This is a genomic window from Pseudoalteromonas sp. MMG012 (assembly GCF_018100875.1).
Lineage (GTDB): Bacteria > Pseudomonadota > Gammaproteobacteria > Enterobacterales > Alteromonadaceae > Pseudoalteromonas > Pseudoalteromonas aurantia.
In genome coordinates this window covers 1-42,844 of sequence record NZ_JAGJEF010000039.1, presented here as the reverse complement: position 1 = coordinate 42,844, position 42,844 = coordinate 1, and the positions used below count along the sequence as shown (strand labels likewise).

Sequence of the window (42,844 nt, the reverse complement as noted above, 5' to 3'; positions counted from 1 at the left end):
AAAAGCGCCTTGATATTGAAAAAAATATCATCATTGGATTGTACGTAAGTTTGTTTGCAAAACATTTTCTACTCCAAAACCCTTATCCAAACCTGTGGTTACATAAAAAGCGCTTTAGATAAAGCGCTTTTTCGAAGGTGTATTGTTGCACTACATTTCTTTTTGTTGATGTCGCTTCATTTTTTTGCGCTGAATATTTGAGAGCTTTTCTCGTTGCTGAGCATCTAACAGTTGCCAAATTTGCTGTTTACTTTTCAACTTTGCTAATAGGACTTGCGCTTTCACAGTCTGCATTTTTGCAATCGTCTCTTTAGCTTGTTGCTCATCAAAATTATCAGCTTCCACTATTGCTTTAAATGCACCTTTATTATCGGCTCGGGCTGCCTTTGCCTGCTTAACGAGGCTGCGCTTTTCGGTTAATATTTCACTGATTCTATTTTGCTGCTCGTCCGTAAGAGCCAACTTCATTGCTGCATGTTTTGTAAGTAAAAAATGTTTTCCACTGTGATGAGCTGAACCGGCATATGTCAGTGATGCGAACAACACTCCGGAACACAATACAATTGATGTTAAGCCACTTTTAATATTCATATTTATTACCTTTCCACTGTAAAATTAGACAACACCTTGAGTGTACGCTGCCTAATGAAAAGCAACGCAAAGCAATGTAAAGGCTGTGTAAAGATCTGCAATTTAATATTCATAGAGGTAAACTAAATAAAACGCCCTTAATTGTGAACCGCATGAGTAAATTATTATTAATCGAAGATGATCGAGCGCTCAGTGATTTATTGAGCGAGTATTTAACATCTCAAGGCTGTGACGTTGAACAAGCATTTGATGGTTTATCTGGACTAAGACAAGCGACCAGTAATAGCTATGATGTTATCTTGCTAGATGTGATGCTTCCACACTTAGATGGATTTGAAGTACTCAAGAAAATTCGTCTTAGCCACCTAACGCCTATTATAATGCTCACAGCAAAAGGCGACGATTTTGACCGTATTTTCGGTTTAGAGTTAGGTGCTGATGATTATCTTCCCAAGCCATTTAATCATCGGGAATTACTAGCCCGCATCCATGCAATCAGCCGCCGAATCGAATTTGTAAAACAAACTGAACAACATGATCAATTACTATCCTCCTCCCATGTCACACTCAATATCGCAGCCCGTAAAGCCGCGGTAAATAATCATCTACTGATCTTAACTGGTACTGAGTTTTCGATCTTACAAAAGTTAATGTCTAACATTGGCGATGTAGTCAATAAAGATGCCTTAAGTCAGCATGTACTGGGCAGAAGATTAGCCCCATTTGATCGTTCTATTGATATGCATGTAAGTAATTTAAGAAAGAAAATAGCCAAGTATAGTGATATTCAATGTATTCAAACAATCCGAGGAAGTGGCTATGTTTTCTTGGCTGAATAAATATCGCCCTCTTAATTGTACTCTAAGTAAGCCTGGCTCTTTAGTTTACCAAGCTTTTTTTGGATTTTGGTTAACGATATTAGGCATATTTTTAATGCTGCTATTACTCAGTCAATTACACCCAGAGCAATTAGAGTCAAAAAAATTACGGGGTAAAATGTTAGGCTCATTGATACATATTCAGCACAATTTAGAGCGGTTCGTTAATATTAAACACAAACCCATCGCAAAAGCACTTAAGCACCCGCGCCTCAGTGAACATAAATGGTTATATTTATCGCATAAGAAAATAGAAGAGAGTGTGAGTTCTCGACCAAACAAGCAACAACTGGATTTGTCCTTGCTTTTTTTTGAATCTCCAACAGAGCCCCTCTTCATTGTCACCGACAAATACTATGCTTACGGGCCGCTTCCTGTCACTTTAAACAGTGAAGAATATCAGTTATTTCAAATTAAAGCTTTGAAAGCACCCGCTTTTCTTACGCGAATAAAAATGTTGCCATTTTGGTTAAAAGGGCTAGCTATACTATTACCTTCTATCGTGCTGAGTATTTTATTTAGTCGTCGATTAGTGGCTCCTTTGACGGAACTTGGTAAAGCTGCGAAAAAGCTCGCGCAAGGAAAATTATCGGCTAGAGTCACCGTTCCAGCCAAACGCCATGATGAAATTGCTTCGCTAATGCACGACTTCAACTTTATGGCTGAACGCTTATCAAGCAGTGTTCATGCCCATAAACAATTGCTTGCCGATGTGTCTCATGAATTGCGCTCGCCATTAACGCGCCTTACCCTGGCAAATGCCATGGCACAAGACACTCAAGGAACCACAAAAAATGGCTACCTAATACGTATTGAGAAAGAAGCAAAGTGTTTAGACCAAATGCTTTCTGACGTCCTAACACTCTCTCGCTTAGAACAGAATCAACAAACATTACAATTGGAGGAAGTCAGTTTAGATGCATTGATGAGTAACCTCCTCAATGATGCACACTTTGAAGCAGAACAAAAAGACCGTATATTTAACAGTCAACCAATCCCCTCTGTTACTCTGATTTGTGACGGGTCTCTATTAAATAGTGCGATTGAAAATGTCATTCGAAATGCAATTAAATACGCACAAAATCATATCTCGGTGTCTTTTTCGCAAACAGCTGACTCTCTCAGCATTTTTGTTCATGATGATGGCTTTGGCGTCACGGATGAGGCGTTAATCCGTTTATGCCAACCATTTTATCGAGTGTCAGATTCTCGAAATCGAAGTTCAGGGGGAATTGGTTTAGGGCTTGCAATCACTAAACGGGCAGTTTGCGCTCATAATGGTAAACTTATACTTAAACATAACACGCCTACAGGGCTCGCTGCAGAGATACGATTACCACTATGAACTTTTATAGCCACAGTACTGAACTTGCTAAACATCAAGTTGCTATTGAGCAACACTGGCAAAACTGCCAGCAAGGCTACTTTTCAACTCCACAGGGAACGTTATTCTACGCCTACCATATACCAAGAGCCGCAAAGTATAGTCTGGTTTTGGTAAATGGTCGTATTGAGTCAGTTTGGAAGTACCAAGAGCTCCTGTGGGAGCTGGCAAAAAATAATATTGCGGTGTTTAGCTATGATCATATTGGTCAAGGTTTATCAACCCGCACACTGGCAAACTCTCATATTGGGCATGTGCGTCGCTTCAACGATTATTCTGAGGACCTCCATTATTTTATAAAAAATATTGTTGAACCTAATGCCGTAGGAGAAACCTTCATTTTGGCCCATTCAATGGGCGCTGCTATTAGTTACGAGTACTTATGCCACTACGAGAATAGTATTTCAGGCGCTTTTTTCAGCGCTCCTATGTTTGATATCCAGACACACGAAGTACCCTATGCACTCGCAAAGTTTATCGCTCATGTGGGCTGTATATTCGGGTTTTCCAAACATTATGCATTTGGTCAAAAAGGCTATGCTCCCCCTGAGTTTTGGGAAAACAAATTAACCCAATGCGCAACCCGTTATCAACGGTTCAGAACTTTATATCATAATGAGCCAGAGCTACGCTTAGGTGGCGTCAGTTTTAACTGGTTAGCACAAGTATTCAAATATGTTGCAAAAGCTAACGCTTTATCAACCACGACACCAATACACATTGCCAGTGCAAACAATGACATGATAGTAAACAACCAAGCGCAGTTCAGTATGGCTACTCGACATGACAATGTAACCCTGAGCCAATATGTCGAGGCGCGTCATGAGCTGCTATGTGAAACAGATGATATTAGACATGCAGTCCTGACGGATATGTATGAATTTTATGACGCGTTGGCATTTACAGCTAAAGACACCGGGTCTTGATGAATAAGTACATCAACGTCTCCCTCAAATGCCGCTTCAATACTTTGAACCACTTCATCTGCAACATGGTGAGCCCTTATCAAAGGTAAATTATCATCTAATTCTAAATGCAGCTGTATAAATTTCACTTTGCCACTTTGTCGAGTCCGCAATTCATGAATCCCAAATACATCCTCATGACTGGATGCCAACAAAACGATTTCACTCTTTTCATCATCTGGCAATTCTTTATCCATCAAATGGTCTGCACTTTCTTTAGCGATATCCCAACAATTATAGAGTAAGTAACCAGCCACCCCTATAGCAAAAAGCGGGTCTGCATATATGACACCATAGTAGGATAAAAGAATAGCTATCAGGACTGCAACATTCAGTAATATATCGCCTTTATAATGCAAAGCATCCGCTTTAACCGCAATTGATTGAGTCCGTTTCAATACTTGATGCTGTACAAATACCACAAGTAATGTACACACTATCGCAAATAGACTCACCCAAACACCGAGTAGCGAATGGCCTAATTCAACTGGGTTAAAGATACGCTCAATACCATGAAAAACCAATAAGCAAGCTGAGCCAGCAATAAATGCAGCTTGTCCAAGTCCTGCCAAAGCTTCAGCTTTACCATGCCCAAAGCGATGGTCATCATCCGCTGGTCTTAGCGCATAACTCAACACTAAGAAACTCATCATGGATGCGCTAATGTCCAACATAGAATCTGTCAATGAGCCCAACATCGCGGCGCTGCCAGATGACAGCCAAGCCCAACACTTAGTAGCAATCATTAGGCTCACCATAATCATGGTAAATATACTAGAAAATCTGACTAAAACATCATAACTGTGCTTCACAACACCCTCCACCGTTACTAACTTGGCGATACTACTGTACATAACCTAGCACATGCAAATTAACGGCACATGACATCATTTTTAAAATAGTTATCGCACTGGTAACTTTTCGATATACTAACGTTATTACATTATTCGAGGTTACTATGTTAGATATTGTACTATATCAACCAGAGATCCCGCCTAATACAGGCAATATCATTCGTTTATGTGCGAATACGGGCTACGCACTACATTTAATAGAACCGTTAGGGTTCGATTGGGACGATAAACGCGTGAAGCGTGCGGGATTAGATTATCATGAGTTTAGCAATGTGCAACGTCACGCCTCATTTGCTGAATATATGGAAAAACAACAGCCAACACGTGTATTCGCTTGCACCACCAAGGGCACTAAATACCATCATCAGCCAGATTATCAAGCCGGTGACTGCCTGTTATTCGGCCCTGAAACCCGAGGCTTACCTGATGATATTATTTTTTCATTACCAGAAGAGCAACGCTTGCGAATTCCAATGCGCCCAGATAGCCGCAGCATGAATTTATCCAATGCCGTCGCAGTGTTTGTTTATGAGTCTTGGCGACAATTAGACTTCGTTAACGCGAAGTAGTAGCACCATCTGATACAATAAGTGGGCATGTACAAAAAGCGGAGAAGTTACTCCGCTTTCTGTTCTCTGCTAAGCAATGCCATCGCAGCTTCTTTAACATCTTTTTGTTGATAAAGGACTTGATAAATTTGTTCAGTGATCGGCATTTCGATGCCTGAGCGTTTTGCTAAAAGGTAAACCTCTTTGGTATTTCTATATCCTTCAACAACCTGCCCTATACTATCCATAGCCTCTTGCACAGCAAGACCTTTGCCTAATGCAAGTCCAAAACGGCGATTTCTTGATTGGTTATCTGTACATGTGAGAATTAAATCCCCAAGCCCAGCCATCCCCATAAAAGTCTCTGAACGAGCACCCAATGCACACCCTAACCGACATAACTCAGCCAAGCCTCGAGTTATCAAAGCCGTTCGTGCATTTGCGCCAAAACCAAACCCATCAGACATACCAGCACCAATCGCAATCACATTTTTAACAGCACCTCCCAATTGGATCCCAATAAAATCATCGTTGTTATACACTCTAAATGAGCGCCCACAATGAAGTAATTTTGCCAGCTCTGCTGCAAATTCATTATGCGTAGCAGAAACGGAAATTGCTGTAACTAACCCTGCGGCCATTTCTTTAGCGAACGTGGGCCCTGACAGTACTGCCAGTGGAATAGTATTCCCGAGTTTTTGTGTCGCCACATCTTGTAGCAATCGACCCGTTTCTGGCTCTAGCCCTTTAGTTGCCCAAGCAACTCTGGCATTGGGTAATAAATCATTTCGAACTTGCTCTAAGGTTTGTCCGAATGCATGGCTTGGTACAACCACTAAAACGAGTTCACTGGCTTGTACGGCTTTCTGTAAGTTTGCTTCTAAAGTCAGAGAATCAGGGAAGGTAATGTCCGGTAAGTAACGTTGGTTCTTGCGCTCAGCTGCTAGCGTCTCAACGTCTTGCTTGTTTCTACCCCATAACGTCACTTTATGACCATTTCGGGCAAAACAAATAGCAAGGGCGGTGCCATAAGACCCCGCCCCTAAAACAGTTACAGCTGTATGTGCTGATGTCATCAATTATGCGTCAGCAGTTTGCTCTGCTTGCGCAGCTCGTTGTTGCATGTACTGCGAAAACAATGCATCAAAGTTAACTGGTGCTAGGTTTAACTGTGGGAATGTACCACGGTTAACAAGGCCTGCTACTGCTTCACGCGCATATGGGAACAAAATGTTCGGGCAATAAGCACCTAGCATATGCGCCATTTGTAGCTCTTCCAATTCAGCAATAGAGAAGATCCCTGCTTGTTGAATTTCACATAAAAATGCCGTTTCTTCACCTATTGTTGCAGTCACAGTCAATGCAAGAACAACTTCATATACATTCTCGTCAAGTTTATTTGAACGCGTGTCCATGTCTAGTTTAACTTCAGGTGTCCACTCTTTTTGGAAGATAGCTGGAGAGTTAGGCGTTTCAAACGAGACATCTTTAGTAAAGATACGTTGAATGTTAAATTGTGCGCCTTCTTGTTGCTCTGCCGCTGCGTTTTGGTTTTGTTCAGTCATGAGTGTTCCTAAATTAAATTTTTAGTTTGTATAATTATGCTGTTAGCAAGGTATCGAGTTTACCTTGGGCTTCTGTGGCCATAAGGTCGTCACAACCGCCAATATGCTTATCATTGATAAAAATTTGCGGTACAGTATATGCTCCGTTCGCTTTATCAATCATTTCATCACGTAGCTCAGGTTGAACACCAATATCATACTCTGTATATGTGACACCTTTTGCATCAAACAATGCTTTGGCACGATGACAAAATGGGCAGTAATCTTTACTGTATATAACAACCTGGCTCATTGAATTCTCTCTTTATTTTCCTGATGTAGTCGGTAAGCCTGCATTTTGCCAAGCTCCCATACCACCATTTAATACGTAAACCTGCTCAAATCCAGCTTTATGCATGGTATTTGCGATGCCAGAAGCAGTCATACCTGTGGTACATACCAATATAATGGGTTTGCTTTTTAGTTTTTCAAGGCCAACAAATTCACTTTGTTTTGCTTTTTCAGCGCTTAAATGTTTGGCGCCAGCTATTTGTCCTGCATTAAACTCTTTAATCGCTCTGATATCAACAACCTGACCTTCTTCTCGGTTAACCAACAACGTCAATTGCTGAGGGTTAATTTGTCTAATGGCAGAAAACTTACTTTTTATAAAGCTGCTCACTATCATTGCGACTATCGCCAACCAAATAATACTCAATACAGCATGATTGCCAACAAATTCAATATATTGTTCCATGAACCTTCCAACTTTAATCTCGCAGCAAAACGCAGCGATTATGTATGATTTTTAATAACCCCGAAGTATACATTTTGCGATCACTTGGGTATAGCCATTTATTAGTCCACCATTAAACAAATCATCAAGCCTCCTTATGCTTCACCGCTTGATTTATCATTTGAACCACTCCAACGTGAGCATAAATCATCGTTCACGGGCTGAACATTGATACAAAACAAGGTATGCTAGAGCTAGACATCGTGCCATATTTCAGGAGCTCAAATGACTGCACAGAAAAAACCACTTGTTTTAATGATTTTAGATGGTTGGGGTTACAGGGAAGAAACAGAAAGTAATGCAATTTTAGCCGCTAATACCCCAGTATTAGATGAGTTATGGCAAACCCAACCTCGTACACTCATTTCAGGTTCTGGTTTAGATGTAGGTTTACCTGATGGGCAAATGGGCAACTCCGAGGTTGGCCATGTAAATTTAGGTGCTGGGCGCGTCGTTTATCAAGACTTTACCCGTATAACTAAAGCCATTGATGATGGTGAATTCGCACATAACCCAATACTTGTCTCCAATATTGATAAGGCTGTTGCAGCCAATAAAGCAGTTCACCTAATGGGCCTTCTGAGCCCTGGCGGTGTTCATAGTCATGAAGACCATATTGTTGCCGCCATCGAATTGGCTGCCGCACGAGGCGCAAAGCAAGTTTATTTTCATGCATTTCTAGATGGCCGAGATACGCCACCCCGTAGTGCCGAAGCATCTATCAAGCGCGTTGAAACTACCTTCGAAGCATTACAATGTGGTCGATTAGCCTCAGTGGTAGGCCGCTACTATGCGATGGATAGAGATAACCGTTGGGAACGTGTTGAAACGGCGTTTGATTTAATGGTTTGTGCACAAGCATCTAATCACTATAGCTCAGGCATTGAAGCATTGAATGCAGCCTATGAACGTGATGAAAATGATGAATTTGTCACGGCTTCAATTATCCAGCCGCAAGATGCCCCCACTGCCACAATTAACGATGGCGATACCGTTATATTTATGAATTTTAGAGCCGATAGAGCGCGTCAAATGACCCGTGCTTTTGTTGATAAAGAATTCACTGGTTTTTCTAAAAAGCGCTCTCCAAATTTAAGCGCCTTTGTTATGATGACTGAGTACGCCGCAGATATCGATGCGCCAGTTGCATTTGCACCTGAAGCACTCCATAACGTACTCGGAGAATGGCTCGCCAAACATAATAAAACTCAACTTAGAATTTCTGAGACGGAAAAATATGCACACGTTACCTTCTTTTTCAGTGGCGGACGTGAAGACCTTTTCGACGGCGAAAAACGAGCTCTTATTCCTTCTCCTCAAGTCGCAACGTATGATTTGCAGCCTGAAATGAACTCTGAACTACTGACCGATACCTTAGTTGAAGCCATTCATAGCGGTGAGCATGATGTGATCATCTGTAATTACCCAAATGGTGATATGGTTGGACATTCAGGGGTATTTGACGCCGCAGTAAAAGCCTGTGAAGCTGTCGATATATGTATCGGTCGAGTCGTCTCTGCACTCAAAGAAGTCGGCGGTGAAGCGCTCATTACAGCAGATCATGGTAACGCAGAGCAAATGGCTAACCCAGCAACAGGTCAAGCTCATACAGCCCACACCAGTGAACCTGTACCTTTTATTTACGTTGGTCGTGATGCGCAACCTCATGCAGGCAAAGCGCTCAGCGACGTTGCACCGACCATATTGCACTTAATTGGTATGGAACAGCCAGCTGAAATGACCGGTACTCCAATTATGACGATAAAATAAGTATGCACTCCTCCTTTCTCAGGTGTGTTTTGTTTTTATGTTTACTGGCCGCAACGTATGTTACGGCCAATGAATCTCGTACAAAACAAGACTTAACCGAAGTACAAAAAGAGCTTAAAAAAAACCAAAAAAACTATCAACAACAAAGAAAAGCAATTTCAGTTTTACAACAAAAATTGCAAGCACAAGAACTCGATATTGCCAAAAATGCGAAAGCTTTATCGTTAACTCAGCTTGGTATCAATGAAAATCAACAACAGCAATATGCACTTTTAAACGAATCTAAGCGTCTTAATAATAAAAAGCGAAAATTACAAAACTTACTGGCTGCACAGCTAAAAAGCGCTTACATGACGGGCACTCACGATTACTCCAAGATGCTATTAAATCAAGAGCTTAGCGCCACATTTGAGCGTACTTTAAGTTATTATGATTATTTTAATAAAGCACGTATAACACAATTAGATACTTTGAAAAGCGTCGTTGCACAACTGGCTGAAAATCAAAATCGTCTCGCTCGCAAAAAAAATCAACTAGCACATTTGTTCACTCAACAAACTGAACGCAAAAGTGCGCTCGCAAAAATGCAGCTTCAACGAAAAAAGAACTTAACGACACTAGATGCAACCTTAAATGAAACGCAAGAAGCCATTTCTTATTTAAAAGAAAATGAACAAACTTTACTAAGCGCATTAGAAAATTTAGCTAAAGTAACAGTCCCAGAAGAGGTGGTTCTCAATGGTCTTGCCCAATACAAGGGAACACTCACACTCCCTAGTAAGGGCCGAATTAAACACCGCTTTGGCCAACGAAAACATGCCGGTATGAGCTGGAAAGGGATCGTCATTCAATCTCCAAATGGACAAGCAATTAAAAGTATCAATCAAGGCCAAGTTGTTTTTGCTGATTGGTTAAATGGATTTGGCTGGGTCATTGTCATTGATCATGGTAGAGGTTTTATGAGCTTATACGGCCATGCGCAAACACTGCTAAAAGATGTTGGTGACCTAGTAACGAGCCAAGAACCAATTGCTTTAGTTGGACAAAGCGGCGGACAATCAAGTTCTGGTCTATACTTTGAAATACGGCATAAGGGAAGCGCTGTCGACCCAGTAAAATGGTGCAGAGCAAGTTAATTGATTAACTGTGCTGCCCAAGACATTGGAGCAGCACATGAAAAAATCACATCAAATAGCAGCGAGCACACACTGCATACTTAATCACTGGCAGATGGTTATAACGACGCTGCTATTTTGCATTGCACTACAGCTACATACGGTCAATGCAGCCACGCAATTTGACAATGAACAAATTAATGAAATTGTCTACCATATCCACACTTATTACGTGGAAGATATTCCGCTTAGCCATATTCAAGCAAACAACATAAACTCACTATTTAAAGATTTAGACCCTTACTCAAAATACCTTTCAGAACATGAGCTTGAAGCTATTTTCAGTGCTGCCAATGGTCGCTACACAGGTATTGGGATTGAGGTTGAGCGAGTTGATGAGCGCATTGTCATCGTCAATACTTTACCCGGCTCGCCTGCTGCGCAAGCAGGTATCGAAGGCGGAGATAAACTGGTTGCAATTGGACAAACAGATGTGACGAAAAAAGACATAGCCCATGTATCTAAACTGCTTCGGGCCGCCAAGCTCGCAACCATCAACATCACCGTAGAGCGTGCAAAAACCAACCTGACACTTGCTCTTCGTAGACAGGAAATAAACTTAGAAAGTGTCAGCAGCCAACTGTTAAAAAGCGGAAATGGCTATATTGAATTAAATAGTTTTAATAACCATAGCTATCATGATGTATCACGACACATCAATAAACTTATTAGCAGAAATGGCGCGCCACTAACAGGGCTTATTATTGACTTACGAGATAACCCAGGCGGCACACTCAGCAGTGCGGTGGCAATTTCTGATTTGTTTTTACAGGCCGGCACCATTGTTACAACAAAAGGCCGGTTCTTTGACGCAAACCAGCGTTTCAGTGCAGAGCACGGCGATATCTTAAATGGTGCCCCGATTGTTGTGTTAATCAATGAACAATCAGCTTCTGCAGCAGAAATACTTGCGGGCGCATTACAAGATAACGGTAGAGCATTAATTATTGGCAAACAATCCTATGGCAAAGGATCTGTGCAATCTTTAATTCCTTTAGGCAATGGTACCACCGCATTAAAACTCACAACCGCCCGTTACTTTACTCCGTCAGGGCAATCTATTGAAGGTGTTGGCATTAAACCTGATATCATTATCACGCCACAAAGCCTTTCGAATTTAAGCAAAGACGTTATAATGAATGGTGAACAAACGAACAAAATTACCGTGTTAGCAAAGCTGGACTCGCACATCATGACAGCTAAAAGGTTGCTACAAAAATAACGATTAAAACATATAACAATAATTATAGTAGGCACCGTGTTAAAGATATTTGTTTGGGGGGTTATTTGCTTTTGCTTAGCGCTCGCACCTAGTTATGCAAAACAAATTGCCATCGTTATTGATGACGTTGGCAATCATGAACGTGATCTTGAGCTTCTGAACCTCCCGGGTCAGTTGTCTTTTTCGATCTTACCTCATACACCATACTCGCAACTATTTGCTCGCTTAGCGAGTAAAGAAAATAAAGAACTCCTATTGCACGTGCCAATGCAATCCATCGAAAATAAGGTACTCGGTCCTGGCGCCCTAACGCTAAAGATGAACAAATGGCAGTTACAAACAACACTTGGCCATGCTCTTGCAACACTTCCTCAAGTAAGAGGCGTAAATAATCATATGGGATCAGCGCTTACGCAATATATTACCCCTATGAACTGGACGATGGAGGTACTCAAAAAACGAGGTTTATTTTTTTTAGATAGTCGTACAACAGAACAAACACAAGCCCAGCATGCAGCTAATTTATACGGTGTGAGAAACATTGGACGCCATGTCTTTTTAGACAATATCCCCACAGAAGATGCGTTACAATCACAGTTAACACAGCTCAAACTCCTTGCACAAAGTCAAGATTCAGCAATTGCGATTGCTCATCCATACCCAACCACTATTTCATTTTTGAACAAAGCTTTACCTGAGTTAATTGCGCAGGGTTTTGAACTTGTGCCGGTATCCCAGCTTGTCCAACATAAATATATTCAGTTAGCACAACAACAAAATACGCACTTACCAAACAATCGACGAGGGATTAAATAAAACATTTATACCGATTAATTGATATCGCTCAGGTATTCCCCACTTTACTCTTCAAATTTCACCAGCTTCAGTTATAACTAATATACCAAGTTTAATTATAGGTATCCGAATGCTACAAACCGTTTCTGACTTGATGACACATAAGCCCTATAGCGTCAATCAAGATCAATCTTTACGTGATGCTCACGATTTAATGCGCACCAAAAACGTTCGACATATTCCTGTTACTAATGAACAAGGCTTTCTCTGTGGTATGTTAACCCAAAAAGTTATGATTGCTGAGGTAATGCGGATCATTGCCACCTATGGGCCGACTGCACTTGAAAGAAAAGAAAAACATACATTAGTAAGTGATATTATGGCTACTGACTTTGTTTGTATTGGACCTGAAGAAAACTTGAGTAAAGTAGCACTATTTTTTGTTGATAATCGCCATGGGTGTATGCCTGTAACTAATGTTCAAAAAGAGCTAGTAGGGATATTAACTTCGTCAGACTTTGTTCGCTTGGCGGCTGCTTTGCTCTCATAAAACACGGCGAGTAAATAAAAAGCATGCTTGGCATACTCTTTATTTACTCACTAAAATACAATTTATGCTTTTTCTTGTAACGTTCTTGCTATCGTGCGCATACCCAATGTCGTTGCTCCAGCAGCCCATTGCCCACCAGCACTATTTTGAAATGCAGCTGCTAAATCAATATGTACCCAACCTTGACCTTCATTTGGTACAAACCGAGCCAAAAACCCTGCTGCATTTGACGCACCACCAAAACCACCTCCTTTTTGTGCTCTGCTATTAGCAGTATCAGCATACGGTGAAGGACAGTTATTCTTGTGCCACGGCTCTAAAGGCAATGGCCATGCGGCTTCAAATTCATCACTGGCAAATTGTTGAACATCATTAACTAACGCTTTATCTAACCCAAATAAGGCGTTATATTCTTGCCCTACCGCTACCAAAGCTGCACCCGTCAATGTTGCTGCATCAATGATAAGCTCTGCTCCCGTTTCACCCGCGGCCATCAAGCCATCAGCCAATACTAAGCGCCCTTCAGCATCAGTGTTAACAATCTCGACCGTTGTGCCATTTTTATAGGTCAAAATATCGCCAAGTTTATATGCGTGACCTGAAATTAAGTTTTCAGCACAACATAAAAACAACTTAATACGCTTTTTCATACCACGCTGGATTGCCAAAGCAAGACCGGCCGTAACCGTTGCAGCACCACCCATATCGCATTTCATACCCAGCATACCTTCGCTAGACTTGATTGAGTAACCGCCAGAATCAAATGTGATCCCTTTACCAACCAATGCAGCACTCACTGGCGCATCTTTATTGCCTGTCGGATTGTAGTCTAACTCCAACAATACAGGAGGACGTTCACTACCTCGACCAACCTCATGGATGCCTATCCATTGTTGCTCCAATAGTGCTTTACCTTTAATGATCTGATAACTCACATGCTCTGGCGCTAAAGATTGAATAAACTCTGCTGCATTTCCAGCCAAGCTCTCTGGATACACATCTTCAGCGGTGCCGTTAATCATGCTGCGAGCCCACGTTGCAGACTTCTGCAACGCAATCAATTCATTCAAATCTGACTGTGCATTTTCAATGAATGTAACGCCACTTAACTGTTTAGGACTAACATAACCTTGATAAAACGCCCATTGAGATTCCGTACACCACACATCACCCATAAGCGTCACATTTTTTACGCCTTGCTGCGCAATACTTCGTGCGGCCTTTTGAACATTTTTCAATGTTTCAGTTTCTTGTAAGTGAATGGTTGCACCATCTTCAGTGAATGACAGGCTTGTGCCTTGCCCCCAATGAGGAGCAGCAGCTTGCTCACTTAATCGAACAATAAATTTATCAGACATTTTATCCTAACCTTAGCGCTTATATTATGTTGAGCAGTGTACACTAGCCCTTTATATCACCCAACTGACTTGCGATTAATATATGAAATTTTCTAGTACATTAAGTCAAGCCCAATTAATTAAGCGCTATAAGCGATTTCTCGTTGATTTAATTGATACTGATGGTGTTGAATTCACGGTTCATTGCGCTAATACAGGTAAAATGACTGGGTGTGCTGACCCCGGTTTTCGAGCCTATTACTCAACGAGTGACAATACAAAACGAAAATACCCCCACTCTCTTGAAATAACTAGCAACCATCTTAAACAAATGATTTGTGTAAACACTAATCATGCAAATAAAGTGGCTCTTGAAGCCATTAAATACCAAAAAATACCTGAACTTAGCGATTATCAACACACGCATAGCGAAGTTAAATATGGTAACGAAAATAGCCGTATCGATATCCTATTAAGCGATGATAATAAACAAGATTGTTATGTCGAGGTCAAGTCGGTAACTCTTTTAGAGCAACAACAAGGATATTTTCCAGATACCCAAACACTTCGCGGGCAAAAACATATCCGAGAGTTAATGACTATGAAGCAACAAGGAGATCGAGCCGTACTTTTATTTATTGTTATGCACAGTGGTATCAACTCAGTAAAACCAGCAGCACATATCGATCCCGAATATGCTAAACTGCTTGTTAAAGCAAAAGAAATTGGTGTTGAAATTTATGCTTATAACACCATAATCAGCCTTGATGAGATAAAAATAAAACAACGTGTACCGGTATTAATGGCTTGAGTTTTAAAAACCAGCCCCCATATCGCTGCTCATTAGAATTTAACCTCTATGACTGATTCTTACCCACTCAATTGTTAACTTTTGAGACAAAGTATTTGCTAAGGGTGTGAGATTCTGCTATTTATAGCCGCCGGCGTTAGCTGGGGTGTTGTGTTAAGGATTTAGGAGAATGCTATGCCAGACCAAAAGAAACTAGGGTTGTTGGCTCAAGCCGGTTTACAACCATATCAGGAAAAACCAGGCGAAGAATACATGAATGACGTACAACGTACGCATTTTAAAGCAATATTAGATGCATGGCGTAAAGATCTACGTAATGAAGTTGATCGTACAAAAACGCATATGCAAGATGAAGCAGCAAACTTTCCAGATCCTGTAGACCGTGCAGCGCAAGAGGAAGAGTTTTCTTTAGAGTTACGCACACGTGACCGTGAGCGTAAGCTGATTAAGAAAATTGAGAAAACACTGCAACTAATTGAAGATGATGACTTTGGCTTCTGTGAGTCTTGTGGTATTGAAATTGGGATTCGTCGTTTAGAAGCCCGCCCTACAGCTGACTTATGTGTCGACTGTAAAACACTGGCCGAGATTAAAGAAAAACAAAACGGCAGAGGTTAAACTCTGCCATTTATGCTAACCCCAGCATTACCCATCCAAGGGAGCTATCGTGGCCGGTTTGCTCCTTCGCCATCAGGATCACTGCATTTTGGTTCACTTGTAGCTGCACTCGCAAGTTATTTAGCAGCTAAAGTACACGATGGTCAGTGGTTAGTCCGTATGGAAGATATAGATACCCCAAGAATGCTTAAAGGCGCTGATAGTGATATTTTACGCACGCTCGATGCTTTTGGCTTACATTGGGATGGAGAAGTCGTTTACCAAAGCCGTCGGCATGACTACTACAACGATGCGTTAAACACACTCCAACAACAAAATTTAATTTACGCCTGCACATGCACACGCAAAGAAATTAAATTACAAGGCGGTTTATATACAGGGCATTGTCGTCACGCTAATCACCCTCCGACAAACAATGCACTGAGAATTAAACAACATCACCCCATATTACAATACAACGACATGGTACAGGGTAAAGTCTATACGTCTGAGCAAATAGCTCACGAAGACTATATCGTTAAACGCCGTGATGGCCTTTATGCATATCAACTCGTTGTTGTACTCGACGATATAGATCAAGGTATTTCTCATATTGTTCGTGGTGCCGATTTACTTGAACCCACCGCTCGACAGTTAGGTTTATTTCAACAACTGGACCACACTCCACCTGAATTTGCCCATATTCCCGTGATTGTAACTAAACCAGGATTTAAATTGTCAAAACAAAATCACGCGCCTGCAATTAATGAAAGTAATCCAATTCCAACTTTGTGCTCAGCCCTTAAATACTTGGGCGTCGAGACACCTAAAGACATCATGCATACCAATATTGATAATATTCTACATTGGTCACAAGCACACTTCAGCTTAAGCGCGATTCCTGCTGTTTCTGAACGTCAATTTATAGAATACGCCTGATCTACGATTATTTATCACCTGTAACTTAATTTTTTCACGTTGCTGGTATATCATAGCGAGCCTTGCAAAATTGCCTACACTGTAAGCGGTTTCAAGCAACCACCTTAGGCGCCGTATTAATTGCTGATAAATACAGTGATTAACCACTAATAAGTGAGCCTAGTATTAAGTCGAGCATGCATCGGTATGAGTTTTTAGGAGACAGGTTATTATTTCTAAGCTATTAAAATTTTGCAGACAGCTAGTCAATGGTGAGAAAAGCTCATCAGATCTTGTCACCTGTACTGACCCTCAAGTGGTTCCCCGCAGTGAGCACAGTATTTCTCGCAAACAATTTAGCCCAAATGCAATCAAAGTACTTTATCGCCTAAAAGATGGCGGTTACGATGCCTATTTAGTAGGTGGTTGCATTCGTGATATTTTGTTAGGTGTTGAGCCCAAAGACTTTGATGTAGTCACCAATGCAACTCCAGAACAAATAAAAAAGTTATTTCGCAATTGCCGCCTAATTGGTCGCCGGTTTCGCTTAGCCCATATCGTTTTTGGACGTGAAATTATTGAAGTTGCTACCATGCGCGGCCACCACGAAGCCAGTGCCAGTAAAAATCAAACCAGTCAGTCGAGTGAGCATGGCCAATTACTGCGTGATAATGTGTATGGCACGATAGAAGAAGATGCTGAGCGCCGAGACTTTTCTATTAATGCGCTTTATTATTCTATCAAGGATTTTACTATTCATGACTTTGCCAATGGTATGAATGCCATTGCCAATCGAAAAATAGAGCTGATCGGTGACCCTGAAACACGTTATCGTGAAGATCCCGTGCGCATGCTAAGAGCGGTGCGATTTGCCACCAAGTTAGATATGGAAATAGCACAACCAACGAAAGCTCCTATTTCTGAACTAGCTGATTTGCTATCGCATATTCCTGCAGCTCGTTTATTTGAAGAAACATTGAAATTATTTTTAAATGGAAAGGCCGAAGCTAATTATCATATGCTACGTGAGTTTGGTCTATTCAAACAGCTGTTCCCCGCTTTAGACGATATTATCGAAAATAGTGAAACAGGCTTTGAAACGCGCTTTATTGCTCAAATGTTTGCTAACACTGACAAACGTATTAATGCAGAGAAAAAAGTTACGCCAGCGTTTGTTTACGCCGCTTTATTGTGGTTTCCACTATTAAAACGCAGTGAACAGCTACAACAAGAAAACATGCCTATTTTTGATGCCTACGCACAAGCTATGAATCATGTCTTGAGTGAAAACGCACAAAGTGTAGCAGTACCTAAGCGATTTACACTCGGTGCAAGAGATATTTGGCATATTCAATTACGCTTAGATAAACGTGGTGGGCAACGCGCATACCGGATCAGTCAACAGCCTCGTTTCAAAGCTGCTTACGATTTCTTGTTACTTCGAGTTGAAAGTGGAGAGCAAGAACAAGCTGAATTAGCTGAGTGGTGGACAAACTATTTACAACAAGATATAAACGGTCAGAAAGAAATGGTACGTTCATTAGGCCCTAGTGAGTCAAACAAACCTCGACGTCGCTTTCGCCGAAAGCCTAAAAAGAAGCCTAGTGAGTCATGAGAACTGTCTATATAGGGTTAGGCGCTAACCTAGATAACCCTAGCGCACAGCTTCACAGTGCAATAGCAACTCTTAAAAAAGTAACGACCTGCGAGCTGCTGGCTGTCTCTAAATTTTATGCTTCAAAGCCAATGGGGCCTCAAGATCAACCTGATTACGTGAATGCAGTGGCTAAATTGACAACGTCGCTGGCCCCTGAGCCATTTTTAGATGTTTTACAGTCAATCGAGTTAGAACAAGGCAGGCAGCGTAAAAATGAACGTTGGGGTGCGCGCACTTTAGATTTAGATATTTTGTTATTTGGCAATGAGGTGATTGATTCTCAAAGATTAGTCATCCCACATTATGGGTTATGTGAGAGAGAGTTTGTGGTCTACCCCTTACTCGAGATCGAACCATACCTCGTTTTACCTGATGGTCGAAAACTACAGGACGTCAGTGAACACGTTGCATTAAATAACTTAATAGCACTTAATTAATGAAATGATTACTGTATATCAAGGGGAATGGACATGGCTAAAGTAACAGTGTCAACGTTGGCGAAGATGAAACATGCGCAGAACAAAATTACGGCGTTAACCGCCTATGATGCAAGCTTCGCAAAATTATTTTATGACAATGGCGTGGACATTGTGTTGGTTGGCGACTCACTTGGTATGGTATTACAAGGCGCTGATGATACGTTAGCAGTGACCTCCGATGAAATTGCTTACCATACCCGTTGTGTGCGCGCTGGAAGTAAAGAACTATTTGTGGTCGCAGACATGCCATTTATGAGCTATGCAAATCCACAACAAAGCTGTGATAATGCTGCTAAATTAATGCGTGCTGGTGCCAATATGGTGAAGTTAGAGGGTGGCGAATGGTTATATGAAACTATTCAAACTCTCACCCAACAAGGCATTCCTGTATGCGGCCATTTAGGCCTTACACCACAATCAGTCCATGTGTTTGGAGGTTTTAAAATACAAGGTCGAGAACAAGCACAGGCTGATAAAATGGTTGCTGACGCACAAGCCTTAGAACAAGCTGGTGCACAGCTACTCGTCATTGAGTGTATTCCTTCAGCACTTGCCAAACGTATTTCTGAAGCCGTTAATATTCCAGTCATTGGCATTGGGGCAGGTAAAGATACCGATGGACAAATATTAGTAATGCATGATCTTGTTGGGATTTCTGCGGGTTATATTCCTAAGTTTTCCAAAAACTATTTAGCTGAAACGGGCAACATGCCAGAAGCAGTTAAACAATACTGCGCCGACGTTAAATCGGGCACCTTTCCAACTAGCGAACATGAGTTTAGTTAATGCAATCAACCTCAGAAATTAAATCATTACGTAGCCAAATTAAAGCGTGGCGACAGCAAGGGCTGAGCATTGCGTTTGTACCAACAATGGGGAATTTGCATTTAGGACACTTTTCACTTGTTGAAAAAGCCAAAACACTCGCAGATAAAGTTGTTGTCAGTATATTTGTCAATCCTATGCAGTTTGGTGAAAATGAAGATTTAGATAATTACCCTCGCACCCTAGACGAAGATAAAAAAGGGCTAGCAGAGCTTGGCACTGATATTGTTTTTACACCTTCTGTTGCATCTATATACCCTAATGGCTTAAGTGCTCAGAGCTATGTCGATGTGCCTGGTATATCACTGGGTTATTGCGGTGGTAAAAGGCCTGGCCATTTTAAAGGCGTTGCAACCATCGTGACGAAATTATTTAACATGGTACAACCCGATTTCGCATGTTTCGGTGAAAAAGATTATCAGCAACTGCAAGTCATCAAAACCATGGTACGCGACCTTTCGATGCCAATTGAAGTTGTCGGTGTTGCAACACAGCGAGAGTTCTCAGGTTTGGCAATGAGTTCTCGTAATGGCTATTTAAGCGAGACTGAGAAGGAAACAGCGAAAGCGCTTTATCAATCCCTACTAGAGATCTCGACTCAACTTAAAGCGGGTAACCACAACTTTGCTCAATTAGAAGCCGATGCAAAAGTGTCACTAGAACAAAAAGGTTTAAAAGCTGATTACTTTGCTATCGCAAATAAAGATACACTAAATCCTGCTACACTTGGAGATGATCACTTGGTGATCTTAGCGGCTGCCTTTTTAGGATCAGTACGCTTAATAGATAACTTACAAGTCTCTATCTAGAAGGAAGTAAGATGAAAACTGTACTGTCACTCTGTGCAATATTACTATTAAGTGCATGCCAAAGTAACAATTCAGCAGAATTGAATCAATGTGCTCAACAAAATTATCAATGTGAAACAAGCTGTGTGAACAGTAATACACCAGAAACAATGTCACATCAAATATGTAATAATGAATGTATTGAAACTTTTAATCAGTGCAAAGTTCAAGCCCAGCAACTGACGAAGAGTAAAACTCGGCAGTACCAATAAGTTAATTTTACAAAAAAACCGCTCAAATGAGCGGTTTTTTATCTGTTATTCCTACAGTAAACCAAGTTTTTTCAGTTCAACGGTCGCCATTTTGCTTGAAAGTGGTACATAACCATCTTTCTCAACAATTTTTTGTCCATCTTTTGATAAAACCATTTTTAGAAATTCAGCTTCAATAGGTGACAATGCTTTATTCGGGTGCTTATTTACATAAACATATAAAAATCGAGATAATGGGTACTTCCCTTTAGCAACATTTTCTAATGTAGCATCAACAAAGTTATTACCTTTTTTAGCTAATGGTACAGTACGTACACCTGACGTTTTATAACCAATACCCGAGTAACCAATAGCATTCACAGATGATGAAATTGACTGTACAACAGATGCCGAACCAGGCTGTTCATTCACGTTATTACGGAAGTCGCCTTTACACAGAGCTTTTTTCTTAAAGTAACCGTATGTACCTGATACCGAATTACGTCCATAAAGTTGAACATCTTTGGCAGCCCAATCTCCAGCTAAACCTACGTCACTCCAACGCTTAACTTCGTCTGTAGCACCACACTTACGTGTTGATGAAAAAATAGCGTCAACTTGATCAATGCGTAAGCCTTCAATCGGATTATCTTTATGTACAAAAACGGCAAGTGCATCAATAGCTACACGGACTTCTGTTGGCTTATATCCATAACGTTTCTCAAAGGCTTCAATTTCTTTTGACTTCATTTTTCGGCTCATTGGGCCAAAGTTAGAAGTTGCCTCTGTTAATGCTGGAGGCGCTGTTGAAGAGCCAGCTGCCTGAATTTGAATATTCACATTAGGGTAAATACGTTTGTACTCTTCAGCCCAGAAGGTCATCATATTGGCAAGGGTATCAGAACCAACTGAAGAAAAATTACCTGAAATACCACTCGTTTTATTATACTCAACTAGGTTTTTATCTAACGCTGACGCCTGTGTTGCGACAAGTGTTGTTACAGCTACGCCCATAGCGGCGACTAAACTTTTGAATTTCATTTGGGTTGCTCCAATTGTTCTTCCCATTAAATAACGCGATTCATTCTGCCGCGACTTAATGACAATAAAATTACTCTAAAGTGACAGTTTCATGACTTTCACCATCTGTCATAATTTTTACTTTATCTTGCGTGAAGGAAAAAGAAAAACATGATCCTTCTCCCAACGTGCTTTGGATCTCTAAACTAGAATCATGCCTTGTTAGCACATGTTTAGTGATTGCTAACCCCAACCCAGAGCCACCCGTCTTACGGCTACGTGCTTTATCAACACGATAAAAACGCTCCGTCAATCTATGAATATGCTCAGGGGCAATACCATCACCATTATCTTTCACTGAAAAACAAGCTGATTTATCATTGTACTGCCAAGAGACAACGACTTTGCCATGTGGTTTTGTATAATGAATCGCATTAAACACCAGATTAGAGAACGCACTGCGTAATTCATCAGCAGACCCTAAAATATCTAAAAGTGGATCTACATCAAATACAACTTCGTGCTGCTTGTCTTGGTTAACAGATAATGCTTCAGTTTGAATTAAGGCAAGCATAGCAGGTACATTAACGGGCCTGTCTTTCTCATGTCGCCTTGCACCTTCAATACGTGATAATGATAATAATTGATTTACTAGGCTATCCATGCGTTTGCATTGTTCAATCATGGTTGTATGCGCTTTCTCCCACATCATAGGCGGTGGCATATTATCAGCATCCATCATTTCTAAATAACCCGTAACAACCGTCAATGGTGTTCTCAGTTCATGTGAAACATTTGCCACAAAATCTTTACGCATTTGCTCTAGTTGCTTTAAACGCGTGATATCCCGGACAACCATCATCAACTGTTCAGCATATGGCATAACACGAAATTCGAGTACCTGATCATTTGCATGGCTTGAGTCTAGCTCTAACGGCTCATCAAAGTGATGCAGTTGCATGTATTTAACAAACTTAGGATCCCTGATCAAGTTATCTAATCGCTGACCGTGATCTGTCGGCCACTGCAACCCTAGCACTTTTAAAGCAAGTTGATTACACCACACAATACTGAGATCTTGTTGCAATACTACAACCGCATCGGGCACCGCCTCTGCACCTTCGCGGAAGCGACGTATCAATTCTGCTAACTCATTGCGCTTTTTGCGGTTTCGATGTTGTAAATGATATATTCCTTCAAATATTTGTTCCCATGCTCCTTCACCTTCAGGAGGGTTAAAACTTCGTTGGTTAAGCAACCAATCACTTAATCTATATAGCTGATGATAATGCCAAAGCAGTAAAGACAACGCACCTATAAACAATAAAATAAAAGGTGCACCAATCAAAATACCGATCAAAGTTAGTGGTAAAAAATACAAAAACAGGCGCTTAAACAACGCCTGCTTATTAATCACTCGGTACATATACGATGGACCCTAAATATAATTCATAATGCCGCTACAGCTTACTTGAAAACCGATAGCCGGCACCGCGCACAGTTTGTACTAATCTATCATGACCTAAAGGTGCTATCGCTTTACGTAGACGACGGATATGTACATCAACAGTACGATCTTCAACATAGACATTAGTACCCCAGACATGATCAAGTAATTGTTCTCGGCTATATACTCGCTCTGGGTGTGTCATAAAGAAGTGTAATAAACGAAACTCTGTCGGTCCCATATCTAACTCATTGCCAGCCGACGTTACACGGTGTGATATAGGATCAAGGCGCAGACCATGAACTTCGATGGCCTCCTCTAAAGAAGTCGGCGATACTCTACGGATCACTGCTTTGATCCTCGCCATCAATTCTTTTGGAGAAAAAGGTTTCGTGACGTAATCATCGGCGCCAACCTCTAAGCCTTTTACTTTGTCTTCTTCTTCACCACGCGCAGTTAGCATAATAATTGGTATCTGACGCGTATATTCACTTTGCTTAAACTTTTTCGCGATTTGAATCCCACTGCCACCTGGTAACATCCAATCCAACAGCACCATATCTGGGTATGGTTCGACCATCGCCGTAATTGCTGAATCGTAATCTTCTGCTTCAATCGCTTGAAACCCATTTTGTTCCAGCACAAATACCAGCATCTCCCTGATAGGTGCTTCATCATCAACTACAAGTACTTTACGTGACATTCCCAATATTCTCTTTCATTACCGAAGATGTTTTCATTATTATGACTAAGTGTGACAGTTTTATGAAAGTGTAACGTGGATCTACAAAACCTGCTAAAAAATCGCTTAACTATTTGCGCTAAGCGATTTTTTTAACAAGGTATTATGACTATATCATGTCATTTTTTAGGAAGTTTTTTTAAAAATCATAACGTAATGTTAACGCCATATGGTCTTGATCTGCTGAGTTATCAAGATCAAATTTGGAATACCATAAATACATACGCGCTTGTTTAGATAGCTTTTTCTCAACACCTAACGACGTCGAGTTTCCAGAATCTTTCAATTTACCTTCAGCACCATCGGTGTCTTGATATTGAGCTAATAATTTATAACTATTCGGGAGTTTATACGCGGCACTGACAACAAAGCTATCAACAGAATCATCACTATCCACTTTTTCACTTTGCTGGTATAAGCCACCTAATGTCACATCGCCTAGCTTTCCTTGCAATACAACCCGTGTAATATCGCGTCCTGCAACTTTTGAATCCCTAGCAACACTGGCGTAAACAGGTGTTTTTTTCAATTTACTATCACCGTACACGCCCGCAATAGATACCCCTGTTTCTCCATCTTGTTTACTGTTATCTTCCGCAATATAGCTAACCACAAACTTCATATGGTTAAGTGATGGAGAGGTATATTGAATCGTATCCCCCAGGCGGTTATCCCCTGCAAATAGCGCCTTATTATCAGAGGTAAAATCGTTCATTAAATCAACTTTTCCTTGCGATTTTTTCACTGGAGTGTCATTTCGTCCAACAAGTACTTCCCCGTAGCTACCTTTTAACCCAACATATTGCGATCGGGCGGTGATATTATCACCATCTTTACCATCTTTATCGTTATCTACTGGATTAACTTCGAATTCATATTTAAAGAAAACATCAACACCCTCATTTATCTTCGCTTTACCCTTAAGGCCCATCCTCGACGCATAGCTTTTAATCGATGTTTCATCTTCATCGCCCGTATCGCTAAACTGTAAACCGGCGTGAACTCGACCATAGACTTTAACTTCATTCGCTAGCGTAACATCAGATATTACAAGCAAGCAGAGTGTAAAAAGAGAGAGTAATAATTTGGTTTTCATATTAGCGCAGCCTCATAATTGTAAGAGGAAAACACCGAGTCCATACGATGCTCATATAATTATTGTCTAAGTTAAAAATTAGCTGTAATTCTAAATAGATCAAGTCAGTGATTAGGAACAGATCAAATTTATATCAACCCAACTTATCAGGATCAAAATCTTACTAACATGATCCTGTTTGGGATCAGTTTTTTACTAGCTTTACGCCACTTTAGTTAGATCAAACAGTATAAACATAATGACTAACGCGGCGTAAACCAAGTGAAATAGGCACTAAACCGTGATCAATTAGTACAATCTTGATCTACATTGGATATCGTTAGTACAATCGTGATCCCAACATGATCTTAACATCAACTTGCTCTAATTGGGGCCCTGAGAATAAGTTATTATTGTTTTTTATCAATATGTTATGATTTTGCCTGTGAGTAAAGAAAGTTAATAAAATAATGATCCAAAAAAAAGCCCCATATTCGGAGCTTTAATTTATTCAGGTGTGTTAGTTATTATTTGATCTGTTGATCAAGTTCACCCGATAAGTACTTCAAGTGCATATCGTCTAATGAAATTGGTTTGATCTTAGCTGCATTTCCTGCTGTACCAAATGCTTCATAACGGTCAACACAAATTGCGGTCATTGCTTTCGTTGCTTCAGCTAAGTATTTACGTGGATCAAAGTTAGCAGGATTCTCTGCTAAATGACGGCGAATTGCCCCCGTTGAAGCTAAACGTAAATCGGTATCAATATTCACTTTACGCACACCGTGCTTAATCCCTTCGATGATCTGCTCTACTGGCACACCATACGTTTCAGGAATTTGGCCACCATGCTCATTGATCACGGCTAACCAATCTTGGGGAACTGAAGAAGAACCATGCATTACAAGGTGTGTATTAGGGATCCGTGAATGGATATCTTTGATTCTGTTAATCGCTAAAATGTCCCCTGTCGGCGGACGTGTAAACTTATAAGCGCCATGAGATGTACCACAAGCAATTGCAAGCGCATCTACCCCTGTTTTACTTACAAAATCAGCTGCTTCCTCAGGATCTGTTAGTAATTGATCTAAGCTTAACTTGCCAACTGCACCAATACCATCTTCTTCACCAGCTTCACCGGTCTCCAATGAACCAAGCACGCCTAGCTCACCTTCCACCGAAACACCACATGCGTGTGCCATATCAACTGTGCGACGCGTAACATCTACATTATACTCGTAACTTGAAGGCGTTTTACCATCCTCAAGCAAAGAGCCATCCATCATCACAGATGAAAAACCAAGTTGAATTGAGCGCTGACAAATTCCAGGTGATGTCCCATGATCCTGATGCATTACTACTGGAATGTGAGGCCACTCTTCAACGGCCGCAAGGATCATATGACGAATAAATGGTGCACCAGCATAAGCGCGTGCACCAGCTGAACCTTGAACAATAACAGGACTATTTGTCTTGTCTGCTGCTTCCATAATGGCGCGCATTTGCTCTTGGTTGTTTACGTTGAAGGCAGGAACGCCATAACCATACTCTGCTGCATGATCAAGTAATTGACGCATACTGATTAAAGCCATATTGCTTTCTCCAATAGTCGATGACAGTCACTATCATCTAGTTTGAACGGGATAATTTGTGTGTGATTTACATCACATTGTCTGTTTCAGACAATATTTAAGTACCAAATATCAAATGTGAGAGCGACATTTAGTAAATAATTAGGCCAGCAATCGCTGGCCAAAATTCATATTAAGCGTTTGCTCTTTTCTCAAGCATAGCTACTGCTGGTAATTTTTTCCCTTCTAAAAACTCTAAAAAGGCACCACCACCAGTTGAGATATAAGAGATATTATCTGCTACACCATATTTATCAATGGCTGCCAGCGTGTCTCCACCACCGGCTATTGAAAATGCATTAGACTTTGCGATGGCATTTGCAATTGCCTCTGTGCCATTTCCAAATTGATCAAATTCAAATACGCCAACAGGGCCATTCCAAACCACTGTACCCGCTTTTTCTATAATTTTTGCTAACGTGTTCGCTGTATCTGGACCAATATCGAATATCATGTCTTCCTCAGTCACATCAGCAACATCTTTTATTGTTGCAACTGCTGACTCAGAAAATTCGCTGCCAACGACAACATCAGTTGGTACTGGGATCTCACCATTGTTCAACTTTGCAGCTGCAGTAAGCTTATTAGCCTCAGCAATTAAATCAGCTTCATACAAGGATTTACCCACCGGGTTTCCAGCAGCTGCGATAAACGTATTTGCAATTCCACCACCAGCGACCAGCTGGTCAACGACCGTAGAAAGCGAATCTAGCACAGTTAATTTTGTAGAGACTTTAGAGCCACCTACAATGGCAACTAAAGGACGCGCTGGGTTATCAAGTGCTTTTCCTAACGCTTCTAGTTCATTGGCTAAAAGCGGGCCTGCACACGCTGTTTCGGCAAATAAGCCTACGCCATGTGTTGATGCTTGAGCACGATGTGCTGTACCAAACGCATCCATAACATACACATCACACAATGCTGCTAATTGCTTGGCAAGCGTTTCATCGTCTTTTTTCTCGCCAACATTAAAACGAACATTTTCAAACACAACAACTTCGTTTTCACTTACTTCGACGCCGTTTAAATAATCTTTCTCTAAACGCACTGGTTGCTCAAGTGCATCGTTTAGATAATCAACAACTGGTTGTAATGAATATTGCTCATCATACTCACCTTCAGTTGGACGCCCTAAGTGAGACATAACCATTACTTTAGCGCCTTGCTGTAACGCTAATTTTATAGTGGGTAAAGATGCGCGGATCCGTGCATCAGAGGTCACTTTACCTCCTTTTACAGGCACATTTAAATCTTCACGAATTAAAACGCGCTTGCCGCTTAAATCTAAATCCGTCATTTTAATGACTGACATTAACATCTCCTTACTAAACGATACTTATGAATATGAACTCTTTATTTGGCAACCATCATGGCTACAGCAGTGTCGAGCATACGGTTAGCAAACCCCCACTCGTTATCACACCACACTAATAATTTTACGAGTCGTTTATGACTAACACGTGTTTGTGTGCCATCAATAATACAAGAATGCGGATCATGATTAAAATCTACTGAGACCAATGGTTCCTCGGTGTAGCTTAAAATTCCATCAAGGCGGCCACTGGATGCGGTTTCTAGCACTTGATTAATGGAAGATAACTCCACATCTTGGTTTAACGTCACACTTAAATCCATTGCGGTTACATTTATCGTCGGAACACGCACCGCAATTGCTTCAAAACGTCCATGAAATTTAGGAAGTATACGCTCAATACCCCGCGCGAGTTTTGTATCAACGGGAATAATTGATTGGCTCGCAGCTCGTGTCCGTCGTAAATCGCTATGATAGGCATCAATCACTTGTTGGTCATGCATTGATGCATGAATCGTTGTTATTGCGCCTGACTCGATACTAAAAGCATCATCTAACACTTTTATCACGGGTACAATACAATTGGTTGTGCATGAGCCATTCGAAACAATATTGTCTGTTTCTAATAACTCATCATCATTAATGCCATAAACAATGGTCGCATCAACATCGGCATCTGCTGGTTGAGAAAAAAGTACTTTCTTTGCACCCGCTTTTAAATGAACGTTTGCATCTTGTCGTGAATGAAATACACCAGTGCATTCCAATACCACGTCAACATCTAATGCTTGCCAAGGCAAATTTCCAGGGTCTGGCTCTGAAAACAACTGAATATGATCTCCAGCAACGTTCAAATATGGGGCCTCATATTCCACCTCAAAGGCAAAGCGACCATGCGACGTGTCGTATTTAAGTAGGTGCGCAACCCCTTTGGGATCCGCCAGCTCATTTATCGCAACGATTTGGATCTCGTGTTGACGAGCAGATTCATACAGGGCGCGTACAATATTACGTCCTATACGACCAAAACCATTTATAGCCAGTTTGATTGCCATTGAATTGAAAATCCAGCCTTTAGCATAGATGATAGGGATGTTCCCTTTTGAGATGGCGCTATTGTAATCGACCAAGGAAAAATGTCTAAGGGAAATGGCAATATTTTTAAATAATTATACTCAGTTTTTCTCGGCGACCCATGCTGATAGCCGAATATTGGGCTAACAGTAGTTCTGCAGTTGCCAATGCATCACATAATGCATCGTGTTGTTTATATTCGGGCAGGCCATAACGGGCACGACATGCAGATAATGTCAAACTATCCTGAGTTAATGGTCTTCCTTGTGCTAACAAACGCCGCTTTTCTATCTTCATCGTATCAATAATTGCTTTGGGCGTAATTCGATATTGATACATTGATGCGACTCGTTGAATGAACCCCCAATCAAGTACAGCATTATGACACACTAATACGTGACCATTAATTGCTGTCGCCAAAGAAGCTATAAGTCCTCTTAAACTGCTCCCTTCCAGCAAATCGTCATCATCAATACCATGGTAAATCGTACTCTGTGACAAATCTTGCACTTCTTTGTTCAACATATAACCTGCAGTGCATAAATCAATTTTAGAGGCACGCATATTTAACCATGCAGCTGAAACAATTTCATGCTCACTAGGGACTAACCCCGTTAATTCTAAATCAATAATTACGTATTTTTGCTGATCAAAATAACTCTGCTTTAACTTATACTCTCTCAAGTACCTCAGCAACCAGGGATACAGCTCCATCACAAGCTCGCCCTAGTAAATTTGAATGCACTCGCTTGCTGTGCATGTCGCACTAAGTGAAAAGCTTCTTTTAACTGATGCTTCTCCAATGACGTTAAAGTCTTTGGATCAATGCAATTACTCGGCAGCCCTTCCCTTTTTATCTGGGTTTTTAAGCGAAGTTGTGTCAGGTAACGCCAACAGTCTTTCAGGTCATACACATCGTTACTACTCAATACGTCAAATTTTAATAAAGCATCCAATCGCTCCAACGTGTTTGCTTTATAAATACCAACATTTAACGCATAAAGGCGGACAAGATCATTAATGATCACAATGCCACGTCGCTTTAGATCGAGATGCTTATGTTGAGTGTTCCCTTTTTCTAGTTTAAATTGGTGAAATAACCCAATAGGGACTGAATTCGTATTAATGTCTGTAGCCATAGCTGAAAAAAACAGCTCATCTCGACGGATCATATCTAATGCAGCGCATAAATCTTGATAAAGCGATTTTGATCCATCAATCAAGCGTAGATCAAAATAGATTTTACAATTAAGCATCGCTTTAGGAGTCGGCTCCTTAATCCAAGTAACAAACCGGCTTTGCCATTGCGTAACAGTGCCTCTACAGGCTTCATTGCTGGCCATTACATTGCCGGGACAACGTTTGATCCCGCACTCAACTAACTGCTCGCATACCGTTGCCCCCAAATGTGCAAAGTACACTCGCTGTTTCGCTGTGATGTTTGCATCCAACAAGATACCATTGTCTTGATCTGAGTGCAGTGTTTGCTCCTCTCTAGCTTGTGAGCCAAAGCAAATCCAGCTAAACGTGCAAGGCGCTTGGCCGTGTTCTAATTGATATAAATGCACTAATCGAGCGGTTAATGCATCGGTTAATCCGCTCAACAATTTTCCAATAACCGAAATATCTTCAATATTATTTGAAAACTGCTTTAGTAATTCCGGAATGTCACTTGAATAACGCTTCACTTCCGCCACACTGCTTGCTTTGTAAATTTTCCCAATAAGTTGTACTGGATCACTTTTTTGTTGACGCAATAGATCTGTACTGGTGATAACACCTAACGGCTTATACGCTTCATCTAGTACTGGGAGGTGATGAATATTATGTTTAAGCATTAAATGTAATGCTGAAAATGCTCGGTTATTCTCGAAAATAGATTTTGGGTTTTTAGTCATGACCGATTGGATTGACGTGCTCGGCGCAATGTCTGAAGCTAAAACACGATTACGTAAATCTCGATCCGTTACGATCCCAAGTAACGTATTTTCATCAGTAATAACTAACGAAGATACCCCATAGTGACGCATTTTCATGGCTGCTTCTGTGATACTCACTTGAGCACTAGCGGTAATAATATTCGATGACATGAGTTCACTGATTTTACGCTCAGACCAGCTTTGGTCACGTGTTTTATATTGAGAACTAAGCAACCGGTTGGCATGAGCTCTCACAAAATGTTGTTCAAATCCCCTATACTCTCTGCGTAAATAATCAAAACTTTGCTGATCTAATACATAAAGTAAACCCGCAGTAACAACCTGTAAATGGCTTTGTATTTTATCGCCAGTTAATAATGAAGGAAAACCAAAGTAATCACCTTCAGTTAAGCGTGTAATGGTATCACCGTGTATAGAGACCAAATCAAACACACCAGAACGGACTAAATATAAATTGACCTCCCCAGTCTGTAGCCATTGCATTTGATTTTCTCGGGTTAAATATACCACTTGTAAATGACGAGCAAAATAGGATGTTGCACCATGAGGTAAATGACTAAACGGCATTTGTTTATGACTAAATTCCACAACATCCTGCACTTGTGCCGCCATATTTCATTCCTTTATAAACAATTTTCAGGAAAATACTTATGCGTATATACGCTTCACTTTACTAAAAATTGTTGGCCCAGAAGAGACTCTGAGCCAACGGCTTTTTTACTCTTTAATGTGCATGCGCCGCGAGAGATCCTTTTGGATTGCGGATGCTCTCCACCATATCTTGCACTTCTTTTGGCGTGTCAGCGGTCAATTTCAATACTACTGCAGCAATTAAGAAGTTAACGGCCATTCCAACAATGCCAATCCCTTCAGGTGAAATACCGAATAGCCAATTTGCCGGTGTATTTAATTCTGGGCTGACAAATTTGAAATAGATAATATAAGCTGCTGTGAAGGTGATCCCTGACACCATACCTGCAATAGCGCCCTCTTTATTCATACGTTTAGAAAAAATCCCCATGATAATAGCAGGGAAAAAACTCGCTGCCGCGAGGCCAAATGCAAAGGCAACCACGGATGCGACAAATCCAGGGGGATTAATACCAAAGTATGCTGAAATCACAATAGCAACCATGGCCGCGAGCCGTGCAGCGAGTAATTCTTGTTTATCACTGATATCAGGCTTGAGTGTTCGTTTCAATAAGTCATGAGATACCGACGTAGAGATAACCAATAACAAACCAGCTGTCGTCGATAACGCTGCCGCAATGCCACCTGCCGCCACTAACGCAATAACCCATGCTGGTAAGTCTGCTATTTCAGGGTTTGCCAATACCATAATGTCACGGTCAATTTTTACCTCATTGGCACTATTTGGATCGCTAACTTTACCCGCAGAATAAGACATTTTTCCATCACCATTTTTATCTTCAAACGTGATTAAGCCGGTCCTTTCCCAGTTTTTTACCCATGCAGGAGCTTCGCTATACAGCGTGCCACTCCCATCTTTGCCATTAATGGTATCAACCATATTTACTCGAGCAAATGATGCAACAGCAGGTGCCGTCGTATAAACAATGGCGATAAAAACCAATGTCCAAGCAGCTGAAATACGCGTATCTTTCACTCTTGGAACAGTAAAAAATCGAACAATAACATGAGGTAAACCCGCTGTACCAACCATTAAAGCAGCTGTAATAGCGAATACATCTATCATGCTTTTGGAACCTTCAGTATATTGTGCAAACCCCAATTCAGCACTGAGTCCATCGAGCTTATCTAATACATACATACCGGAGCCATCAGCCAATGTTGCTCCAAACCCTGTTTGTGGTAGGAAATGTCCAGTCATCATCAAAGAGATAAAAATTGCGGGTACCAAATATGCGAATACCAATACGCAATATTGTGCAACCTGCGTGTAAGTGATCCCCTTCATACCCCCTAGTACCGCATAAAAGAACACAATGACCATACCGATATAAACGCCGGTTTCAATATCAACTTCTAAGAATCTTGAAAACACGACGCCGACACCTCTCATTTGCCCTGCGATATACGTAAAGCAAATAAAGATAGCACATAGAATAGCGACAATTCGTGCTACTTGTGAGTAATAACGGTCACCGATGAAGTCTGGTACAGTAAACTTGCCAAACTTTCTCAAATAAGGTGCCAAACACAAGGCTAACAACACATAACCCCCCGTCCAGCCCATTAGATATACCCCACCATCATATCCAGCAAAAGAAATGATCCCAGCCATGGAAATAAATGATGCTGCACTCATCCAGTCCGCAGCAGTTGCCATACCATTGGCAAATGGTGGCACGCCTCCGCCCGCCACATAAAATTCATTCGTTGAGCCTGCACGAGCCCAAATTGCAATGCCGATATAAAGCGCAAAGCTCAAACCGACAATAATAAATGTGAGATTTTGTACGTCCATCTTCTTGCTCCTATTCGTCTACGCCATACTTTTTATCAAGCGAATTCATTTTGAATACGTAGACAAAAATCAGAGCGACAAAGGTGTAAATAGCGCCCTGTTGTGAAAACCAAAAACCCAATTTAAACCCAAAAAAACGGACTTCATTTAGTACGTCAACCAGTAAGATGCCAAAACCAAATGACACTACAAACCAGATTGCCAATAACTTAAACATTAGCGCGAGGTTTTCTGACCAGTATGCTTTTGCTTGTTCTTCGTCTTTAAAAGCCATTTGTATACCCTTTCACTTCTTCACAGCCAAGCTGTATTGGTGTTAATTGTCACTATTTACCTTAGCAACGTCACTGCAATATGAAATTGAGACCTTAGTCGTAACGCAAGCCTTACGTTTACGTAAACCGGTATATGACCAGCTTTATCTATTAATAAAGTTAATAGATAACATAAACTTACAATGAATGACGAAAAAAACCACATTGATGAACTAACCACAACATTGGTTATAAGACATTAGTCTAAAACATCGTCTTAAAATGCCACATAGCCATATAAAACAAAATGTTAAATATAGTTGTCGTGAATGAGATTGCAGACATAATTTGCTTATGTGATAAGCTAAAAATACCTTCATAGAATAAGAATAACCATGACAGCAGCTTTAACATTGGTAGCGCTTTGCTACATAGGTGCCCTATTTTGGATTGCAAATTGGGGTGATAAAACGACTCCGCGTGCATTAAAAATTAGCCACCACCCATTTGTGTATGCGCTATCATTAGGAATTTATTGTACTTCATGGACTTATTACGGTTCGGTAGGCACTGCCGCAGCAAGTAGTTGGCATTATTTACCTATTTTGTTAGGCCCTGCATTATTATTTTTATTCGCCCACGGCTTTTTGCGAAAGCTGGTGTTGGTGAGCAAAAAACAAAATATTACCACGATTGCTGACTTCATTTCCGCTCGCTACGGCAAACGCCAAAGCACTGCCGTACTCGTAACCCTCATTGCTTTATTAGCGACGATCCCCTACATAGCCTTACAATTAAAGGCACTCAGCAGTAGTTTTTTATTGTTACAGCAAGGTGAAAAAATCTCTGGCACAATTCTAGCGTTAAGTGGCACCTTAATTATGGCCTTATTTGCAATATTTTTTGGAACGCGAAAGGTTGATGTCACTGAATATCGCTCCGGTTTAATGCTGGCAGTCGCGTTTGAATCTTTAATCAAACTCATTGCATTGGCGGCTGTCGCAGTATTGGCGTTTGTCACATTATACAAACAACCCAATACATTTTCCTCTTTGTTGATACATTGGCAAAAATTTGATTTGATAAATTTTAACTTCATCGGTCAAACTTTGATGGCCGCGGCTGCCATTATTTGTTTGCCCCGTCAATTCCACGTCACTGTCGTTGACAACCAAGATCGTCGTCATTTACATACTGCTCGTTGGGCATTCCCTTTATACCTTATGCTTACAGCTGCCATGATCATTCCCATCGCAACAGCCGCCATACACCCTCAAATAGGCGTAGGCGTCGCTGCTGATAGTTTCGTATTGGCACTTCCTTTAATGCAAGGACATCCCATTATTACCACCTTTGTATTCATTGGAGGCTTATCTGCGGCAACAGCCATGATTGTTGTTGCAACACTGACACTCAGTACTATGCTGTCCAATGACGTCGTTTTACCACTTCTATTAAAACGTAAATTTAAGCTTAATACGCTAACCAAAAACTATAAGTCACAAATTCTACTTATTCGCCGATTTATCATCGCAGCTATCTTGCTGCTTGCCTATTTGTACCAACAGTGGTTTGGTCATGGAGAAGCACTTGCCAGTATGGGACTCGTTGCCTTTTCCTTAGTGACTCAATTACTACCCGCTATTATTTTCGGTTTGTATTGGCGTAAAGGTCATGCTTATGGTGTCTACGCAGGTTTATTTGCTGGATTCATTTGCTGGGTATTATTTTTAATGTTGCCAGTACTGGATGCTGGTGCAGTAATGAGTTATGACTTTCGCCAAAGTGTTATCACTCAGGGGACACTTATCGCTCTATTTGCAAACATTTTTTGCTACGTGAGCTTTTCTTTAGCTGCGCATGAACGTTTAATCGATAAAATTCAAGCTGCAGCATTTGTTAATCCAAAAGAACAAGCCACACTGGCTAAACGCTTAAATAAAAATGTCAAAGCGACCATCTATGATTTTAAAGTACTATTACAAACCTTTCTAGGTGTCCAACGTTCAAACCAACTGCTAAGCCATTACATGCTTAGCCATGATATTGATGATAACAATGCCCATCCCCTTCCCGAATTTATCGCGTATTGTGAACGTTCGCTAACCGGTGTACTGGGTGCATCATCAGCACAAGCACTCATACACACCGTCGCTTCAGGAAAGCAAATGGCATTCGAAGAAGTGGTCAATTTCTTTGACGAGACGACGCAAGCTTTACAGTTTAACCAAAATCTGCTCTTCACCTCACTAGAAAATCTCAGCCATGGTATTTCCGTAGTAGACAAAGAACTCAAACTCGTTGCTTGGAATAAACGCTATAGTGAAATGTTTGATTATCCTGAAAGCTTTCTAGAGGTTGGGCTACCGATTGAGCAAGTTATCCGATTTAATGCCAAACGCGGAGAATGTGGCCCAGGTGAAATAGAGCGCCAAGTAGAGAAACGAGTTCAACACTTGCGCAATGGGACTTCACATCACTTCATCCGTCACCGCCAAGATGGCCAAGTATATGAGATGATTGGTAATCCGTTACCAGAAGGCGGATTTGTTACCAGCTTTTCTGATATCACAATGCACATAGCCACCCAAAATGCGTTAGAAGAAATCAATATGGATCTCGAAAATAGAATTGAAGCACGCACCCAAGAGATCAGAACAATCAATACAGACTTAGAAGCACAAATTGCCAGCCGGATAGAAACCGAGCATGCTCTGATGGGCGCAAAAAAAGAAGCCGAACGTGCAAATGATAGTAAAACCCGCTTTCTAGCACTTGCCAGTCATGATATTTTGCAGCCTCTCAATGCTGCAAGACTCTATCTAGCAGCCATAAATGCGCACACCTTAACACCCCACGATCAAGGAAACTTTAATAAACTCGGAGACAGCCTAGATTCTACAGTCCACCTAATGTCTGCCTTGCTTGATATTGCTAAGCTGGAACAAGGTGCGATGAAACCCTCTCCAAGACACTTTGATATTGGAGATATTCTCACGCCGCTTGCAAATGAATATGCCATGCTATCCAAAGAAAAAGGTTTACAGCTCAAAGTACGCAGCGCACATCATATTGTACATAGCGACACCACTTATTTACGCCGAATTATTCAAAACCTAGTCTCTAATGCAGTTAAATATACCGCTTCAGGCAAAGTATTGATTGCTTGTCGCTCTCGTAAACATAGCCTGCGATTAGAAGTCTGGGATACAGGCCCAGGCATAAATAAATTGGAACTTAACAAAATTTTTAATGATTTTTATCGAATACAAAACCACGATAATAAAGGGGTAGGATTGGGACTTGGTGTGGTAAAGCGACTATGTGATCTACTTTGTATTACCCTTCAAGTTCACTCAATTCCTGGTACTGGAAGCCGTTTTAGCATTGAAGTGCCCTATGGCGATGAATTACTCTCACCTCAGCGCCAAGAACTAGGTTCACTATTACAACATAATCATAGTAACCAGCACCCATTCTCTGTCATTGCAGTAGACGATGATCCTAACAATCTAGCCGCGATGGCAAGTCTCTTAAAGAAATGGCAAGTTCACTACCAGCTCTTTGAGCAAGTTAATGACGTTTTACTTTTTGCAAAAGAGCATAAAGCACCTGACATGATATTAATGGACTACCAGCTGGGCGTTGAATGTGACGGTATTACACTGATTAAAACTTTACGGGAAATTTGGCAACACCGTGTACCGGCAATATTAATTACAGCAATGCGCGATGTAGAGCTAAAAGCACAAGTCAAAGCGCTTAATATCCATTATTTGTCAAAACCGATTAAGCCTGCAAAACTGAAAGCGTTATTAAACCATCGTCGTTAATGACTGATATCCATGACGCAAAACATAGAATAAAAGGTGAATGAAAGGTTTTTTGGTTGAAATAATTATTCTATATTAGCTTGCTGATTTTAAAAACATACACACACATCATATAGGAATGAGGATTGATGAATTATATATTAACCACACAATGTACGGATGATGTCGGCTTAATCGCCAAAATCACCAACTTATGTTTTGAGCACAACCTAAACATTACGCGTAACAACGAATTCGTAGATAAAGCCGGGACTCGCTTTTTTATGCGCACTGAATTAACAGGGCAACCCAGTGATAACTTCCTAAATCAATTACGTCAACAGCTACCCAATGGCGCTGATGTTGCTTTACATAATAATGAAAAAACCAAATTAGTGTTACTCGCGACCAAAGAAGCGCATTGCTTAGGAGGTGCGCTGCTTAAACAGTTCGAGCAAGCGTTAAATATTGAAATATTAGCGGTTGTTGCTAACTACCCAGATTTGGAACCTCTCGTTAAAGGCTTCGGTGTACCATTTCATTGCGTATCTCATGACGGCCTCTCCAGAGAGCAACATGATAAAGTCACTGGTGATTTGGTTGCGAGCTATCACCCTGATCTTATTGGATTAGCCAAATACATGCGTATCTTGAGTCCCGATTTTGTAGCACGCTTTAACAAAAAAATAATTAATATTCATCATTCATTTTTACCGGCTTTTATTGGCGCGAAACCTTACCACCAAGCATTTGAACGCGGCGTAAAAATAATCGGTGCAACAGCGCACTTTGTTAATGATGAACTCGATGAAGGGCCAATTATTGTGCAAAATGTAACACAAGTAAGTCATGCAGATACCGCACAAGCCATGGCTAAAATGGGCAGAGATGTTGAGAAAACGGTATTCTGTAAAGCGTTGCAATTAGCATCAGAACACAAAGTTTTCATTAACGGCAATAAAACCGTCGTTTTTAACTAATTATGGCAGGAGTGATACTGAGCTCATTCCTGATTTCGTATTAAGCTAACGCTTCAACTGGTTCCAATTGCAATTTCGATGCAATGAGCACAGCCTGAGTACGATTATATACCCCTAACTTTCGAAATATTGCCGTTATATGCGCTTTCACTGTCGCCTCTGATATATGTAATTCAAAAGCAATTTGTTTATTCAATAAACCTTCATGTAAATATCGTAGCACTTTATATTGTTGAGGTGTCAATGAGGCGACCTGCTGTGCCACTTCTTGCTCTTCGCTTTTTAGACCCGCAACTTTGTCTTTAATGGCCTCGGGTAGCCAGCTGTCTCCTTCCAGCACTTGCTTTATCGCATTGGCAATATCCTGTGAAGATGATGCTTTAGGAATAAACCCCATAGCGCCATAACCCATTACCTTAGAAATAATTGCCAAATCTTCACTGCCTGAAATAACCACAACAGGCAAGCTTGGGTAATCTTCTCTAATTCGGATCAAACCATACAAATCACCACTGCCTGGCATATGTAAATCTAACAGTAATAAATCTAGCTCCTCTTGCACAGAAAGAACCGATAAAGTTGTTTCAAAGTTTTCAGATTCAAAAACTTCCAACCCTTCAAATTGAGTTTGAAGCGCACCTTTCAAAGCCTCCCGAAATAAGGGGTGGTCATCTGCGATTAAAAATTGATTCATGCTTTACTCCTAAAAATTCGGCTGTCACCTTAAAGAGGACAGCCGATATAGTACGTTTAGAATCCAATGAAATTCAAGTTTTTAACGCATTATTAACGATTTAACCTGTTTTCGATGAGTTCCTCTACTACACTCGGATCAGCAAGTGTAGACGTATCCCCTAACTGTTGATATTCATTTGCTGCTATTTTCCGTAAAATTCGGCGCATAATTTTACCAGAACGTGTTTTTGGTAGCCCAGGTGACCATTGGATCATATCTGGCGACGCGATAGGACTTAACTCCTTACGCACCCAATTTCTAACCTCTTTGGTTAACGCCTCATTAATTTCTATTCCTTCATTTGGCGTCACATAAACGTAAATACCCTGGCCTTTAATTTCATGTGGATAGCCAACAACTGCGGCCTCAGCAACAGCTTCATGTGCTACCAGTGCACTTTCTATTTCAGCAGTTCCTAAGCGATGACCTGATACATTAAGCACATCATCCACACGTCCTGTGATCCAGTAGTAACCATCTTCATCGCGGCGGCAACCATCACCTGTAAAATAAACACCCGGATAAGCCGAAAAATAGGTTTGCTCAAAACGCTCATGATCGCCATAAACCGTTCGAGCTTGCGACGGCCAAGAGTCTAAAATAACTAAATTACCATCCGTTGCCCCATCTAACGTATCACCTTGCGCATCAAATAATGCAGGTGCAATACCGAAAAATGGTCGAGTTGCAGATCCTGGCTTCATATCTGTCGCGCCAGGCAGTGGTGTGATCATGATGCCACCCGTTTCGGTTTGCCACCAAGTATCAACAATTGGGCACTGGCTGTTACCGATACTTTCATAATACCAAGTCCATGCTTCAGGGTTAATTGGCTCACCTACAGAACCTAAAACTCGCAAGCTGGAGCGCTGCGAAGTGGCTGTGGGTTCATCTCCTTTGGCCATGAGCGCACGGATCGCGGTGGGTGCTGTATATAAAATTGTCACATTATGTTTATCTACAATTTCTCCCATACGACCTGCTGTTGGATATGTTGGCACCCCCTCAAACACAACCTGTGTACACCCATTAATCAAAGGTCCATATGCAATATAACTGTGTCCGGTGATCCAACCTACATCAGCGCTACACCAGTAAACATCATCTTCTTTTAAATCAAAAACGTATTCATGTGTCATTGAAGAATAAACCAAGTACCCTCCAGTCGTATGGACAACCCCTTTCGGCTGGCCTGTTGACCCAGATGTGTAAAGTATAAAAAGAGGGTCTTCTGCATTCATTGGCGTTGGCTCACAACTAGCGGGCAGATCAGCCACTAGATCATGCCACCACACATCATGTGCATGCCATTCAACTTCACCTGCTGTAAGCTGATGTACGATCACGTGCTCGACGCTTGTCACCCCTTCTTGTGCAACAGCTTCATCCACGTTGGCTTTAAGTGGCACCGCATTACCACCACGACGACCTTCATCTGATGTAATGACAATCTTAGCGCCCGAATCTTTAATTCTGTCAGCAATTGCAGAAGGAGAGAAACCACCAAATACAACAGAATGCACCGCGCCAACTCGTGCACATGCTTGCATTGCATAAACAGCCTGAGGTGTCATAGGCATATAGATAGCGACACGGTCACCCTTTTTAACGCCTAACTTCTTCAAACCATTTGCCAATTTAGCAACTTCATCATGAAGTTGCTGATACGTTATATTTTCACCATCATCAGGATTGTCACCTTCCCAAATCAAGGCAATTTTATCAGCCTTATCTTCCAAATGACGATCTATACAATTGAAAGATGCATTTAATTCCCCATCTTCAAACCATTTAATCGCAATATGCCCCTTATCAAATGAGGTGTTCTTTACTTTAGAATAGGGTTTAGACCAGTCTAATCTCTGCCCATGCTCAGCCCAAAAACTTTGCGGATCATCAATCGATTTCTGATACATTTCATTGTATTGATCATTATCAATAAGTGCGGCGTTCTTGATTGATTCAGGAACAGGATAAATGCTCTGTGACATAGTCATCTCCAAGGTAAATTACTTGCCAAACGGCTTTCATCAAGGATCACTCAGCAGCGCACAGGAGAGTATTAGACCTTAGTTGTATATGAAGTGAATTTTTTAACAACTTCACCGCTCTACACGTTTCACTATTTCAAACATTATAATAATGCGAATTACACGACAATATTGATAAATCACATAATTTTATATGATATCCATCGCACCTCAAATAGGTACAACCCACTTCAACTCAACCTTGCCACCTTAGTCTAATAGACCAATAGATAATTGAGTAAAGCGCATGGTTCATCAAAAGTGATGATGAACCGTTACTATATTAAGCGTCGTTGTCTACCAACGTGGCTATAAGGAACAATCATTATGACAATAAAAAATTTAACAATAAAAACCCTTACAGCGTTCGCTGTTTCTAGTGCATTGAGTGCACCGGTTTATGCGGCGGCCATTGGAGATACCACAGTCAATTATGGCGGATATGTAAAGTTAGATGCCATATGGAGCGACTTTTCTGATGGCACATTACCTAGTGCACACATAGGAAGAGATTTTTACGTGCCTGGTACAACCCCCGTGTCAGCAACACACTCTGAAGATGCCGTATTCGATATGCATGCTCGGCAATCTAGATTCAACTTTGGTACAGCAACAAAGCTTACTGATGGGAGTGAGATAAAAACTAAAATCGAATTAGATTTTATTGTTTCAACTGGCGGTAATGAACGCGTGAGTAATTCCTACTCACCACGTTTAAGACAAGCTTTCGTAACATACAAAGGCTGGCTATTTGGTCAAGCATGGTCAAACTTCCAAAATGTGGGCGCATTACCTGAAACGCTCGATTTTGTCGGCCCAGGAGAAGGGACTGTATTCGTACGCCAAGCAATGGCGAAGTACTCGGTCGGTAATTGGTCTTTTTCAGCAGAAAACCCCGAAAGCACCATCACTACTGCGGACAAAGGAAGAGTTGTTACCGATGATGCGAGTATGCCCGATTTTACAGCTAGGTATAACCATCAAGCAGATTGGGGAAATATTGTTATCAGTGCCCTAGCTCGCCAACTTACTTACAAGATAGGCGAGGCTGACGAAAGTGAAACTTCGCTCGGCGTTAGTGCATCCGGTCGAGTTAATTTAGGTAAAAACAATATCAAATTCATGATCACACAAGGTAAGGGGCTTGGCCGGTATGTTGGGCTAAACGTTGCCAATGGTGCGGTGTATGATGGCACAAATTTACACGCCATTGACTCAACCTCTGGCTTCATTAGTTATCAGCATCATTGGAATACACAATTACGTTCTACTTTTTTATATTCGTTCTTTTCTGCTGACAATGAAACAAGCTTACTGACAATCACTGGCGACCCGACCGAATCGAGCATGAGCTACAGTGCAAACCTCCTTTATTCTCCAGTAAAAAAACTCACATTTGGTGCTGAATATAAAGTCGGTACTCGAGAAACACAAAGTGGCTTAGACGGTGATATCAACCGTTTACAACTTTCCGCAAAATATGCCTTCTAAATATTAAACATCTTCCAACACTGATATAGGTGTCTTATTACATACCTATATCAATAACCACTTCAAGCGGCAATTTTGTCGCTTTTTTATTAACCAACGATTGCACTTGTACTATT

At 41.0% G+C, this 42,844-nt stretch carries 40 protein-coding genes; 20 read left to right on the top strand and 20 right to left on the bottom strand.

Features of this window, described 5'->3' with window-relative positions; translation table 11 throughout:
• Positions 1-150: 150 nt before the first annotated feature.
• The gene (locus J8L97_RS13725; RefSeq protein WP_210997236.1) at positions 151-591 is read right to left on the bottom strand and encodes a Spy/CpxP family protein refolding chaperone; all 441 of its coding nucleotides are present in this window, start codon (positions 589-591) and stop codon (positions 151-153) included.
• A gap of 152 nt (positions 592-743) precedes the next feature.
• Between J8L97_RS13725 and J8L97_RS13720 the strand changes: the two genes are divergently transcribed.
• From J8L97_RS13720 to J8L97_RS13710, 3 genes are read left to right on the top strand one after another with little or no spacing between them, the layout of a single operon-like run.
• Complete coding sequence (locus J8L97_RS13720; RefSeq protein ID WP_211050436.1) at positions 744-1,430, top strand: response regulator; 687 nt, start codon at positions 744-746, stop codon at positions 1,428-1,430.
• Positions 1,411-2,814 (top strand): ATP-binding protein, encoded by a 1,404-nt coding sequence (locus J8L97_RS13715; protein ID WP_211050435.1) that lies wholly within the window; start codon positions 1,411-1,413, stop codon positions 2,812-2,814. Before J8L97_RS13720 ends, J8L97_RS13715 begins: the two co-directional genes overlap by 20 nt.
• The gene (locus J8L97_RS13710) at positions 2,811-3,779 is read left to right on the top strand and encodes an alpha/beta fold hydrolase (protein ID WP_211050434.1); all 969 of its coding nucleotides are present in this window, start codon (positions 2,811-2,813) and stop codon (positions 3,777-3,779) included. The genes J8L97_RS13715 and J8L97_RS13710 overlap by 4 nt, the downstream gene beginning before the upstream one ends.
• On the opposite strand, the gene J8L97_RS13705 is transcribed toward J8L97_RS13710, so the two are convergent.
• Positions 3,737-4,582, bottom strand: a complete 846-nt coding sequence (locus tag J8L97_RS13705) for a cation diffusion facilitator family transporter (protein WP_192508963.1) — start codon at positions 4,580-4,582, stop codon at positions 3,737-3,739. The two genes, J8L97_RS13710 and J8L97_RS13705, sit on opposite strands and share 43 nt — an antisense overlap.
• Positions 4,583-4,776: 194 nt before the next feature.
• Here J8L97_RS13705 and trmL point away from each other — a divergent pair, with 194 nt between their 5' ends.
• Positions 4,777-5,241 (top strand): tRNA (uridine(34)/cytosine(34)/5-carboxymethylaminomethyluridine(34)-2'-O)-methyltransferase TrmL, encoded by a 465-nt coding sequence (gene trmL / locus J8L97_RS13700; RefSeq protein ID WP_192508630.1) that lies wholly within the window; start codon positions 4,777-4,779, stop codon positions 5,239-5,241.
• A gap of 47 nt (positions 5,242-5,288) precedes the next feature.
• Here the strand turns inward: trmL and gpsA are convergent, their stop codons facing one another.
• From gpsA to J8L97_RS13680, 4 genes are read right to left on the bottom strand one after another with little or no spacing between them, the layout of a single operon-like run.
• Positions 5,289-6,296 carry an NAD(P)H-dependent glycerol-3-phosphate dehydrogenase gene (gene gpsA, locus J8L97_RS13695; RefSeq protein WP_211050433.1) on the bottom strand — a complete coding sequence of 336 codons (1,008 nt, stop codon included), beginning with the start codon at positions 6,294-6,296 and terminating at the stop codon, positions 5,289-5,291.
• 3 nt (positions 6,297-6,299) lie between these two features.
• Positions 6,300-6,785 (bottom strand): protein-export chaperone SecB, encoded by a 486-nt coding sequence (gene secB, locus J8L97_RS13690; RefSeq protein WP_119861134.1) that lies wholly within the window; start codon positions 6,783-6,785, stop codon positions 6,300-6,302.
• A 34-nt stretch (positions 6,786-6,819) separates the two neighbouring features.
• Complete coding sequence (gene grxC / locus J8L97_RS13685; protein WP_010362429.1) at positions 6,820-7,077, bottom strand: glutaredoxin 3; 258 nt, start codon at positions 7,075-7,077, stop codon at positions 6,820-6,822.
• Between the two features lie 12 nt (positions 7,078-7,089).
• The gene (locus tag J8L97_RS13680) at positions 7,090-7,521 is read right to left on the bottom strand and encodes a rhodanese-like domain-containing protein (protein ID WP_192508632.1); all 432 of its coding nucleotides are present in this window, start codon (positions 7,519-7,521) and stop codon (positions 7,090-7,092) included.
• 264 nt (positions 7,522-7,785) lie between these two features.
• Between J8L97_RS13680 and gpmM the strand changes: the two genes are divergently transcribed.
• From gpmM to J8L97_RS13655, 5 genes are all read left to right on the top strand, one after another.
• Positions 7,786-9,330 (top strand): 2,3-bisphosphoglycerate-independent phosphoglycerate mutase, encoded by a 1,545-nt coding sequence (gpmM, locus tag J8L97_RS13675; RefSeq protein ID WP_211050432.1) that lies wholly within the window; start codon positions 7,786-7,788, stop codon positions 9,328-9,330.
• Positions 9,331-9,332: 2 nt separating this feature from the next.
• The gene (locus J8L97_RS13670) at positions 9,333-10,466 is read left to right on the top strand and encodes a peptidoglycan DD-metalloendopeptidase family protein (RefSeq protein WP_211050430.1); all 1,134 of its coding nucleotides are present in this window, start codon (positions 9,333-9,335) and stop codon (positions 10,464-10,466) included.
• A gap of 94 nt (positions 10,467-10,560) precedes the next feature.
• On the top strand, positions 10,561-11,727 hold the full coding sequence (locus tag J8L97_RS13665; protein WP_211050440.1) for a S41 family peptidase: 1,167 nt from the start codon (positions 10,561-10,563) through the stop codon (positions 11,725-11,727).
• Between the two features lie 45 nt (positions 11,728-11,772).
• The gene (locus tag J8L97_RS13660) at positions 11,773-12,543 is read left to right on the top strand and encodes a divergent polysaccharide deacetylase family protein (RefSeq protein ID WP_312037169.1); all 771 of its coding nucleotides are present in this window, start codon (positions 11,773-11,775) and stop codon (positions 12,541-12,543) included.
• Between the two features lie 109 nt (positions 12,544-12,652).
• Positions 12,653-13,072, top strand: coding sequence for an HPP family protein (locus tag J8L97_RS13655; RefSeq protein WP_211050426.1), 420 nt, complete (start codon positions 12,653-12,655; stop codon positions 13,070-13,072).
• Positions 13,073-13,134: 62 nt separating this feature from the next.
• Here the strand turns inward: J8L97_RS13655 and pepB are convergent, their stop codons facing one another.
• Entirely contained in the window at positions 13,135-14,430 is a 1,296-nt protein-coding gene (pepB, locus tag J8L97_RS13650; RefSeq protein WP_211050424.1) for an aminopeptidase PepB, read from the bottom strand.
• Between the two features lie 82 nt (positions 14,431-14,512).
• Here pepB and sfsA point away from each other — a divergent pair, with 82 nt between their 5' ends.
• The 8 genes from sfsA (at position 14,513) to J8L97_RS13610 (ending at position 20,756) form a co-directional block, all read left to right on the top strand.
• A complete protein-coding gene (gene sfsA, locus J8L97_RS13645; protein WP_211050421.1) occupies positions 14,513-15,220 on the top strand; it encodes a DNA/RNA nuclease SfsA in 708 nt (235 codons plus the stop codon).
• A 174-nt stretch (positions 15,221-15,394) separates the two neighbouring features.
• Positions 15,395-15,838, top strand: a complete 444-nt coding sequence (gene dksA, locus J8L97_RS13640; protein ID WP_192508639.1) for an RNA polymerase-binding protein DksA — start codon at positions 15,395-15,397, stop codon at positions 15,836-15,838.
• A 12-nt stretch (positions 15,839-15,850) separates the two neighbouring features.
• Complete coding sequence (gene gluQRS, locus J8L97_RS13635) at positions 15,851-16,756, top strand: tRNA glutamyl-Q(34) synthetase GluQRS (RefSeq protein WP_211050419.1); 906 nt, start codon at positions 15,851-15,853, stop codon at positions 16,754-16,756.
• A 208-nt stretch (positions 16,757-16,964) separates the two neighbouring features.
• A complete protein-coding gene (gene pcnB, locus J8L97_RS13630) occupies positions 16,965-18,350 on the top strand; it encodes a polynucleotide adenylyltransferase PcnB (protein ID WP_409455165.1) in 1,386 nt (461 codons plus the stop codon).
• Positions 18,347-18,829, top strand: coding sequence for a 2-amino-4-hydroxy-6-hydroxymethyldihydropteridine diphosphokinase (gene folK / locus J8L97_RS13625; protein ID WP_211050417.1), 483 nt, complete (start codon positions 18,347-18,349; stop codon positions 18,827-18,829). The genes pcnB and folK overlap by 4 nt, the downstream gene beginning before the upstream one ends.
• 33 nt (positions 18,830-18,862) lie before the next feature.
• Positions 18,863-19,657 (top strand): 3-methyl-2-oxobutanoate hydroxymethyltransferase, encoded by a 795-nt coding sequence (gene panB, locus J8L97_RS13620; protein WP_211050415.1) that lies wholly within the window; start codon positions 18,863-18,865, stop codon positions 19,655-19,657.
• The gene (gene panC / locus J8L97_RS13615) at positions 19,657-20,505 is read left to right on the top strand and encodes a pantoate--beta-alanine ligase (protein ID WP_211050413.1); all 849 of its coding nucleotides are present in this window, start codon (positions 19,657-19,659) and stop codon (positions 20,503-20,505) included. Before panB ends, panC begins: the two co-directional genes overlap by 1 nt.
• 11 nt (positions 20,506-20,516) lie before the next feature.
• Positions 20,517-20,756, top strand: coding sequence for a hypothetical protein (locus J8L97_RS13610; protein ID WP_192508645.1), 240 nt, complete (start codon positions 20,517-20,519; stop codon positions 20,754-20,756).
• A 51-nt stretch (positions 20,757-20,807) separates the two neighbouring features.
• Here the strand turns inward: J8L97_RS13610 and J8L97_RS13605 are convergent, their stop codons facing one another.
• The 11 genes from J8L97_RS13605 to J8L97_RS13555 form a co-directional block, all read right to left on the bottom strand.
• Positions 20,808-21,776, bottom strand: coding sequence for a PstS family phosphate ABC transporter substrate-binding protein (locus tag J8L97_RS13605; protein ID WP_210997252.1), 969 nt, complete (start codon positions 21,774-21,776; stop codon positions 20,808-20,810).
• Between the two features lie 70 nt (positions 21,777-21,846).
• Positions 21,847-23,181, bottom strand: a complete 1,335-nt coding sequence (gene phoR, locus J8L97_RS13600) for a phosphate regulon sensor histidine kinase PhoR (protein WP_211050411.1) — start codon at positions 23,179-23,181, stop codon at positions 21,847-21,849.
• A gap of 34 nt (positions 23,182-23,215) precedes the next feature.
• Positions 23,216-23,905 carry a phosphate regulon transcriptional regulator PhoB gene (phoB, locus tag J8L97_RS13595; RefSeq protein ID WP_211050409.1) on the bottom strand — a complete coding sequence of 230 codons (690 nt, stop codon included), beginning with the start codon at positions 23,903-23,905 and terminating at the stop codon, positions 23,216-23,218.
• 178 nt (positions 23,906-24,083) lie between these two features.
• Entirely contained in the window at positions 24,084-25,040 is a 957-nt protein-coding gene (locus tag J8L97_RS13590) for a porin (protein ID WP_192508648.1), read from the bottom strand.
• A 506-nt stretch (positions 25,041-25,546) separates the two neighbouring features.
• Positions 25,547-26,611 (bottom strand): class II fructose-bisphosphate aldolase, encoded by a 1,065-nt coding sequence (fba, locus tag J8L97_RS13585; RefSeq protein ID WP_192508649.1) that lies wholly within the window; start codon positions 26,609-26,611, stop codon positions 25,547-25,549.
• Positions 26,612-26,783: 172 nt separating this feature from the next.
• Positions 26,784-27,962 carry a phosphoglycerate kinase gene (locus tag J8L97_RS13580; RefSeq protein WP_192508650.1) on the bottom strand — a complete coding sequence of 393 codons (1,179 nt, stop codon included), beginning with the start codon at positions 27,960-27,962 and terminating at the stop codon, positions 26,784-26,786.
• Positions 27,963-28,003: 41 nt separating this feature from the next.
• Positions 28,004-29,017, bottom strand: a complete 1,014-nt coding sequence (gene epd, locus J8L97_RS13575; RefSeq protein WP_192508651.1) for an erythrose-4-phosphate dehydrogenase — start codon at positions 29,015-29,017, stop codon at positions 28,004-28,006.
• A gap of 106 nt (positions 29,018-29,123) precedes the next feature.
• The gene (locus J8L97_RS13570; RefSeq protein WP_211050438.1) at positions 29,124-29,750 is read right to left on the bottom strand and encodes a 3'-5' exonuclease; all 627 of its coding nucleotides are present in this window, start codon (positions 29,748-29,750) and stop codon (positions 29,124-29,126) included.
• A complete protein-coding gene (locus J8L97_RS13565; RefSeq protein ID WP_211050407.1) occupies positions 29,750-31,588 on the bottom strand; it encodes a DUF294 nucleotidyltransferase-like domain-containing protein in 1,839 nt (612 codons plus the stop codon). The genes J8L97_RS13570 and J8L97_RS13565 overlap by 1 nt, the downstream gene beginning before the upstream one ends.
• A gap of 112 nt (positions 31,589-31,700) precedes the next feature.
• A complete protein-coding gene (locus J8L97_RS13560; RefSeq protein WP_210997256.1) occupies positions 31,701-33,425 on the bottom strand; it encodes a sodium:solute symporter family protein in 1,725 nt (574 codons plus the stop codon).
• Positions 33,426-33,435: 10 nt separating this feature from the next.
• Entirely contained in the window at positions 33,436-33,699 is a 264-nt protein-coding gene (locus J8L97_RS13555; protein WP_010362403.1) for a DUF4212 domain-containing protein, read from the bottom strand.
• Between the two features lie 375 nt (positions 33,700-34,074).
• On the opposite strand from J8L97_RS13555, the gene J8L97_RS13550 reads away from it, so the two are divergent.
• Positions 34,075-37,512: a PAS-domain containing protein gene (locus J8L97_RS13550; RefSeq protein ID WP_211050405.1), complete on the top strand. Its 3,438-nt coding sequence runs from the start codon at positions 34,075-34,077 to the stop codon at positions 37,510-37,512.
• 128 nt (positions 37,513-37,640) lie between these two features.
• Positions 37,641-38,471, top strand: coding sequence for a formyltetrahydrofolate deformylase (gene purU / locus J8L97_RS13545; protein WP_211050403.1), 831 nt, complete (start codon positions 37,641-37,643; stop codon positions 38,469-38,471).
• Positions 38,472-38,511: 40 nt separating this feature from the next.
• Here purU and J8L97_RS13540 read toward each other — a convergent pair whose 3' ends face one another.
• The gene (locus J8L97_RS13540) at positions 38,512-39,165 is read right to left on the bottom strand and encodes a response regulator transcription factor (protein WP_210997258.1); all 654 of its coding nucleotides are present in this window, start codon (positions 39,163-39,165) and stop codon (positions 38,512-38,514) included.
• 92 nt (positions 39,166-39,257) lie between these two features.
• Positions 39,258-41,198, bottom strand: a complete 1,941-nt coding sequence (gene acs, locus J8L97_RS13535) for an acetate--CoA ligase (protein ID WP_210997259.1) — start codon at positions 41,196-41,198, stop codon at positions 39,258-39,260.
• 366 nt (positions 41,199-41,564) lie between these two features.
• Between acs and J8L97_RS13530 the strand changes: the two genes are divergently transcribed.
• Positions 41,565-42,728 carry a DcaP family trimeric outer membrane transporter gene (locus tag J8L97_RS13530; protein WP_192508658.1) on the top strand — a complete coding sequence of 388 codons (1,164 nt, stop codon included), beginning with the start codon at positions 41,565-41,567 and terminating at the stop codon, positions 42,726-42,728.
• The last annotated feature ends 116 nt before the right edge of the window (positions 42,729-42,844 follow it).

Bases quoted from the DNA above. Each gene is read 5' to 3' on its own strand.
- J8L97_RS13580 (WP_192508650.1), bottom strand. From the start codon at position 27,962: ATGTCAGTCATTAAAATGACGGATTTAGATTTAAGCGGCAAGCGCGTT.
- J8L97_RS13530 (WP_192508658.1), top strand. From the start codon at position 41,565: ATGACAATAAAAAATTTAACAATAAAAACCCTTACAGCGTTCGCTGTT.
- grxC (WP_010362429.1), bottom strand. From the start codon at position 7,077: ATGAGCCAGGTTGTTATATACAGTAAAGATTACTGCCCATTTTGTCAT.
- J8L97_RS13610 (WP_192508645.1), top strand. From the start codon at position 20,517: ATGAAAACTGTACTGTCACTCTGTGCAATATTACTATTAAGTGCATGC.
- dksA (WP_192508639.1), top strand. From the start codon at position 15,395: ATGCCAGACCAAAAGAAACTAGGGTTGTTGGCTCAAGCCGGTTTACAA.
- J8L97_RS13705 (WP_192508963.1), bottom strand. From the start codon at position 4,582: ATGATTATGGTGAGCCTAATGATTGCTACTAAGTGTTGGGCTTGGCTG.
- gluQRS (WP_211050419.1), top strand. From the start codon at position 15,851: ATGCTAACCCCAGCATTACCCATCCAAGGGAGCTATCGTGGCCGGTTT.
- J8L97_RS13555 (WP_010362403.1), bottom strand. From the start codon at position 33,699: ATGGCTTTTAAAGACGAAGAACAAGCAAAAGCATACTGGTCAGAAAAC.
- J8L97_RS13725 (WP_210997236.1), bottom strand. From the start codon at position 591: ATGAATATTAAAAGTGGCTTAACATCAATTGTATTGTGTTCCGGAGTG.
- panC (WP_211050413.1), top strand. From the start codon at position 19,657: ATGCAATCAACCTCAGAAATTAAATCATTACGTAGCCAAATTAAAGCG.
- J8L97_RS13565 (WP_211050407.1), bottom strand. From the start codon at position 31,588: ATGGCGGCACAAGTGCAGGATGTTGTGGAATTTAGTCATAAACAAATG.
- J8L97_RS13680 (WP_192508632.1), bottom strand. From the start codon at position 7,521: ATGGAACAATATATTGAATTTGTTGGCAATCATGCTGTATTGAGTATT.
- secB (WP_119861134.1), bottom strand. From the start codon at position 6,785: ATGACTGAACAAAACCAAAACGCAGCGGCAGAGCAACAAGAAGGCGCA.
- panB (WP_211050415.1), top strand. From the start codon at position 18,863: ATGGCTAAAGTAACAGTGTCAACGTTGGCGAAGATGAAACATGCGCAG.
- acs (WP_210997259.1), bottom strand. From the start codon at position 41,198: ATGTCACAGAGCATTTATCCTGTTCCTGAATCAATCAAGAACGCCGCA.
- trmL (WP_192508630.1), top strand. From the start codon at position 4,777: ATGTTAGATATTGTACTATATCAACCAGAGATCCCGCCTAATACAGGC.
- pepB (WP_211050424.1), bottom strand. From the start codon at position 14,430: ATGTCTGATAAATTTATTGTTCGATTAAGTGAGCAAGCTGCTGCTCCT.
- J8L97_RS13550 (WP_211050405.1), top strand. From the start codon at position 34,075: ATGACAGCAGCTTTAACATTGGTAGCGCTTTGCTACATAGGTGCCCTA.
- epd (WP_192508651.1), bottom strand. From the start codon at position 29,017: ATGGCAATCAAACTGGCTATAAATGGTTTTGGTCGTATAGGACGTAAT.
- gpsA (WP_211050433.1), bottom strand. From the start codon at position 6,296: ATGACATCAGCACATACAGCTGTAACTGTTTTAGGGGCGGGGTCTTAT.
- phoB (WP_211050409.1), bottom strand. From the start codon at position 23,905: ATGTCACGTAAAGTACTTGTAGTTGATGATGAAGCACCTATCAGGGAG.
- J8L97_RS13720 (WP_211050436.1), top strand. From the start codon at position 744: ATGAGTAAATTATTATTAATCGAAGATGATCGAGCGCTCAGTGATTTA.
- J8L97_RS13560 (WP_210997256.1), bottom strand. From the start codon at position 33,425: ATGGACGTACAAAATCTCACATTTATTATTGTCGGTTTGAGCTTTGCG.
- J8L97_RS13540 (WP_210997258.1), bottom strand. From the start codon at position 39,165: ATGAATCAATTTTTAATCGCAGATGACCACCCCTTATTTCGGGAGGCT.
- J8L97_RS13590 (WP_192508648.1), bottom strand. From the start codon at position 25,040: ATGAAAACCAAATTATTACTCTCTCTTTTTACACTCTGCTTGCTTGTA.
- fba (WP_192508649.1), bottom strand. From the start codon at position 26,611: ATGGCTTTAATCAGTATGCGTCAATTACTTGATCATGCAGCAGAGTAT.
- gpmM (WP_211050432.1), top strand. From the start codon at position 7,786: ATGACTGCACAGAAAAAACCACTTGTTTTAATGATTTTAGATGGTTGG.
- purU (WP_211050403.1), top strand. From the start codon at position 37,641: ATGAATTATATATTAACCACACAATGTACGGATGATGTCGGCTTAATC.
- J8L97_RS13570 (WP_211050438.1), bottom strand. From the start codon at position 29,750: ATGGAGCTGTATCCCTGGTTGCTGAGGTACTTGAGAGAGTATAAGTTA.
- J8L97_RS13710 (WP_211050434.1), top strand. From the start codon at position 2,811: ATGAACTTTTATAGCCACAGTACTGAACTTGCTAAACATCAAGTTGCT.
- folK (WP_211050417.1), top strand. From the start codon at position 18,347: ATGAGAACTGTCTATATAGGGTTAGGCGCTAACCTAGATAACCCTAGC.
- J8L97_RS13605 (WP_210997252.1), bottom strand. From the start codon at position 21,776: ATGAAATTCAAAAGTTTAGTCGCCGCTATGGGCGTAGCTGTAACAACA.
- J8L97_RS13665 (WP_211050440.1), top strand. From the start codon at position 10,561: ATGGTTATAACGACGCTGCTATTTTGCATTGCACTACAGCTACATACG.
- J8L97_RS13670 (WP_211050430.1), top strand. From the start codon at position 9,333: ATGCACTCCTCCTTTCTCAGGTGTGTTTTGTTTTTATGTTTACTGGCC.
- J8L97_RS13715 (WP_211050435.1), top strand. From the start codon at position 1,411: ATGTTTTCTTGGCTGAATAAATATCGCCCTCTTAATTGTACTCTAAGT.
- phoR (WP_211050411.1), bottom strand. From the start codon at position 23,181: ATGTACCGAGTGATTAATAAGCAGGCGTTGTTTAAGCGCCTGTTTTTG.
- sfsA (WP_211050421.1), top strand. From the start codon at position 14,513: ATGAAATTTTCTAGTACATTAAGTCAAGCCCAATTAATTAAGCGCTAT.
- J8L97_RS13655 (WP_211050426.1), top strand. From the start codon at position 12,653: ATGCTACAAACCGTTTCTGACTTGATGACACATAAGCCCTATAGCGTC.